The organism is Vibrio splendidus (genome assembly GCF_001557875.1).
In the GTDB taxonomy this organism is placed as follows: domain Bacteria; phylum Pseudomonadota; class Gammaproteobacteria; order Enterobacterales; family Vibrionaceae; genus Vibrio; species Vibrio splendidus_F.
This window is the reverse complement of record NZ_LNRF01000005.1, coordinates 57,672-115,342: the sequence shown is the minus strand read 5'-3', so window position 1 is coordinate 115,342 and position 57,671 is coordinate 57,672. Positions and strand designations below refer to the sequence as shown.

The following is a 57,671-nucleotide window of genomic DNA, read 5'->3' as shown; positions in this document are numbered from 1 at the left end:
AATCAAGCACAAAAAAGGCCAGCACACGCTGACCTTCTCTCATTGGTTAAAAACCATCATCTAACTCGCACAATACTCATGCCACAGGCGCACCGCTTTCTGGTATGCCTCAGTTTTATCGTGCGTTTCTGCAAAGAGAATAGCTGTCATGCTGTCAACAACGGTATTCGCCATTAACGCCATCTCTTCAGCCGGTGTACCAAGTACACATTGACTCGGAAGTGGCAGCTCTAGGTTTATCATCTCTTCCCAGTAGAACGATTCGACTTTGTCAGGAGAGCTCATCCAAACCGTTTGGCTAACTTTAGGGTTATATTCCGACTCACCATTCATCCCTTTGAATGAAATCACCGAGTGGGATTTATTGCCAATGACATGCTCAACTTCCGCATGAAGCTGTGGGAAGCCAGGATGGAAACTGCCACGCAGACCTAAACGGCCACCACCTGGATTCAATGCTCGAACCACAGTGTTGATTGGTGTGCGCAAACCGTAACGGTGTTTCCAGCCGATCATGGTCTGAGCTTCTGGTGCAAAGTTGGCAAGCGGTAAATAAGCGATACCATCAGATTCAAGGATCTGCTTCGCGTCTTGTGGATCTTTCGCACTACGCACACCGACACACTCAAGGTGAGTCTCTACGTGCGTGCGGCCACTTGGTTTATCCATATAGCCATGCATCAATACCTTATAACCATCGTCAGCCAATATCTTCGCAGCAAGCAAATTCCACGGCTTACCACTGGCAGTATCATTACGTTTACCGGCGTAACACGGCCAGTCAATATCTGCGCCTAAGTCTGGCACTCGTGATTGAAAGGCTTTTACAAAGCCGGCAATCTCTTCATTGGTTTCATTCTGCACACGAATCAACATCAGTAGCATCGCCATTTGGTCGTCACCGACCTCTCCGCTTAAATACTCATCCATGATGCGGTAGGCTTGTTCGAACGACAAAGGCTTACGCCCTCTTTCTCCTCGTCCAACTGTACGAATACACTCTAAAATACTACTCATTGATTGTTTATTCTCTTCCGTTGATATCAATAAAATTCGAATACGTTTTCGATTCTATGATACCCACAGTCCATTGCAAAGCGATTCAACAGCTGTTCCCTAATTATCAATACACGGATTGAGGTGAAATTAACGTATGCAGCGCACCTTGATAGGTCAAACAAAAATAGAACCCTGGCAAGTTTCATCGGGTTTGATTAGAGATGCTGAAACAAGTCGTGTATTATCGGAACGTTTGCGCTTTACCTATTTTACGGTTAGCGGTTGCACAATTTTATTCGCACCAACACACGTTCATATACCAAGACTAAGAATTGATGCCAAAGTTGATTAACAAAATTTGGGTACACGCTTTCATGCTCTTCGCTATGCTAATGGCCACCATTAGTGTGGACAGCATCGCGAGCAGCAATGCTCTGCAAGCCCCTCAAGCTCAATCAACTTCCACCAATAGCTTCTCTTTCTCTGCTTCTAACATCAGTTCTGTAGAAAGCGCCCCAACACCTTTTCCCAGCGCACAACCCAACGTTGAACACCATTGCTGTGGATCAGTCTGTCTACTGAAAATACCACCACTTATCGTTTCTGAATCTTTCGATACGCAGATTGAATCGCTGGCATTGATAGAAAAAGAGCCTTCACACAAAGCGATCATTGCACCACAAGCGCCATATCGCCCTCCTATTTCTTAATCGTTTGTCCCTAATTGGCAATATCTGCCACCAAGATATAACAGCGCATTTGCTGTATCTAATGACATCCGAATTTAGGAAATGAACACATGAAAAAACTATTTAGCCTCTTTGCCGCTCTTATCTTGAGCGCTTCAGTAAACGCCGCACAATTTGAAGAAGGCACGCACTACAAAATCCTTGATGTAGCGAAGGCCGACAAGCCTGTCGTAACCGAATTTTTCTCTTTCTATTGCCCACACTGTTACAAGTTTGAAGGGGTGATTAAGTATCTAAAAGAAGACTTACCAAAGTCAGCAAGCTTCCAAAAAGTACATGTCGCTTTTATGGGTAACAACATGGCAGTGCCAATGGCAAAAGCTTACGCGACCATGATTGCTCTAGACGCTGAAGAAAGTATGGTTCCAGCGATGTTTGCTCAGATCCATGAGAAGCAACAAACACCAAAAAATGAAGCAGAGCTGCGTGAAGTTTTCATTGATAACGGTATCGATGCGAAGAAGTTTGATGCGGCATACAACAGCTTTGCAGTGAACTCGATGCAAAAACGTTTCGATAAAGAGTTTGATCAAAGCACACTAACAGGTGTGCCTGGAGTTCTGGTTAACAACAAATACATCGTGAAACCGGACCAAATTAAGAGCTACGAAGAGTACAACCAACTAGTGAATTACCTGCTAACTCTTTAGCAATAACTAGGGCCTATTTTAGATATCTCAAAGTCAGCGATTTCATCGCTGGCTTTCTTATATATGATGTTTCCTAGCCACTCACCAATCCCGTATATACGCTTGGGAAGTATTGTTAACTGGCATCCTCCATAATTTTTCATATACTGCACTCAATTAAGCTATCCACTGTGCTGTAGCATTCCAAATAATAGCACTCAAATATTGGGACCTTTATGATCATTCTGACCACTAACTTTGGCGACATTGAAATTGAACTGAACCTTGAAAAAGCGCCAGTAACGTCGAAAAACTTCCTTAAATACTGCCAAGATGGCTTCTACGAAGGCACGACATTTCATCGTGTTATTGAAGGTTTCATGATTCAAGGTGGTGGACACACTATCGACATGACAGAAAAACCAACTCGCGCACCCATCGTCAACGAAGCAAACCGTGGCTTAAAGAACGTGATCGGCTCTGTCGCTATGGCTCGTACCGACGCCCCACATTCTGCAACGGCGCAGTTCTTCATCAACCTTGATGACAACGACTTCCTAGATCATACCTCAACGACGAATGCTGGCTGGGGTTACGCGGTATTCGCTAAGGTTTCAGCGGGTATGGACGTGGTAAAAAAAATCGCTGTAGCGCCAACAACCACTCGCTGGGGACACGAAGATGTACCTTGCGAAGATATTGTGATTACTAAAGTCACCATCAACGAGTAAATCGCAAGTAAAAAGCACGGGGTCACAAGTAACAAGCGCCCCCTACCCACCATCCCGAAGTGGTGAGAACTTTTCTCACCATTTTTTATTGTCGATGTTATCAACTGTACTCATTTCTGTACGGTATATTTATAGGGTTAACCATTCCCTTACTATTAATCAGTATAAATGACGTGTTATGCTCCAGATCCGCAAGCTCCCGTAGCACGGCGGTCAACCTTACATTGGACGTAACTCTCTACATGATTCGACACTCTTTTTGGACAACAGCCCTTTTCTCTTCTGTTGCCAGTTTCTCTAGTTCAGCATTCGAAGTTGATACGCGAGAATCCCAAGAACCAGAACTCGATGACCAATTTCGTGTTATCGCGATCCCCTTTTATGACCCGAGTGTAGATACCGGGCTCTCTGTGGTTCCCATCTATAACTTCTACGCCGATGGCGAAACTAAGAACGCTTCCACGTTATCAGCGACACTGACTTACACACAGAACGACAGCTATTACATCAAAGGTAATGCGGAGCTATTGCTGAAAGGTGATTCGGTGAGATTCAGTGGCGAAATGGGGTTCTCTAGCACTAACATAACCTTGGTCGACCTTGTTGATACCAACCATCAAGAGTACGCGTTCGATGGCGATTTCTACTTCAAAGTGTATGACAATATCTATCTAGGTATGGGGTTAGACTTTTCCACGGCTCGCTATTTGGCAGACACTCCCCGCGACAAATTGTTGTTGAAGTTGACGGGGTTTAGCGAAGAGTATGAAGCTGATACTGGCGCTAAACTTTCATTCTTATGGGATGAGCGAGAGCATTACTATTATCCGTATCATGGCTTTTTATTTGAGCTCACGTATGAGAACCACGGGACTTGGTTAGGCAATGATGAAGATGCTACCTACTCTTCACTGTTTTCAGACTACCGTTTTTTCTACAGTTTAACGCACAATGACAACCACATTATTGCCAGCAGGTGGGTTACTCGCTACCTACTTGATGCTGAAAATGCCCCAAGCAGTGCATACAGCACTTACGGGCGACAAGGTCGTAACGTGCAACGAGGCTTTGTTGCAGGGGATCACATTGCCTCTCATATGACCAACCTAGAAATGGAATATCGCTACTCACTTTCTGGCTCATCGATCAACTTCCTAAACAACGTGTCCGTGGTCGGGTTGACCGGTGTCGGCAAAGTATTTGGTGAGAGACTCAGTCCAAAAGATCCCTATCATAGCTTTGATGATGGTGATCTTTTATCGATGATTGGACTTGGCCTACGTTATCGCTTGATACGTCAAGAGCGTATTAATGTGCGTATGGATTTCACCTACAACAGCGAAGATGAAGTATTGGCGTACTTTAGCTTGGGTGAGAACATCTAGTTTCGGTGTCACTGAATCAGGATCCAATAGACAGATTCCCAATGTATTAGCTATCCAGAACCCTCTTAAAAACTTTCTGCGTAGAAAAGTCCAATCAACACCGATAGTTCTCACCATACTCTCCGGAAAACAAAATCATTGAGAGTCAAAGGATCATTTTAGAAATGGCAGTCAATTAGCTTTTTCATCAAATAGAAAATCATTATTGATGCTAATTGCGTTCATATTAGTTACGATGACAATAGTTGTAATGTCATCGTAAGAATTAGGTACAAGCGGATGTCAGTAGAATTTGATAGACAAAATAGCTTTGGATGGATGATCAATGTAATCGCCAACAAAGCGAGTAAAGATTTCGACCTAGAGCTGAAGAAGCACGGCCTAACCATCGCATTGTGGCCAACATTGATGTGTCTACGGGAAGAGGAAGGTATTACTCAGCGTGATATCGCGGCAAAATCCAAAGTCGAAAATTCAACCACGACACGCACACTAGACAAGTTAGAAAAGCTTGAGTTGGTTGAGCGTAGAGCCGATCCAAACAGCCGTCGCTCTTTCCGAATCTACTTAACCGAAAAAGGCAAAGCTCTCGAAGAACAACTCATCTCTATCCCTGCTCGTTTAAACAAAGAGTTAATGAGCGAGTTGGACGAGCAAGAGCAACAACAAATACTCAAGCTACTTCAGAAAATGGTCGCGGCAATCTAATCTTATCGTGCTAAGTACTTACCGAGTTTAGTGCTTTCCGAATTTATTACTTATGGCGATTTAAGCGTACATTAGAGAACAAGCAACACTCGGTCTCGCGCCGAGTGTTTTATTGTCGTCTCGACCACTTAATATAGCAGAACAGTGAAGCAATAATCACAGCCCCACCTAGCAGCTTTTGCATCTCTACACTTTCGCCTAACACACTCACACTCAGTAACAGCGTCCATACTGGCTCAAGAATCATGATCAATGCCGCTACTTCCATGTTGACAGAGTGTTGGCCGACGGTTTGAAGCAAGTAACGAATAGAAGTCGCAATAACCGCAGACACGATAAACCAGAAAACTAAGGTTTTGGTTATTTCGAACTCCGGCTGAACGGTCATCGAAGCAAAGGCTAAACCACTCACGCCCACCACAAACAACTGCACACAGATTGATGCGATAGGTTTGATATTGGTAATCACGCGCTTGTTCATCACAAAATGAACGGACAACAACATCGATGCTAGCAGAAAGTAAATCTGACTCTGCTCGACATGCCAGCCGTTACCCAAAGTCAGCAACAGCATGCCGATAATCGCGATGGGGAACGACATCCAAAACGCACGATTAGGCTTAACTCGAAACAAAATCCAAGACACAAACGGTGCAATGATCATCGCGAGGCTCATGATGAATGCCCCTTCCGATAAGCTTTCTGTCACCGATACCGCAAACACCCATACCTGCAATGAGGCGGACAGCAACAAACCCACTCCGCAAAGAGAAAGTATCTGCTTAAACGAAAGCTTACGAATATGATGAATACAAAACGGAAGTAAAATCAGGCTTGCCACAACAAACCGCACACCAATGAACACTGGTCCTGGCATTTCTAATACCACCAGCTTAGATGCAATCCATCCAACCCCGGCTAACAGGGTGGCAAATAGGAGATAAAGTTCCCCACGCATCGCTTTCACGTTCATCATTTTATTCGGTCCAATAACGAAAAAAGCAACCTGACTCTGCCAGGTTGCTTTTTATAAACATTCAACAGGATCAAGATACTATCTCAATAATCTGCTTCAAGCAGCTGTTTTTAGCCTGCGTATTCTGGGTAGTCTGTTAACCCCTTTTCAGCACCACCAAACAGTGTATTTGGATCGTGCGCTGCTAGCGGGTAACCATTTTGAATACGAGCTGGTAAATCTGGGTTAGCTACGAACGGACGACCAAAGCCAACCATGTCAGTTACACCTTCAGCAACGGCTTTTTCGCCACGCTCGCTATCGTATTTACCCGCATAAATAAGGACACCATCGTAAGCTTCACGAACTGCCGCTTTAAATACTTTTGGCGTTTCAGGTGCATCGTCCCAATCAACTTCTGCAATGTGCAGGTAAACAATTTTATATAGGTTAAGTAGTGCTGCCGCTGCTGTATAAGTTTCGACTGGCGTAGCGTCAACCGTCCCATTCAACGATGTGAACGGAGCAAGGCGTACACCAACACGTTCAGCACCAATCGCTTCAACCATAGCTTCAACCACTTCGCCTAGGAAGCGTAAACGGTTTTCAATTGAACCACCGTATTCGTCAGTGCGGTTGTTTGCTTCAGAATCGATGAATTGGTTGATTAAGTAACCATTCGCAGCGTGAAGTTCGATGCCATCAAAGCCTGCTTCAATCGCGTTCAAAGCCGCTTTGCGATACTGTTCAACCACTTGTTTGATGTCTTCTTTGGTCATCTCACGAGGTTCAACCACATCCACAAAACCCGGTTCATCAGTGCCGTTATCGATGAATACTTTTACGTTTTCTGCTTTAAGTGCAGAAGACGAGATTGGCTGTTCACCACCGATGTTGTCTGGGTGTGTTACACGGCCTACATGCCAAAGTTGAGCGAAGATAACGCCCTCTTTTTCATGTACAGCATCGGTGACTTTCTTCCAACCAGCAATCTGCTCATCAGAATAGATACCCGGAGTCCAAGCGTAACCTTGGCCCATAGGTGAAATTTGTGTGCCTTCCGCAATAATCAAACCTGCAGAAGCGCGTTGAGCGTAGTAAGCCGCCATCATGTCGTTTGCTGAATTACCAGGTTGCGTTGCACGAGAACGCGTCATCGGTGGCATAACAATACGGTTTTTAAGCTCGAGATTACCAAGTTGAATTGGTTGAAATAGTGCGTTTGTCATTGTTATATCCTCGATTAACCTAGTTGAATCAGTTCGATTTGGTAGCCGTCTGGGTCAGTAATAAAAGCAATATGGGTTGAACCGCCTTTCACTGGACCCGCTTCGCGAGTGACGTTGCCACCTAGCAATTTGATCTTGTCGCATGCTGAGTAAATATCTTCTACACCCAATGCCAGATGACCAAACGCGCTGCCCATCTCGTACTCGTTAGTATCCCAGTTGTACGTTAGCTCGATAGTCGTGCCACCTTGCTCGTAGCCAACAAAAACCAATGTGTAGCGGTAGTCTTTGTTTTCATGGCGTTCAAGTTCCTTCATTCCCAATACCTTGGTGTAGAACTCGATAGACTTGTCTAAATCAGTAACTCGGATCATTGTGTGTAGGAATTTCATATTTCGCCCTTGATACTTTAATCTCAGCCTCGTCGCATAAAGCTAACTCGTCGTATGAAGCTAAGTAGTGTTCGTTGAGGTTAACCTTGAGGCCACCTATTTCTCTGTTGTTAGGTATATTACTGAACACACACAAATCAGTGAAATTATTAAAAATTCTCATTTTAATAATTTTTTGTTATTAAAGTATTGGCTAGTACCAACTAAGCGACACAAAAAAGGGAAGCCAATGCTCCCCTTAGATTTCGACTCTCAATTAAAACCGCAAACGCCTATCTTTAAGCGTTTTAGACATCGCATCAGACGTATTAATCACTTGCTCTCGAAACCATTTATGAGCGGGGTCGCTATTCTGCTTCTTCAACCAAATCAGGTAGTGAGACATTTGCTCATAATCAAACGGAGGCTTAAAGAGTTGTAAGCCGAGCCTCTCTTGGAACTGTAGAGCCATAGAGAGTGGAACCACCGTAATATAATCCGACTGACTACAGAGCAAGATATTGCTAAACAACGATCGTCCGTGAAATGCGATTTTACGTTTAGTTAAATCCAAAGAAGTATAATGACTCAAGCTGCGTACTTTACGGCGAGTTCGGTCTAATACAGCATGCTTTTCACTCATAAACTGTGCTTCACTGATCTCTCCTTGAATACGAGGATGCCCCGAACGACACACAATGGCAAAGTCTCCCTGATACAAGGTTTCACTCGCAATACTTGGATGCTCAGGAACGACAATCTCAATCATGGCATCGAACTCTTGAGTTAAAAGATCTTCATAGATGCGATCATCGCTGTCAGGTTGATCAAACACTTCTAGCGACAAATTTTGATTAGGAAGCGCCGCAAAGCTATCGAGCAGTACCCACTGAAGATGCTCGGGACAAGAGATAACAAACTTACGTTCAGAGCTTTGCTCATCAAAGCTAGCCATCGATTGAAAGACACCGTTAAGTTCATTGATCGGCGCTTTAATTTGTTCATACAAGCTTTGGGCATACGATGTAGGTACAACGCCACGTCCTTTACGAACAAAAAGCTCTTGGCCGATCTCTTTTTTTAAACGCGCTAATGCGGTACTGATGGTCGATTGATTAGTACTGAGTTGATCCGCAGCCTTACTCAAACTGCCCTGCTCCATCACCGCAGAAAACACGGCAAGTAGGTTGAAGTTGGGAATGTCATTGCTCATATATCATTACTCACTAGGCGACCATGAGCACTATGCTATCGTAAAAACGATTAAATAAAATAACAATCCCTCGTTTGACGTCGCAAATTGAGACAGTAGCACCCCTTCATACCGATCACTTTTAAAGAAGGGCCTCATCGATGAGTGATTCTCCAATAACAACGAAAAAATGCACAATTGTCTCGTTTGTCATGACACTGTGTTGAGTGCCATTGAGATATACATTTGAGTAACTAGCGCTACAATATTTCAAATTGAATCCTCGACGAAGGGAGCTTATCTAAAAACCAAACCCATATACTTGCCACATCATCGGTATAATTTCCTAACCTTTAGTGAATATTTTTCCGACGGGCAAAACTTATATCAGTCATCTATAATTCATTATTCATATTCATCACTCTTTCTATTGTAAAAACCGTGTAAAAATATTAATTTCGATGAATTACTTATTGATGCTTTTATTAGTCATTTCATTGATCCAAACCAATTTAACTAGCGATGTTTTAAAGCCGAATTTGAGCGCTAGCAAATAATTCGACCTACCGATTTAAAGCGGGACCAACCTATCGTAATTACGATATTATCAAATCGTAATTCTGGGTAGATACTGCTCAAAACTCTTCCTATTATCCTGCCAACAAATCAATTCTTAGCCCAAACAGAATGCTGACAAATGTTTTACGACACTTTGTCAATTGCCATGGAAGCCCCCTCGACAGACGAGGAATTACACGTAAAGAAGACAATAGCTAAAAGAACGCGTCAAATATTTCGTTCGATAGCTCATAGTCATTCAACCTGCGTTTCAGGCTAACAATAAGAATTGGTTTGTAGGGAAGCATATTCGCTTCTTGATACCGAGAATCGGTTGTCTGGACTGAGTAGTATCACTTTAAATACCATCTATTACTTTTGTTTATTATGCGCACCAATCTACCCACATAATAGACATCTACTTTTTAAGATGTCGTTAAAAGTTAGACTTCTAGGCTGCAAATTCTCTCTTCTTATTGATGTAGGTTGAGATATGAACTTTATTAAAATCGTTTTCCAGAAAATCTGGGCCGTTGTGATGGTCTTGATTAAATTCTGCCTGTTTATGGCGGTGATGTTTGCTGGTGCATGGGCTCTTGCACCGTTAGGCACAATCCATTCCAAAGACATCGACATGTCTCAATTCAACAATCATCCCAATGAAATGATGATGAACTTCTTCCAGATGGAGTCCTTCTCTGGCTACTTGTTCTCAGTGACCATCGCTGTGGTATTAGCCGGTGTTTACGGCATGTGGCAGTTGCATGAACTGGGTGTGCATAAAGCAAAAGAACACAAAAGCGCTCACGTTCAAATCGTGTTTGCACTGTCACTTTGCGGACTCTTCATCAGCAAAACATTCTGGGTTATCGCCTTGGTTATCGCATTGGCGAACTGGAAACATATTGGCCAATCACTGAGTGATGTAATTCGCCGTGGTGTACAGCCTAAACGAGACGCGAACAGTACAGAGGCCGCCGTAGTCCACGTATCACCTGAACAACCGGTAACAGAGCCGTCTCAAACCAAACAATCTCCAGTAGAACAGTCTCCAGAAGCTCAGCCTTCAAAAGAAAAGACTCCAACAAAACCATCCGCTACAGAAAAAGAGGTCGCATAATGAAAGAGATGATGATTCCATACATCCTAATTGTATGGTCACTGTTTGCGACAGGCGCACTTAAGAAGAACTTCAAGAACTACACCTGGGCTGCCATTGGCGGTGTAACGATTCTTGCAGTATTAGCAGTTATCTCTCGCTTGTGGGCACCCGTTGATTTAACCAACTCAACCACAGTCAAAGCACCACACGCGGTGATGTCACCTATCTTTGGTCAGCAGATCGACCAAGTGCTTGTTGAACACAACCAAATGGTTAAAGAAGGCGACGTAATTTACACACTCGTCGACATTGACTCTGCCGCAGACAAAGCAAAGATCGAATCTTCAATTGTTCAGAAAGAAGAAGAGATCAAGCAAATGGATCGCGACTTAGAGCGTGCTGAAACGTCACCTGAAATCTTCAATATGCGTGACGTAGAAAAGTACGACTCCGATCTTCGAGTACTGCACGCTGAACTTGTGTCGTTAAAAGCCGATCTACAAAAAGTAAATTGGGCGCAAGAGAAGAAAACCATTAGGGCTGAATTTGATGGTCAAGTCTCGATAGTGAACATTGCTGAAGGTTCTGTAATGGGTAACATGCACCTCTACAACACCAGCAAAAAGTTTCTTGAGATGCGTATTTCAGACCAAACTTACGGCTATGTTCAAGTAGGAGATTTCGCTGAATTCTTCGTTGATGCATACCCAGGTCACGTGTTCCGAGCAAAAGTACACAGCTTTAATGCCGGTACCGGTGAGTCGAGTATTTCTCCACTTCAGGGGCCACAAAGTGTCGGTCAACACGTAGTAAGAAACGGCAATGGTTTAGGTCGTACTATCGTACTTGAGATCATCGAACCAGAAGGTTACAACATCCCTATTGGTTCAACTGGCGCGGCTTGGATCTCGGCTGAGAAGCCACATCCGTTCTGGGGCTTCATCGATGTAATCGGGGCAGCAACGGTTCGTCTACAATCTTACAAGTCATACTTAGGTGCTTGGTAATACCTAGCCGCCTATTAGTACTAAAGATCTTGGTAAGAACTTAAGCGCTTAGTAAACGATTAGCTCTTGATAAACGAATAAGTATTCAATGATGTGACTGTTATTCACTCGTATAACAGTCACTCATGAACCTACTGCTAATTTCAAAACAAATGCCCCGAATTTCGGGGCATTTTTATATCTGTTGCAAGCTCATCTACTAATTGATTTAGATCAAGATAAATCGGCAATATAATCATTAGATAAGTAAAACATCGAAAAAGCGATAGATTGAAATCCTATTAGCGCGTAGATAACGACCTCTTCCACCTCTATCATTTGGCTCAAGAAATCCAATTCCTGTATCCAAATATAAGGTCACTACCATGACTAATACATTCAAAAAAATGGCGCTTCCTGTCGCTATCGCGAGCGCTCTACTTACTTCTGGCTTTGCATCTGCAACACCGATTGTAGAAGCGACATCGAAAGTAGGCCAAGAACTTCAGACAGCAAATGCTGCGCAATACCAAAACATTGACCTTGATGCTCGCTACAAAAGCGAGGTTCTATTCGAACACAAATCAAACATGTTCTGGGGCACTGGCGAGCGTATCCAAGTTGTTTCTAAAACTGGCCACTCTCTGGCTTACACAGAAGAATCTGACCACGTTCATCCAACTCTAACTAAGCATGGCCGAAAAATGGACCAAGCAATCATCAAAGTAGATGACAACATTTACCTTGGTTACGGTTTTGGTCTCGATACACCAGTAATGATTGAAGGCACTGACGGTATCATCATTGTTGATCCAGGTGAGTCGGTAGAAATGGCTCAATCGGTTAAAGAGCAGTTTCGTCAAATCACAGACAAGCCAGTTAAAGCAATCATCTACTCTCATAACCACATCGACCACATCTCAGGTGTGCGTGCATGGGTAACGGATGAAGAAGTGGCATCAGGTGAAGTGAAAATCATCGCAGAAGAAGGCCTAACCGCGGCAGTGGCTAACTGGTCTTCAAACCTAGGTACTCTATTTGGTCACCGTACTTCTTACACCGGCGCTAAGCACGTAGAAGAAGGCGAGCACGGAACAGTAAACGACGGCCTTGGTCCACGCTTCATGCAAGGTGCTATCTCGTTCATTGAACCAAACCTGCTTGTACCAAGCCAAAGCCACATCGAAATCGAAATTGCTGGCGTGAAAATGCACATCGAGAACGTGCCTTCTGAAACCAAAGATGAGCTAGTGGTTTACTTCCCAGAGCAAAAAATCCTGCACGCAGCTGAAGTACTTCAAGGTGAGAACTTCCCCAACCTTCACACAATCCGTGGAACTAAATTCCGTGATCCATCAATGTGGTTCAAGGGCATAGACGTAATGCGTAAGTTCGACACTGAGATCATGATTAACTCTCACGGTCGACCTGTTGAAGGTAAAGAAGCGGTATCTGACGTATTAACGGCTTATCGTGATGCGATTCAATACACCCATGACCAAACTATCCGTTACATGAACAAAGGTATGACGCCAGACGAGCTAGTTGAAGTAGTGAAACTTCCTAAGCACCTTGCAGAGCACCCTTGGTTAGGTGAGCACTACGGTACTGTTGCACACGCCGTGCGTCAGATTTACGTAGGTTACAACGGTTTCTTCGAAGCGGATCCATGGCAGTTAGAGCCTATGGCTTACGAGCAACGCGCTAAAGCATTCGTAGAGATCATGGGCGGTCGAGACAATATCCTTACGACTGCACAAGCAGCAATTAAGGCAGAAAACTACACATTTGCAGCAGAAATTCTTTCTTACCCAATCACGGTAAACAAGCAAGACATGGAAGCTCGCGAGATGAAAGCACAAGCTTACAAAGCATGGGCTGCAGACCAAGTGAACATCAACTGGCGTAACTGGGCGCTTAACGCGGCTGCTGAACTAGAGAACAAGCGTGACTTCTCTAACATGATCAGCTTTGCTTCTGTGGACGTTCTTACTGCGCTACCAAGCAATCAGATCTTCGACATGATGACTTCAACGCTTATCGCAGAAAACTCGTTAGACGTGAACATGATGCTAACGTACAACTTCTCTGATACGAACGAAGTATTCACTATCGAAATTCGTAACGGTATCGCTCAGTTACACGAAGAAGCAGTGAAAGGTGCAGACGTTCAAATCGACACCACTCGTGCAGTACTGAACCAAATTTTGATTGCGGGTCCAAACGCTCAACAAGTGATTGGTACTAACCTACAGTCTGGTACATTCAAGTTCTCGAATGGCGACATCAAAGGCTTCGGTCAATTCATGAGCTACTTCGATAAGCCAATGACTCCAGAAGAGATCATGCTCATCGTTCGTTAATTGGATATACACTAATCAAAGGCAGCTAAGGATAGCGAGTCGATAACTTAGGGACCCATTGTGGTCCCTTTATCGTTTATTTGTTGGTACAGTTCGCAACCTTCACTCAACGCTCTAGGTCTATTGTTAGAGTAAGGAAACTGCCCTACTTCGTTTAAGGTTCACACATGCTAAAACGTTTTGTTCTATTGCTTTCACTCAGTTCTTCTCTGGTATTAGCTTGCGGCTTACACCAAGAAACCGGATTTAGTTTAGTGACAGAGCCCGGTTCACTAGAGGTATTTGGCAATGTCATCACAGCCAGACAAGACGATGAATTCAACAACCTCAATAAACCCGATCACTTTCGACTCTTTGCCATCAAAGCTGCGCTTACCAAGTCCCACCCAAGCAAAATTGAGTTCAACCTATTCGAAGCGATTAAAGGTCATTACAGCCAAGTGAAATTTGAGAAGGGTGTCGATGTGTCAGGCAGAGATACTTTGCCTACCGAGGAAGATCTATTACTGATTACGGAACTCGATGTGTTCGATGCGCTAGCAACTGGCACCATCTCTTGGGATCACGCGACACTAAACGGCCTAGTGATAATCAACGGCCCACAAGATAAACGAGAGCAACTTGAAGATTGGCTTGGTGATATTTTTGAAGGGTAATAGCTTAAAGCAGAACAGATAAAGCGGAACAGATAAAAGGTCGTCAAACCCTCGGACTTCAGAACATGAGGGTTTGACGACAAACTTAAATCAAAAAAACATAGGCAGTGGAATCAACTCCAGTCCCAGCACGCCACTGATACTCATCACCACCAGCAGAGAGACCTTGAAGACCGTCTTTGACCACTGGATGTAGTTAAGGCAATCGACTTTGCGGAAGGTCACCTTGGTCCACATAAAGCAAACTGCTGCCGATACCGCTAGGTACTCATAACCCGCCTCTCCGAGTAGGAAAAGCGCCAATGAGACTGCGCCAAACGCCACGACATACGCTTTCATGTGTTGATGTGCTTTGTCGACGCCCTCTTTCACCGGTAACACTGGAATGCCTGCATCTCGGTAATCTTGAAGGCGAAACATCGCGATCGCGTACGAATGTGGCATTTGCCATAAGCAGAACATCACAAACAATAAAACCGCTTCAAGGCTGATGTAATTCGTCACCGCCAAGTAGCCCACTAACGGCGGAACCGCTCCCGAAATACTGCCGACTAAAGTGCCGTAAACCGATGTACGCTTGTACCACATGGTGTAGAAAAAGACGTAAAACACATAGCCAAGCAACACCATGACCGCAGAGATCGGATTAGCGAACTGAAACAGCAGTGCTGTGCCTGAGAGCAGTAAAACCAAGGCATAAACGAACGCGACGTCTGTATTGATGTTGCCCTGAACCAATTCTCGATTTTGTGTGCGCTTCATCTTTTGGTCGATGTCTCGATCAAAGATGTTATTCACCACACAACCTGATGCAATCACAAGTCCCACACCCGCTAATGTTGTCAGTAACAACATCGCATTGGCTGGTTCTGTTTTTGCGGCAAGGAAGAACCCCGCCGCAACAGAAATCAGGTTGCCGAAAATGATGCCCGGTTTGGTGATAGACAGATATCTTTTCAGCATACCCTAGCCTACAACTTCATGTTGACGTTCATGTTGTAGATGATCCATACCGAGCCAGCGATAAGAATCAATACAACAATGGCGGTAAACATCAGTGACACCAAGTTCCAACGCCCATCGGTAGATTTCGCTTCCATGTGCAAGAAGTACTTAAAGTGCACAAAGATTTGCACCAGCGCACAGCCGAACAAGATCACGTAAGTTTCTGCGCTTGGTAGCGCATGCGCCCACACGATGTAGAACGGAATAATGGTGAGAATCAGTGACGCAATAAAGCCTTTCACATAATCCGTTGCACCGCTGTCTAGATGCTGTTCCATTACATCACCCCCATTAAGTACACGATGGTAAATACACAAATCCAAACAATATCAAGGAAGTGCCAAAACAGGCTTAAGCACTGGAAGCGCATCGACATGTTGTCGTTCAATCCTTTGGTTGAAAGCTGGTGATACGCCACCGCCATCCAGATCAGACCGAACGTTACGTGCAAACCGTGTGTACCAACCAAGGTAAAAAACGCAGAAAGGAACGCACTCTCTTGAGGACCATAGCCTTCTGCAAGCAGGTGATGGAATTCATACACTTCCATACAGATAAAGGCCAAGCCCAATACGAAAGTCACTTTGATCCATCGCTTCAGTCCGGTCACGTCTTTGCGCTTCATTGCAATCATGCCAAAACCAAAGGTGATACTACTGAACAGCAGCATCATGGTTTCGACAAATACGAACGGCAGTTCAAAGATATCTTTGCCTGTCGGCCCTGCGATAGATCCACTCTCAAGCACGGCATAGGTCGCGAAAAGCGTGGCAAACAGGACACAGTCACTCATCAAGTAAACCCAGAAGCCAAACAACTTGTTACCCGCGGCTTCGTGGTGATGATCATGCGAGTGTGCAAGATCATAAGTGTGTGACGGAGTATTAGCTTGCATACGTCGTCTCCAAATCATCTTTATTGTCGTTGTTATCACTGTCTGCATCACTGTCAGCGCTGTTACCACGACCAGAATGGTCGCCTTTCACTGACTGTTTCTTCGCTTCTTCAAGCTGTGCACGTCGAGCCGCTTCAATCGCTTTGATCTCTTCAACTTCCACGTAGTAATCCACATCGTCGTTGTAGCTGTGTTGAATACACGTCACCACGATACCCACTAGGCTTGCAGCTGCTAACCACCAGATGTACCAGATCATCGCGAAGCCAAATGCCAACGCCCATGCAGACACATAAATGCCTGTCGGTGTGTTCTTCGGCATGTGAATACGTTCGTATTCTTCCTCCTGAGTTGGATCAAACTCACCACTTTGCTTTTGATACCAGAACGAATCGATCTCATCGCCCTTAGGCAATTTCGCAAAGTTGTAGAACGGCGGTGGTGAAGACGTTGCCCATTCGAATGTACGTCCACCCCATGGGTCGCCCGTTAGATCTCGGTTTTGGTCACGGTCACGAACACTCACGTAAATCTGTACGAATTGACACACAACACCCATCGCAATCACGCCCGTACCTGCAGCTGCAACCGCCAGTAGTGGGAAGAATTCAGGGTTAATGTCTTGGCTCAAACGACGCGTCATGCCCATAAAGCCCAGAGCGTAAAGCGGCAAGAACGCCATCAAGAAACCGATGATCCAGCAGTAGAATGCGCGTTTACCCCAAAGCTCGTTCAGAGTGAAACCGGTCGCTTTCGGGAACCAGTAACCAATCGCTGCAAAACAACCGAACACAACGCCACCAATGATTACGTTGTGGAAGTGCGCAATCAGAAATACAGAGTTATGCAGAATGAAATCTGCGCCCGGTACCGCCATCAATACGCCCGTCATACCACCAACGGTAAAGGTAATTAGGAAGCCCACTGTCCACATCATTGGCGTGGTAAAACGGATGCGTCCTTTGTACATGGTGAATAGCCAGTTGAAGATCTTAACCCCGGTTGGGATAGAGATAATCATGGTCGCGATGCCGAAGAAGGCATTCACATTGGCGCCAGAACCCATGGTGAAGAAGTGATGCAGCCAAACCACAAACGCTAGAATAGTGATGGCCACTGTCGCCCATACCAACGAGGTATAACCAAACAGTTTTTTGCGTGAGAAGGTTGCTGTCACTTCAGAGAACACACCGAAGATAGGCAAGATTAGGATGTACACCTCTGGGTGACCCCATGCCCAAATCAGGTTCACATACATCATCACGTTGCCACCAAGATCATTGGTGAAGAAGTGCGTGCCGATGTATCTATCCAAAGTCAGTAACGCGATGGTTACCGTTAGGATTGGGAAAGAGATGATGATCAGAATGTTGGCACACAGCGATGCCCACGTGAATACTGGCATCTTCATCATTGGCATTGACGGAGTACGCATGCGCAAAATGGTCGCGAAGAAGTTCACGCCCGTTAACGTGGTACCCACACCGGATATTTGCAGCGCCCATATCCAATAATCGACACCCACTCCCGGACTTGCCTCAATACCAGACAGCGGCGGATACGCCAACCAACCCGTACGACCAAACTCACCTAAGCCCAGTGACATGTTGGTTAGGATAATCCCCACCACAAACAGCCAGAAGCTCAAGTTATTCAGGTAAGGGAATGCAACATCACGAGCACCAATTTGCAGCGGCACGATGATGTTCATCAAGCCGATAACCAATGGCATCGCTACGAAGAAAATCATGATCACGCCGTGAGCCGTGAAGATCTGGTCGTAGTGATGTGGCGGTAAATAGCCCGTCTCACCAGCTGCAGAAAGCAATTGCTGACTGCGCATCATTACCGCATCGGCAAAACCACGAACTAACATCACCATCGCCACAGCAATGTACATGAAGCCCAATTTTTTGTGGTCTACAGAAGTGAACCATTCATTCCAAAGGTATTGCCACTTACCGGCTTTGGTTACCGCGTACACCACTAAGCTGCCCACTAAAGCGATCATGGTTAACGTGACCAAAATAATGGGTTCGTGGTAGGGAATTGAGTCTAGAGTTAATCTTCCAAACATGACGATTATCCTTGGGTTTCCGGCAGACAGTTCATTGAACCAGGGTGCTGGGTCACGACATCAGTGAATAAAAATGGTGGGATACTGGAGAACAAAGTCACAGGCTCAGCCACACTTGGCGCGGCCAATGAACGGAACTGCTCCCAATCTTCAATACGATCAGGACTAGCTTTCACTTTCTCTACCCAGTTTAAAAACGCCACTTGATCAGGCATGGCCGATGCGGTGAATTTCATCTGAGAGAACCCTTTGCCACTGTAGTTCGAAGCAAAGCCTTTGAAGTCACCTTCGTGGTTTGCAATCAAATTCAACTTAGTCACCATTCCCGGCATCGCGTAGATCTGCGAACCAAGACGCGGGATAAAGAACGCATTCATGATGTTGTCTGAAGTCAGCTTAAACGTCACCGGAACATCTTTCGGGAATGCAACATAGTTAACCGTCGCAATGTTTTGCTCCGGATAGATGAACAGCCATTTCCAGTCCAGAGAGACCACTTCGATCACCATGGGTTTAACGTCACTTTCCAGAGGCTTAGATGGCTCCAGTTCGTGAGTTGTTCGCCAAGTGATGGTGGCTAGAATCGCAATAATGATGATTGGAATTGTCCATACCACTATTTCAATTTTGGTTGAGTGCGCCCAGTCTGGTGCATACTCTTCCGTGGTATTGCTTTCGCGGTATCGGTAAGCAAAGTAGATGGTCATCAGAATCACTGGTATGACGACAATCAACATCAGCAACAGAGCCGTGATAATCAGCTCTTTTTCCTGAACGCCAACGCTACCTTTTGGGTCGAGCAATGCGGAGTTACATCCTTCGAGCATCAGAATGGTTCCCAGCAAACCAATCTTCGACAAACTTGTCCTCGATAACATGCGTTTATATCTTGAAGCTTCCATTAACTTTCTCGATGGTTATCCAGCCTCAGAACGAACGCCCGAGTACTGGTTGTCATGATCATTAGAATATTTATGTGTTGAGCATGTGAAACGCCGTATCTCAAAAAGCAATGCAATAAAGCCCGTTACTGCTGGGTTAAAACCACACAGAAAACATGACTTAATTGTTATACTTTGAAACACATTGTTACATTTGGCGCATTATGAAGAGTTGAATTTGAAAGCTCACCAAACAAACTTGGAAACTAACCTTCCATTTATGGATGCGAAAACTAAGAAGTAGAAGACGATTAAGACACACGACAGTAGCGTGCTACATGGATGGAGGTAGTGCTGACAAGGGATTTAGAAAAAGCAGATAAACACTCGCGCGCCACCAGACCTCAGAGCCAATTCAAGGTACATTAGAAAGAGTGAATAAATAGAAGTGTGACACCCGTCAAGATTGTGAATTCACATACTATCTACAAGGTATTCACTGGTTAGATTATTCAAAATACCCACTCATTCACCAGCAAGATAACCAAGCATTCATCGATGCACTAATGTGACGAATTGAAAGAATATTGTGGCTAACAGAAAGGATAATTTGACTAATTGAGAACGTAATAGCGGTGAAAAGAACAACAAAATGGTAGGAATTAGGATGAATTTGTCGAGAATAACAATGCCATAATCGAGCCAGATACGACTCGATGATGGGCAATTGAAGAGCAGTTAAATTGAAGAGACGTTAAATTAAAGATGCGTTAAATTGAAAAACAGTTATGCCGCTTGACTCACGATGGTTTTTCGTTGATTTCGAGTCATCAAATGATAAACCACAGGCACAAAGTAGAACGAAATAAGCGTGGTTAACACTGTACCGCCAACAATCGCGACCGCAAACGGAGGCCAGAAACCACCACCTGCAATGATCAACGGCATGAAGCCGCCCACGGTTGTAATCGTGGTTGAACTGATATGTCGAGTACACGACATAACGGCCTCAACGACTGCATCAACACTTCCAGAGGAAGCCTCTTTATCTAGCTTCAATTCCGTCAGAATCACAATGGCCGCGTTAATCGCCAAACCCGCAATCCCAAGCATCGCGATGATCACTGTAAAGCCGAACGGATAATCGAAGATCCATACCGACAACAGCCCTAGACCACCAGCCAATCCCGCCACCATGAAGATGATGCTACTCATTCGGAACGAGTTGAATGACATCACCACCACCAACACCATCAATACCACCACGACAGCGACGTTCGAGATGAGGCTGTTGACTGAATTATCTCGTTCAGCAGATTCACCACCAAAACCAATCGTATAGCCCGATGGCATCTGATAGCTTTCTAGGCGTTTTTGGAATTCATTGAGCACGGTTTGCGGCAATACACCCGCTTCAATATAACCCTCAATGGTATTCACACGTTGCCCATTTCTGCGGGTAATCGCACCTCGACTTGTGGTCAGTTCAAGCTCAGCCAAGGTAGACACATTGATACCCGTAGAATAGACATCAGAGCTTATCGGCAAACGAATATTACTCAGGTGCGCTAGGTTCTCACGCGCATCATCCGCCACACGAACACGGATTGGCACCGATTCACTTCCCTCAATCACCGAGCCACTTTCACGACCTGTCAGCGTAGTTTGCAGCATGCCAGCAAACTGGTTCAATGAAATACCATTCAGTTTTGCGGTATCTTCATCGACCTTCAACCACACCTTCGGCGTACCCGGTTGCAGGGTTTCCCTTGTGTGCGTGACATGAGGGACACCTGCCAGAATCAAGCGTACATCTTCACCAATCGCTTTTAGGGTATCGAGGTTTTCACCGTAAACACGCAGCTCCACTGGCGCAGTAAATGGAGGCCCTTGGTTGAGCTTACGTACCAAGATTTGTGCTTCCGGCACCTCTTTATCCAACACCTTTTGCAACTCAGGGATTAGTGCATTGGCTTGGTCAAAGTTCTCTGTTTTGACCATCGCTTGAGAGAAGTAAGGCGCATTATTTTGCCTTGCCTGCAAGTTGTAATAGAAAGATGGGAAGTTAGCGCCCACTAGCCAATCAATGCGTTCCACTTCTGGATAGCGATGAATAATGTCGTCTATTTTTTCAGAGGTATTTTGGGTCGCATAAATGCTGGCTTGAGGCGGCATGTACACCTGAATCTCAAACATGTCTCGGTCTGATGGCGGGAAGAACTGCTCAGTCAGTTGAGACATACTCCAGTAACCAGTAAATGGAACCAACAACACCAAAGCAATTGTGATGATTGGATGCGTGACACCAAAGCGGACAGAAGACGAGAACCAGCGTGTCAACGCCGGAATTCTTAGGCCGGTCATGTACCAGTGATGTTGCCCTTTCTTATCGACATCACTGAGTTGTTTCGGCAGTAGTTTGGTCGCCAAGCCTGCGATTAAGGTGTGCGAGATTATGTAAGAACCGATCAATGAGAAAGAAACGGTAATCGCAATACCACCGACAAATTCACCCGATGCACCCGGCATCAAAATAATCGGGGCAAACGCCAACACGGTAGTTAAGGTAGAGCCTAATAACGGCACCCATAAATGCTTCAATGCATTCATGGTCGCTTCAGCTCGCTGTTGCCCTTTCAAACGATAAGCTTGAATGGTATCAACCATCACCACCGCGTTATCGACCATGATCCCAAGCGCCACAATTAGGCCTGTCACCGACATTTGGTTAATCGGTACGCCAGTAATTTTCATGGTCGACAGGGTCAACAATGAGGTTAACGGCAGAGAAATTGCCACTAAGATTGCGGCACGCACGCCTAAAGTGACAAACAGAACAATCAAAATCAGACCGAAACCGATCATCAAGCTTTTGCCTAAATCGTCTAAGCGAGTCTCGGTATAACCTTGCTGATTAAACAGCACCGTCACCTTAACGTTACTTGGTAACTCTTGCTCAAACTTGCCAATCAGAGCATTAGCTCGTGATGTCCAATTATCAACTCGCAGATCAGGGTGCATTCTTGCCGCGACAATCACCCCCGGCTCACCATCAATAATCGCAATCTGATCTTGTGGGGTTTTCTCACCACGTTTCACAGAAGCAATGTCTTCCATACGGATGATGTGACCATTGCTGTCAGTGGCAATTGGCACTTGCTTGATACGTTCAATGGAGTCCAGCTCAGACTCAATTTCCAAACCAAAACGGGAATAGGCACTGACCAATTCTCCCGCAGAATTCTTGGCGTCGGCCCCTTCTAGCGATTCAGCGATATTGGCACTCGAACGCCCTAGAGCAGCGGCATCAACGGTTCTTAGGCTTATCTGGATTTCTTCTTGTGGCATCCCGTATTCATCAACGAATTCAGTACCCGACAAAGTTCGTAGTCGCTTAGCCAATTCTTTCGCATAGCGTCCGAGGGTTAATCGGTCAGGCTCGCCAGCACCAGACCAAGTCAGAGATGCGATGGTCGTGAAAGCATAGGTATGGTCACTATCGAGATCAGGAGAATGAGAGCCCGCAGGTAAAATTGATTCGATGTCAGATAACTTGTCGCGAGCTTGAGACCAGACGGGTTCTGGCTCGGTGATGGTGTCATTAAGTTCTAGCGTAACAATTGATACGCTCGGCCTAGAAGTCGAACTCACCAGTTTAACTTCACTCAGTTCACGCAGCTTATTCTCGATGACCTCAGTAACCAAGGTTTCAACACGCTCGGCACTGGCGCCGGGGAAACTGGTTGTGATGTTCGCATAACGGTTGATGATTACTGGGTCTTCTGCACGTGGCAAGGTCATGAACGCCGAAATGCCGCTCACCATCAGCAGTGCTGTCATCAAGATAAGCAGTCGCGTGTTGGAAATAGTCTCTATAATTTTCATACTATTACCTATTCAGCCGCGCTGACTGGTTTCACGACTTGACCCGGAACTAAGCGATGTAAGCCACTGGCAATTACTTGTTCACCGTCTTCAATCGCCCCACTCACATACGCTTGTTGATTGTTGGCAAACAACACCTGCACGCTTCTACGTTCGACCTTGTCGTCTTCACCAATCACAAAGATGTTCCACACCCCGCGTAAGCCATCAATCAAACCGGTTAATGGCACCCAGTAACCTTGCTCTTCAATCTGTTCATCAAATTTAAGGTAGGCAAGTTGCCCTTCCAATACCGAAGATTGCTCGGGGAACAGGTAGCGCAAACCCACACTGCGAGACTGTGTGTCGACCATTGCGCCGGGATTCAATAGCTCCACGGCATAATCTGTGCGCCCAACTCGGATGTTAGGCGAAGAAAGTGAGGTGACTTTTTGCATTTGGTGAGCAGGAATACCGATGAAGGCCTCTTTGCCCTCAGAAGCGAGCAGTGTAAGGGTTGGATTACCGACATTCACCACATCTCCGAGCGAGACAAAGCGCGTCGCGATGGTGCCAGAATAAGGCGCAAGCACTGTCGATTTCACCAATTTCAATTCATTGCCTTTTACCGATGCATCGATGCGTAGCAAGTTCGCCTGCAATACGCGCTGCTCACTGGTGAGAGAATCAATCTCCGCTTCGGCACTGAAGCCTTTCGCTTTCAAAGAACGTTGACGCTTTAAGTTAGCAGCAACAAGGCTCAACTGGGCTTTCACTTCTTCAGCCTGCGCTTTCAGTTGGCTAAACTCGGTTTCCAAAAGTTGAGTATCCAATCTGATCAACGGCTGACCGGTTGTGACTGTGTCACCGACATCCACCAGAATCTCATTGACCTTACCCGCCAATTCAAAACCCAAATTAGCCTGCTGCCCCGCCTTTACCACACCGACATATTCACGTTGTACTGCATACGATGGAGAGCGTTCCAAAGCGACAGTTTCCACTGTTAAGACTGTCGACGCTGCACTATTCGACTCCACTGCAGCATTATCTGCATCGGATGCTGTCTCGGCTTGTGTATTTTCACCACACCCGACAAGAAGAGTCGACAACGCCACTGCTACTGCACTTCCCTTCATCAATTTATACATACTTCCTGTTCCTATGCGGTACTCAATTATGTTCTTTTTTTAGACTAACCAAACCAAACTAGACTGTCTAGTTTGATTATGTTAAAAATAAGTTTCATGGTTAATGATTGATAAAACCATCACAAAAAGCATAATGCTTAACGCAAAACGAGACACTTATTACTGAGTATCACTAGGCACTAAGCAAAGAGACAAGCTAGGTAACGACCCAACACCAAGTAACGAGAAGCAAACACGTGACAAAAATCATCAAGAGTGAACAGAAGAGATCGCAGATCTTAACCGCAGCAAGTAAACTTTTCTCTGAACATGGCTTCAAGATCAATATGGATCAGATAGCAAAAGCAGCGAACGTTTCCAAGCAAACGGTCTACTCTCACTTTAAAAACAAAGACGAGCTTTTCGAAACCTGCATGCAAACCAAGTGTGCCGAGCGTGAACTCAGCCCTTCTGCTTTTGATATGAATGCCACTTTGGAAGAAGAATTAGTGAAGTTTGGTGTGAAGTTTCAAGATTTGTTACTTGATGAGCAGTCCAGACAGACCTTTCAAAATGCGGTGAGCCAATCCAACACGCACCCAGAGATCGCCTCTATCTATTTAGAGACCGGCCCTCAAAAAACCACCAAGTTACTCGCCGATTACCTGCAATCGAAAATAGATTCTGGTGACCTTACTCTGTCGACGTCTAGCTCACCGATCATTGCTGCTCGTCAACTACTGCTGATGTTTCATGGCAAATCAGCCTATTGGTCTTTCTTCGGTCATGATAGCGGTGAATCTGATGAGGAAAGGCTCAACTACACGCGCGAATGCGTTGCACTTTTCTTGAATGGAAACCAGCCTCGTTAATAGCTCAAAGCTAAGTATCTCATAGCACTTAGTCCGCATTCAGAGCTGACTCAAGCAGCAGTTCATAGAAACGTTTTGCGGCTGGGCCTGTCTTCGCCCCTTTTGGCAGAGTCAGGTGCAGCGGAACGTGATATCCACTGCCATTTTCGACATTGAGCACCGTCAGCTTATTTCTACCTCGACTTTCCACAATGTGCTTAGGCAATCGGCAATAACCCACGCCCTGCTCTACCGCGCCAAACGCATGGTCGAAATTATCCACCGTAATACGCTGACTCGACTTCAACCAACCCACATCCTTTTTGTTCCCTTGCTTTTTACTGCCTTGACTAACTTGAGCACCTAAATCTCGCACCACAATTTGCGGCAAAGACGACAGTTGATTCAACGACACAGAAGCAGCACTTGCTAACGGATGTGAACTCGCGACAACAGGCTCCATCATAGTAAAACCAAAAGCTTCAGCCGAGTGATTGGTGACAGGGAGGTTGATGATGGCAACATCAGCGAGCTCTTGAGTGACCATTTCAGTCGTCTTAGACAATGACGTTTCCATCACTTGTATTGATGTTGTGCTGTTCTCCGCCATAAATTGCGCCATCGGTTTGTATAGGCGTTCAAGACAACACAAATGATCCACGGCGACCACGATTTCAGATTCGACGCCTTTCGCCAGCTGTTCGCTGATAAGTTCCAACTCTCTCGCCTGTTCCAACATGCTGCTTGCACGGCGCAACAGTGATTTACCATCTTCCGATAGCACCGCCCGACGCCCTTCAACTTGCACCAAAGACACACCCAATTGATCCTCCAATTTTCTCAAAGCATAAATCAGCGTGGTGTGGCTCTTATTCAATTGTACTGCCGCCGCTTGAATACTGCCTGCACGGTCAATCTCGTAAAGGGTTTGCCATTGGTCGAGGGTGGTTTTCAATCTCATCGGTCTAAAATCCTGACAGTTAATAACTATATTATGAACTTTTCTGTCTGTTTTTTACAGGTAATATCTATTTCAACAGACAATCAAGCCTCCTATGTTTTGCGAAATGACCATCAGTCTCAGCGCAATACCAAATAACTGTTTGGAGAAATAACCATGAAATTATTACAAGTCGATTTTGAATTTAGCGGCCCATTTGGTGAAGAGATGTCAAACGCACTCGTCGATCTAGCAAAATCTATCAACAACGAACCGGGCATGATCTGGAAAATCTGGACAGAGAACGAAGCAGAAAAACTGGGGGGTGGCGTCTACTTATTTCAAGATCAGCCGAGTGCTGAAACCTATTTGGCGATGCATGCTGCTCGCTTGAAAGAGATGGGTGTGGAAGAAGTGCGTGGTGTGATTTTTGACGTTAATCAGCCTTTAACTACCATTAATAAAGGCCCAATCAACGCTTAACGCATCGCTCACTCCTGTATTGAGCAAAGAGATAGATTAGCGATATCACCAAGTTGAAAAAGAGAGCGACACAATGAACAACAAAACATTTTTGAGCCTGCACGGCATCATTTACGCAGTATTTGCCTTCGCGCTGTTTTTCCTACCCACCGTTATGTGGCCAATGTACGGCGTAGAGATCAATGATAAGTACGCTTACTTTCTCTCTCAACACACCAGTATCTTTTTGGGTGGTATCGCTGCAATAAGCTGGTTATTAAGAGATATTGAACCTGGCGTGTCCGCCAAAAAGCTCATTCAAGGCTTGGTTGCTACGAATATGCTTGGCGCCATCATCACATTGTATGCTGCATTCACCGGGGTCTTTGTTGGCTTTGGCTGGAGTGACCCGGCGTTCTTCCTATCACTATCGATACTCAGTGTTTTGCAGGTTCGTCGACAACGCTAGTTAGCCTACTAACTAGTGAGTACATAAAACAAAAAGGCACTGGTGAATTACTCATCGGTGCCTTTCTTCAATCACATCCAACTGCGCTCAAGAATCAAGCGTTAGAACTCTTCTCAAGAAATAGGCTTATTGGTCATGTTCCACGAAAATCAACTCATCAGTATTGAAGCCGCGCTCTTTCGACATCGCTTTGAATTTCTCCATCACCTCTGGCGCAACTTCTGGTGTTCTTGAAAGCAGCCATAAGTAATCGGTGTTTGGGCCAGAAACAAACGCGTATTGGTAGCCCTCTTTGTCCAATTCAAACACCACATAAGCTCCGTAGAAAGGGCCAAAGAACGACACCTTCAGATAACCCTGATCGCTGCCTTCGACAAAGTACGCCTTACCTTCCGCTTCGTTCCATTCTCCATCTTCATCCGAATAGCCACGGTTAATCACTTTCACGCCGCCATCATCGCGCAGGCTGTATTCAGCACTCACATTACTTAAGCCGCGCTCAAACGAGTGGTCTAAGCGAGCAACTTCGTACCATTTCCCTAAGTATCTATCCAATTCAAACTGTTGAACGGGCTTAACCGTTTCGGGCATTCCCACGCATCCACCCAATAAGATCATGCTAAGCAGCAATAATATTTTTTTCATCCTAACCTCGACTTGTTTTTATTAGTAGTTCGAGTAAGTCATGTGACAGCCTTAACTTACATCCTTGGTAATACGTTCAATCCATTTTTATAGTTCATATAACAGTAAGATTATTCAGAAGTTTATGGGAATTGTTTCGTTGTTCAATGAATCAGTGGTGCTTCATTGCCGCTCGGTACTGAGTCGGTGTCACCTGTTTATAGGATTTAAACTGGCGGTTAAAGTTAGCTTGGTTGTCGTAACCTACCTTCTCTAGAATCAAGCTGATGGGGAGTGATGTATTGATCAACAAATCACACGCCACGTTCAACCTGATTTTCTTTAACCGCTGGCTAAAACTCTCATTGTAGTGCTTTTGAAATAGCCGCCTAACGCTACTCTCACTAATATAGAGATGCTTCGCTAAATCGTTAACCGAGATATCACGGATAAAGTTATTCACCAAGAAAGCTTCAATCTTATCCAGCTTGTCACTGACCTCATCTTCGTCTCCCGTATTAAAGATAGGGTTAACCAACTGAACCACTTCTTGGTCATCCAGTAATAGCGCAAACAAAGAAAACAAGATAAGCAGTTGTTGGTGTGGTGGCTGCTCCATTACCTTGTTTAACAATCCTGTCGCTTTCTCTGCAGTAGCGGGCGAAAACTGCAACCCTTTCTTTGACTCTTCCAGCAATGTACGCAGAGGTTCGAGTTCGCGGCAGCACGCGATTAATTGCTCAATCCAATCTTTGCGAAACCAAACCACATGCGTTTCACAGATGCGCGAGTCATCAGGATTCTCTTCCGAATAGATAGCATGAGGCAAATCAGGGCCAACTAAAATCATGTGATTGTGAAACACATCGCTTTGGTGATGGCCAATAAAACTATGCCCAGAAAAGTGACGATGTATCGCTATCTCGTACTCTTCATGTCTATGCCAACCATAGCTTTTACTGTTCTCGACAATTTTCTTATAGCGCCAAGACATGCCAACTCGTTGTGGTACTTTTTCCAAGTAGCCTTTCATTGTGATACTCAATGACTTTTTAATATTGAAAGTATACGTATCAAACCACTTAAATGAATACATTGACCGAAAAGTATTGAACATTGCGCTAACAATACTCTTCTCTTCGTCTCCGATAAATATACTGCAAGTGAACTTAATCAGGAGAGCAACTATGGACATGTTATTAATAAAAATCCGCGATATGATTCTTGCCACACGTCAACAGTGGATCGGCGAGATTACCTACAACCACAACATCAAGGGTGATCGCACTTGGAAATTCTATGGCTATAACTCTTATGACGAGTACAAAAAAGATCTGCGCAAAAGCCTAAGACAAGAGTCATAGATAAAGGCTCATTCAAACGGCAGCTTGTTGATTAATCGAGGTTTTTGTCATTCATGAAGAGTTTTACACTGGCCACTCGCTTTCTATACTTATTAAACAGTGGAACATGGAATACATAAGAATGAACAACAAGCTCACTTTGCCACGCACTGCATGGATAGCCTTACTCGCAAGCTTAACGGCCGTAGCGCCAGTTCTTGCACAAGCCAACACCGTTGTTCATGAGCAAACAGCCGTTAAAAGCCCAAGTGCTGACCAGATTTTTACCAATGCAGATATATACGGGCATCGCGAATCGGACTCGATCGTTACCCACAACGGCAAGATCATCTTCATCGGTAACCAATCACAGGCGCAAACTTTTCAAGAGCAAAGCACTGATGTCATTGATCTAGACAATGCTGGCGATCAAGTGATGGAGGTGGTGTAGAATAGCCAAAATCAGGTGTTGATGACGGTATTACTAGGGAAATCGCCTACGACAAGTAATAGCATATAAAGCTAGATAGCGCGTAAAAGAAAACGAGCCAACTTGTTCAGCTGGCTCGTCTGTTATTCACATATGTTTTTTAATTGCGTTACGCGTTAGTCCCTTTAAGCGCTTTCTCATTTGAATCTTGTTGGTCATCAAGAGCAAAGTAGATCTTCGATACAATCACTTCAGCAACCAAAATCGTAAATACCACAGCGAAGAACGCAACCACACCACTCCAAGGGCCTGTAAAGCTCACCTTATCTCCAAACATAAGGTTTATTGCCTCTAGCATTACAAATTTTGAGCCAACAAGAATAATATATGTCGACAATGCTCGATACACCTTAGGTGCCGTACCTGATTTCTGCTTAAAATAGTTTGCAACTTTATGCTCTAAACCAATAGATAGCTTCAACAACAGCTGCAACAATAGAGCCGCAATCAAAGAGATAGTAAAAGACTCAATGTTTACGAAGTCCCAGTACTCATCGAAGAAATTAAGTACTACCAAGTCCACCAGCACGGCTAATGTATAGCCAACGAATAGACGTTGTGGTGTGTTGAACCCGTAAACTTTGTCTAATTTAGTCATTATATATCTCTCTAATCTAATTTGATAAGTAGCCTCGATTTGAAATACATCTTAGCGTTCGAATCGAAGTAAAACTTACCATTTCATGACACCGCCAACATCCATTCCTTAAATTGATAATTGAACAAGCCCCTCACTTCTTCTCTATATAGCAATAGTAAACACACACCTAATTCACCACTGTCACCAAATGGCCATTCTTGTACTGCTACACCCCATAAGATAACTCCATCAGCGACACACACTCATTTCCAAAAGGTGCAGACTATGAAAAAGCTAATCACTAACGCGAACGTATTTAACGGTGTTGATAACAACTTAATCGAGAACGTATCTATCCTAATCGAAGATAATCTTATCACTCAGATTGGAGATATTGACCCAACGGTTGCCGATGAAACAATTGATGCTCAAGGTTGCACAGTAATGCCTGGCTTAATTGATGCACACGTTCATATCACGCTATCTGCATCTTTTAATGTGATTGATACCATGACACGTGAAGAAGTCGCGATTCGCTCAGCAAAGATTTCAGAAGAGATGTTGATGCGTGGCTTTACTACTATTCGTGACGTGGCAGGTAATACACTTGGCCTTAAAAACAGTATCGACAACGGCTATGCCACTGGCCCACGCATTCTTCCTTCAATGGCGGCTATCTCGCAAACGTGTGGTCACTCGGATTACCGTCAAAACCAGGCACAAGAGCGTTTGGCTAACGGCCACGAAGATTCACCAATGATGAAGCTTGGCGCGATGAAAGTAGCTGATGGCCGCTCAGAAGTATTGAAAGCCGTGCGTGAACAGCTGTTTATGGGCGCTTCTCAAATCAAAATAATGGCAGGTGGCGGTGCTTCATCGACCTTCGACCCGCTAGACACTTTGCAATTCACATCAGAGGAAATGAAAGCCGCTGTTGATGCCGCTTCTGACTACGGCACTTATGTCGCTGCGCACATCCACACCTCTGATGCGATGCGCCGAGCGGCAGAAGCGGGCGTTATGTCTTTCGAACACGCGACTATCATGGACGACGACATTGCAGAGATCATAAAAGAGAAAGGCATTTGGGTAATTCCTTCTTACTTTACTTCTTCATTGATTGCAGAGCGCAAGATCCCGCTGCCAAATGAAGAAACATACCGCAAGACAGAACGCGTAGGCAAAGCCATGTTCAAGTCAGCAGAACTGATTAAGAAATACGACATTCAGAACATTGCTTTTGGTACTGACTGTGTGGGTGAAACCAACGTTCATGCGACACAATTGAATGAACTGGGTGCGATTGAGCAAGTATTCGATACCATCACTGCACTTCGCATGGCAACATCAAACTGTGGGCGTTTATTCGAGATGTCGACTTACCAACACCCTTACCAGCAAGGCAAGCTAGGCCAAATCGTTGAAGGCGCGTATGCCGACCTATTGATCATCGACGGTAACCCACTAGAAGGCGTGGCATGTGTTGCTAACACCGATACACAGAAACTGATCATGAAAGACGGCAAAGTGTATAAAAACACGCTTTAATTTCTAAAAGCTTTCGCCCATTCACCACAAAAACAACAAATCTAAAGCAAATAACCGAGATTACTAACTTGGTTGTTTGCTTTTTTTTGATCGCCTAAAGCTGCTCTCGCCTTCAATTGAAAGTCTTAGATATCCAATTCACTCAATAAAATATATAAATCCACTGCCATGCTACGAGTTAATTTCCACTCTATGAATTAATTACACCTACGCATTAACCGCCAAAATAACAACCATAGAAAACCAAAAATGGAATGTCAAACCATAAAAAGTTACTATAAAAAGTCACTATAAAACATCTCTATTTATTTCGTAGAAAACACAGAGTAAAGGGAATTATTTCAGCATGGATGACTCTAACTACATGTTAAATAATAATTTACCTGGAGGTACTGTTCTAATGTAATTTTGGCAACCTCACACCCTTATATTGCACATAAAACAATTTAGAAAAATAAATATCGTTAATCATTTTTTTGTAATCAGGAATTAACAATGAGACTGTTGTTGTACTCGACATGTGGTGTTCTGAGTTTTCTAGGCATATTTGGCCTAGCTGCGTTATACATTGTTTATTAATTTGTTAACTACTTTTACAATTAATATTCAAATAAGAAAAAGCCCTAATCAACAGGGCTTTTTCTCCATCAACAATAATAATTAAGTTATTTTAAGTTTATTCTATTTACTTTTCTCTTCTAGCTTAGCTTTTACTATTAGATATAGTTTTTCGTATGGCAAGTAACCGGGGATCAATGTTCCATCAATTAGCATCGCTGGCGTACCTCGAACACCCAACCTCGTAAACAAGTTATAGTTTTCAGCAACTTCAATCGCTATTTCACTGTCTGAAGAAACGTAATCGGTGGCTTTATTCTTCTTCGCTACTTTCATTATCGAACGAACGTTGTGAATGCCAGGCTTACTGATCAACATCTCTTCAACTGCTTTGTATTTTTCTTTGTCATTGTTCCAGACATTGAGTCCAAAGGTTGCTGAGTTCAGTGGTGAATCTCTCTCCTTTAGAGGGATATAAATATTTATTACCTTGATGTCATTAGGAAACTCATCCGCTATTTTCCGAAGAACAGGATCTAATTTTTTACACCACGGGCAACTAAAATCAGTCATGTTTACGATCGTCAGTTTTGGATGTTCGGAACCATACCAAGGGTGGTGTGGGTTGTTATAAATAAAGTCATGGCTCTCGGCCAACGTTTTATCGAAACTACTTTGCTGATCTATGTAAGCAGTCAGACTGTCATGAACCGAATCGATAATACCTTCATTCGTTTCTAACATTTGCGTTATCTCGGCAATCTTTTCTTGTTTTGTCATTGCGTAAGTGACAGGAGAGAAAGCCAGTGTAACTAATAGCGTGATGATGCTTTTTGTTATGAATTTCATATTTTTCCCATTAATACTTAGCTAACCAAAGTCGGGCAGCGATGCCTATTGGCGTAGTCATTCCTGAAGTAACACTTGTTACTTTTCCATCATTAATAACAATGAGTGTTGGCGTTAAGGAGATCCCCCAGTCGCGTGCTATTTTTCCTTCAGTGTCATTAATGTTGTCGTAGCTATACCCTTTAGCATTCATGTAGCGTCGAACTCTTTCATCCTTACCCGAAGTCAGTGATACACCAACGACGGGGTAGCTTGATGAAAACCAATCAACCACTGGCGTCACAAATTTGCAGGCCACGCACCATGTCGTCCAAAAATAAACGAATACCGGCTCTTTCTTACTCATTTCAATTACATCTATCGGTTTACCGGATAACGACATTCCGACCATTGGCGGAACGTTCTGTATTGGAACGTCTTTTGTACGCCAATAATCAACACCAAAGACCACGACCAATGCGAACAAGGTATACAGCAATGCCGATCTCAACTTCTGCTTTTTGGTCTGAGGTTTTGCCTTAGATTTTGTTCTAATCATTCGTCATCACCTCTTGCCTTCTCAATGGCTTCCATCACCGCATCACTGGTTAAGATGACAGGAAGCTCAATACCTTCCGGAGCATTAGGGCCATAAACCATATTGAACGGAACACCGAACCGGTTATGATCTTGTAGGTATGACGTGACACTATCAATTGGGACTGTCCAATCGCCCTCCATCGGCACTACATCACCTTCAGTCAATGCGCTGTAGACAGGATCTTGTAAAAGAACACCTATCTTGTTTGCTTTACAAGTCACACACCAATCAGCAGTGACATCAACAAAAACTACTTGGCCATTAGCAACATGCTCATCAATGACTTCGGTTGACAACGCTTCCCACTCAGGTTCTGGTGGCAGCATTTTGGATGTTGCTTTCTCGACAAATAACGAGGCAGAGATAACACTCAATAGCATCAAGGCAACAGCACCCGCAGTCTTGATTCCATGCACTTGAACCAATCTGACAAGCAATAGGCAAACACTGACCGCCAGTATTGCGTATAGCCACAATTGAGGGACATGAGGTCGAAGCAAGCTAAAGAGCCAAACGCTAGTGATTAGCATCATTCCGCCGAACAGGTATTTAACACGGTTCATCCATGCCCCTGGTTTAGGCAACGCCAAAGCTATCGATGGGAATGCAGCAACGATAATCCATGGAAGCGCCATACCAACGGCAAGTGCTGTGAAAATACCAAACATTGTCGGGATAGTAGTGGCGAGAGCAAAGGCGACTGCTGTCCCAAGAAAAGGAGCAGAGCATGGCGTTGCCAATAGCGTTGCGAACATACCTTGAGTAAAGTGTCCAACGTAGCTACTGTCGCCCTTGGTTGCCATCCATGTATTTGCATTCGATGAAAGACGGAGCTCGAAAAGCCCTAACATATTGGCGCTGAAAAGAGCGGTGACGATAAACATCCCACCGATAAACCAACCGTTTTGGAACTGAATTCCCCAACCGATAACGTTACCTGAAACTTTTAACACAGCCAAGAAAGTGGCTATTAGCCAGAAGGATGCGAGGATGCCACTTGCAGATGCAAGGAATTGGAACCTAACTTGTTTTCTTGCCATGCCCTGAGCAGAAATAACCCCACTCAGTTTCATTCCAAGCACAGGGAATACACAGGGCATGATATTGAGAATCAACCCACCTAATAGCGCTAAAAGCACCATACTTATCATAGAGTTGTTGCCCACAATGCCGTTGGTAACAATGGTTGGATATTCTGTGATGAAGCCTTTGTCTTTGATGCTTACACGGATGTGCTGGTTGTTAAGATCGGGTGTGCCCATCCAGCTACTTACATCGTAAGTCGCAATGACTTGCTTACCTTCAATTTCAATGTGAGGAATACCAAAGTCAGCATCTTGCATTTCATCTGAATCACCATCCACGATTACATCGGGTGCAGTCCAGCCAATTTGATGTGTAGCAATAACTTGAAGTTGCGACTTGCGAGCATCCCAAATCGTAGATGTACCTTCTACAAGCGGCGAGTCTTTCGGCACTTCGCTCATTGCTTTTGCGTAGACAAGCATCGCGTCGTTATCCACAGTCATCTCACTAGGGTTAAACACCAAGTTGATATTAAAATCCGTGAGAATACATATGGTGGTGCATGAAGACATCGTCAGCACAGCATTAAGCTCAACAGGTTTGTTCATATCATCAATATGAAGATTCATCGGGAAGATGATGTTGTGCTTGTAACCTAGCGTATCTATGCCGAGCAAATTGAAGCGTTGAGGAAACTTCCAAAACCATTGCAGTTGCGAAACGTTCTTAGAATCGACCCATTTGATTTTGGGCGCAATGCCTCCTTCACCAGGACTTCTCCAGTAAGTTTTCCATTCATCAGAAAGGTTCACTTCCAGATAACCCGCCGCGGTTTTATCTTCTTTATTAATTTGTCCTGTCATGACAAAACGCGTTTCTACATACGGATGTAACTTGTCTTGCATCCAACCCGTTGTAACAGGAGTCATCGATTCGCTCGCACTTGCGTTCACAGTGAATGTTGAACACAGCGCAACGAATAGCCAAAGCACAACAAAGTGCAATGACATTTTGCTTTTAGGCATGTCTAATTTTTCCTTAAAAAATGAATAATATGAGTGTTAGTTAAACGCTCTTATTCTCATTCTTTAAAGACACAGACCTTGAGATGGATGCGCCTACCCTTGTGAAGGATTGGCTCAGTGAATGGAGGGAAATACGGGACAGTACTTAGCAGCCACAATACGACTACAACGAGTATGAAGTACGTGAATATAGCTTGATCATTAACTTGGTGGTGATCAAAATTTATCAGGTGTTCTGATAACTCACATTTATGGAGGGATTGGTCGTCTTGAGATTGAGATGCACCATTAATAAAACCGCTACCATCATCAATCTTGCTTACCTGCAGGACATTAGAAATCGCAGAATCGCTATTTTCATAGTTTACTTTGCAACCTTGGATAAAACTCATATTACTGGCGAGACAGAAACAGATAACCCAACCCACTAATAATAGTGCGCTACGAGTTAGCTGATGTGTGTTTCGACTTGAGATCATATCTAAACTGCTGATGTCTTGTGATGGTAAACGTAGCAATACGACTTAACTAAAATAATAAAGTTCAATTTTTTTGCATGGTCGATAATTTTCATGAATCAAAGCGATTGAGTATCGTAAAAAATCGTATACCAACAATCAGTATCGAAAAGACAATCTCTAAAGCACATCGACATCAGCCATAGAGCTGTCGAGCAGCGCGGAATAAATAAACTCGAATCAAAACAGGACATGCTCAAGAACAACGTATGACCTAAATCTCTGTTTTCTTGCTAGTATTAAACTCATGCTGTTTGTTTATGTATAAAATTGTTGATTGAATGACGAAGCTTGTCGATTTAAGGATGAAATTAGAATGAAGCTATTACTTACTGCACGCATACTCAGCACAGTGCTATTACTCAGTTCACTGCTGTCAGGGTGTGGTAACTTTAGAAACCTATCTAATGAGATGGAAGCCATCGACTCCATAACCAATCAATACATGGTTACCTTGAATCAACCTGCCTCCGGTTCTGCCGTGGTGATTGAACAAATCAAAGACATAAACAAAGGCGAGGTTGATGGCTACGATGGCATCATAGACAGTGGCAGTATTCATTTACATGTATCGAATAACATCCACTACCTACTTATCTTTGAAGATAAGAATCAAGATCTTACCCTACAAGCCGATGAAGCTTTCAGTGTAATCAACCTACGTGATCACAAAGACAGATCAACAATAGAAGTCTCACTAACGGTTAATGAGAGCGAAGCCCCAAGAGCGTTTGTTGATCGTTCGTTATCCTCACTATTGAAAATTGAATTAGACCTCGTCGACATAGGCACCGTGGTGGATCTATCGGATCCCCCTTTTGAGAAAGGCAATGCAAAACTCGGAATGTGGCAGCCGCTAACATTCTTACTCGAAGATAATGCCGGGCTCTATTTTCTATCTGAATATGACCCAAATAAAATCCCAATTCTATTTGTGCATGGGATCAATGCCACCGCTTTAGATTTTGCCCCACTAATCAAGAAAATCGACCAATCTAAGTACCAAATATGGGTGTTCAACTACCCTTCTGGTTTATCTCTATCTTTGAATTCGAAGGGCTTGAACAATCTGTTACATACAATTGTGAGTGAATATAAGAACCAGCAACTACATGTTGTTGCCCACAGTATGGGTGGCTTGGTCGTGACTAACAGTATTCGCCAGTGCCGTATTGGGCAGCTATGCGATTTTGTAAGCAGCGTAACCACCATCTCTTCACCGTTTGGTGGTGTCGATTCTGCTAAACAAGGGGTCGAGTACTCTCCCGTAGTAATGCCTGCATGGGTTGATTTAAATCCAGACGGGAAATTTATCGCTGACTTATTCATTGACAGTAGTAAGATTCACATTCCCCACTTTTTAGCCTTTGGTTATAACTCGGGCGATCTATTTAATACCAACAGCAACGATGGTGTGATCAATTTATCAAGCCAGTTATCACGACCGGCCCAATTGAATGCGGACCAAATTCGTGGTTACAACGAAAACCATCTGAGTATTTTAGATAATGATGATCTGTTTGAAGACCTGTCTAACTTTTGGCTAACAGCAGAGCAATAAACCCACAGCCTATACATAACCCGACAAACGAGTTGGCGTGAATAGTATTAACATTGGCGGTATTTGCACTGCGCACCAACACCCCAACCTTTATTCTAATCCCATAAATCAGCACACGGAGTGACACTAAGCCTAGCGTTCTAGGTTTCGAAACAAGGATAGTGACTTTCTAACTTGGGATAGAAACGATGACTATCAATGAATTAAAACGCAGAGATTTTTTCAAAGTTATGGGGAAAAGTGCTGTTTCAGCTGCGGCTATCTCCCTGCCTACCTTAGCGAATGCAACACCAACTTCGCCAACAAATTTGCCTTCAGATCACCAAACCGTTGACTCGCCACTGGATGCGACTGAGATGGCAAATCTGATAAGAGACAAAAAAGCCTCACCAAAAGAATTCGTACAAGAAGCCATCTATAAAATTCGCCAGACCAACGATCAGGTTAATGCGGTGGTTGCTGAGTGCTTTGACTTAGCACTAGAGCGTGCAGACTCATTTAACCCGAACTCACCCTTTGCAGGCGTGCCTTTCTTGGTAAAAGATTGTGTTGATGTTGTTGGCCTTGAATGCACCCTGGGTTCAAAGCTAAACCAAGGCAGAAGGCCCAATACTACCTCTTGGTTTATTCGTGCGACTCAAAATGCAGGGCTAAATACCATTGGCATGACAAACATCCCAGAGATGATGACACTAGGCTGCACACAGAACTCTCTTTATGGAGCAACACGTAACCCATGGGATCTAAGCAGAGGTGTTCACTCATCAACTGGCGGTGGCGCAGCGGCGATTGCAGCTGGCTATGTACCATTGGTGCATTCTACTGATGGCGGCGGCTCTTCTCGCATGCCTGCTTCAGCGACTGGTATTTTTGGCTTTAAACCAAGTCGAGAGTCTTTGATTTCAGGGCTAACTGATGGCTCAACAAACGAAGATTTTACTCATCAATCGTTTATGTCAAGAACCGTTCGCGATGCTGCTTTGGCTGTTTCAGTCACTGAACATCATACAAAAAATGACTTTGAGACACCTTTCCCTCGAACCCCAATAGGCATGGTCAATGTCGCGCTTAACCGCCAAATCAAGATTGGCGTCACGCTCAAAGATATCCACGGCAGGCTCCCCGATGAAGATACGATTGCAGCGATTCGCTCTACAGTCTCTTTGCTCGAGAATCTTGGGCATATCGTTATCGAAGTGGATCAGCCTATTCAAGATGGCGATGTGTTCATGCGTAACTACATGGGCGTATTTGGCAACAAGATGGCAAGCTTTGCTGAGCAATTCGACCACTTAGGTATGCCGCTAGAATCGATGCCAGACAAAGTGAGTGACAACGTCGTCTATTTAGCTCGCACGATGCAAGCTCGCTTGAAAGCCGATCCTAACATGTATATCGAGTCCAAAGAGCGATGTCGAAATTTCGCGATCAATCACAACCGAGAGTTCTTTAAAAACATCGACATATGGCTGACTCCCTGTGCAAACCACGTTCCTTTGGACATCGAATATTTCGACCAGAAAGCTCACTCCGGCAAAGAGATATGGGCACGTTCAGAGAAATTAATGTCCTACACGCCAATCGAAAACGTGGCAGGCAATCCGGCAATGTCGGTTCCCTTGTATTGGAACAAGCAGAACCTTCCTGTCGGGAGCCACTTTTCTGCAGCAAGAGGCAACGACCGCCTGCTATTTGAATTGGCCTATCAACTAGAACACGCCAAGCCTTGGGCGAACAGAAAAGCCCCGATTGCGCTTTAACAAGCGATTCACTTTAGAGAGCTTTTCGTTTTAGAAAGCTATTCATGTTCGAAAGCAATTCGATTTAGAAAATCATTCAAGTACGAGTCTATTGATGAAATATATTATTTTCCTATTTTTGGCAAGCCTGACGCTTGCGCCATATTCATTCGCAGCTCTAGCACCAAGTGAAGGCTTCAGTGGCAATATGACCTTCCTAACAGGCTTCACCGCCAACTCAAGCAACCTCGATGTTGGTCAAAGCAATCATCAATCTCAATCCAATTTAATGTCGTCGGGTAATACGGAAGCTGAGGGAATGGTCGCTGTTTTGGGTTCAGTGCAATACACATTTGGCGCTTTGAATCACAAACAGTTTTTCTTAGGTACCTCAAGAGACGACATCATTACAGGTACGCTGGCATTTGAAATTGGATATAGACAGCAAGTGGAAAATGGCATGGTAGTCGACTTTTCTATCTTGCCGACTCTAATATCTGGCGAAGTGTGGGATGACCCTTATGCTGTAGACTCGAAAAGAAAAGAGACCGATGTCACTGGTACTGTCGTTCGAATGCAACTTTCAAGAATAATGGGCTCGAATTTTAATCTCGATGTCGCTTCTGGTGAGTCAGACGTTAAAAAAGAAAACACCGGTCTAAAGGGGCTTGGTTTAACTGAAGAAGAACGCGCACTGATGATTCGAGAGCGAAAGTACTTTTACCTAAAATCGGGTTACCAGTACTTCTTAAAAGATGGTTCTGGCATTCTCACACCCTCGATGAATGTTGTCTCATCAGACTCAGAGGGAGATGCACTATCGTTCTTGAGCCTTGGCGCGGAAATTAACCTAGCGAAAAGGTATGGAAATCATGGTCTTGCTTTGACACTTAATGCAGCAAAGCGTAGCTATGATAAAGAGAACCCAATTTTTCATAAAACTCGTGAAGACAAAGACTTTGGAGCATTCATCGCCTATGAATATGCCAATATCTTTGATACAAAAAACTGGTCCCTAGTATCACTACTCGGTGCTAAAACAACGAATTCGAATATTGAGTATTATCAATCATCGCAATACGTGGCTTCAATTGGTGTCGATTACAAATTCTGAGCTTGAACTGGGATTTTCATTGCTTGTAACCCGTAAACAAATCCTTTAGTTTGGATATATTACTGAGAAGAACACTCTTCAATCGCCAACAATAACAGGGAGTTATGGTGGAAAGTTTTAGCACACAATTGCCCATATTTTGGTTTAAAACTTTAGATTCTGCTATTAAAGCAAGAATTGGAGACAGCAGCGATATCTGGTCGGGAGCAGAGGTCTATAAACAACTTTGCTCCGCCGAATCGATCTCGGCTTATCAGCTTCAAACCGCCATCACCAATATCTACCAACGCTTTGATCATGAACTGATCGACCTGTTTGATGAATCCGCTCGCTATTTCGATGAGCTTGAGATGGGCGCTCCGGTTATGGCCATGCTCACCGCGCCAAACCTCGCCAGCTTTTGCCAACTCCTAAGTCAATACTCCATTCATATACATCCGTTACTGAAAATATTCAGTCGTGAAACAGAGAATGGGGAAATCGAATTATGGGGAGTAACACCCGAGTACATTGACGAAACCACCCTAATGACACACATCAGCTTAGGGCTCTATTTCAGTATTATCCTCAAGCTCGTTCGAAAATACCTAAATACACCAAAACAGAAAGTCGCCATCCACATTCATAAGAACACCATCGGTGATGAGTTTTTAAGCATATATGAGCGCGTATTTAATGTAGAAATGAAGGAAGGCTTCCCCGCCCGATATATACTGTTCCCTAACGATCTTGTTCAGGCGAAACCTCGCCAATTCCAAGCTGACTTTCATGCAGAGTTAGTACGAATAGCCGACCAGCAGATGGAAAAAACATTAAAAACCAACCTAATCTACAAAGTGAATGAAACGTTCAAAGTGCTTGCGGTAAAAGACACCAACCTAGATAGCGTGGCGAATAATCTTCACATTAGCCCTCGAACCCTGAATCGTAAACTTAAACAACAAGGGGTGAGTTTTCGTCGTTTGTTCGATAAATATCGACTTGAGCTAAGTATGACTTTATTGAATAAAAACAACGGCAATATTACCTATGTGGCTCACGAGCTTGGCTTCTCAGACTCAAGCGCATTCAGTCGAGCATTCAAGAATTGGACTGGTCACTCTCCTACCGAACTCAGGTCGTAACAGCAGATCTCGCACCCCATATAACTAAGCATCAAATGGCCCTTGATATAGAAGCTAATCAGCCTAAGCCTTAATCGTCGGCAGCATCATTAAAGCGCATCGAGCTAACCCACTTTCGACTTATTCAAATGGGGAAAGGGACCGGTATTCCTACCCGTCCCTTTTTCTTTTCGTTGGTGTAAGGCGTTACTTAAATTTGAACACCAACACTTTGTTGTATGCCGTCACCACCAGTATTCAATTCCTCCCCTTTCCACGAGTCATAATGAACCGAAGATGCGGATTAAGGGGAGGTTAGGAGGGGGTTTAAGGTTTGGGCTAACACGGATTTGCCCCAAAACGTTTTTAGTAGTTAACAAGCGATTATCGTTTTATTGGTATCAACTGCTCTGAATGGTTGACCTGTCTACAAGTGTCAAGTTTAGAATGCGCCTCTTGTTCAAACCTAAACTTAAAGGCTTCATTTGATGTATCAGTTTCTTGTGAAAAATACCATGCAGCACCCTAGAGTTTTGCAGTTATTTGATGCTTTATCCCCAATATCTAAAGGTGTGACGTTAGCACTGATTTCAACAGCGTTGTTTACCATAGTTGCAGTGTTTGTGCGTAAGTTGAGCGCCGACTACGATACGTTTCAGATCCTATTTTTTAGACAGTTCATTTTTATGTTAATGCTTGTTCCTGCGATAACGAATAATATTCAGGTATTACTCAAACCGAAGAAAGTACCTCTACACATATTGAGAATATTGGGTGCATTTACTGCGTTGTACTTTGGATTTATAACCGTAATTAATATTCCTTTTGCAGACGCAACAGCCCTTGGTTTCTTACAAGTGCTCTTTGTTGCCATCATTGCTCACCTCGCTCTGAGTGAACAGGTGACTGGTACTCGAATCTTTACCATAGTGGTTGGATTTATAGGGGTGATGATGGTTGTTCGTCCTACCTTTGAAGATAGTCAGTCCATATATATCTTATCTGGTGTGGTGGCTTCGATAGGTGCTGCAGTGGCAGTGATATGTGTAAGAAAAGTTGCTCAAAGTGAACCCAAGATAACCTTAATGGCATATCAAGCGCTTGCAATCGGATTCATTGCTTTGATACCTACTTTATTTCTATGGCGTACACCTACGCTGGAAGATTTTATGTTACTGCTACTTGTTGGCATTATTTCTTCAATCGCTCAATACGTTGGGATTTCGGCTTATAAATGGACGCAGGCAAACATCATCGCTAATGTTGAGTACGTGAAGATTATCTACTCTATTCTCATCGGTATGATGATTTTTTCTGAAATTCCAGATGCATGGTCAATTATTGGTGCCTCGGTTATTCTTGCCAGTGCATTAATTCCAATGGTGTGGTCTCAATATGGTCAAAAGAAATAGAGGAATGTTCGGTGCAGAGTATTAAACAGTTTTGTGAGCAGCTAGGTGTCTCTCGCACCACTGTCCTGTATTACGAAAGACAGGGCTTAATTGCTCCAGCAAGTCGCACTTCTAGTGGTTATCGACTGTACGGTGCTAGCGAAATTGAAACGTTTAAGGTGATTCATGCGTATCGTTCTTACGGTATCTCTGTCAGTGAGATAAAAGAACTGATGCAACAATCTCAAGGAAAGGATCGAGATGAGGTTTTACGCCAACAGTTTGCCGCACTCGATATCGAAATCAAAAAACTCCGCCAACAGCAGCACTCGATACTGACTCTCCTACAAGAGCCTGAGCTACTAAATCAAGGGCAGTTAACCAAGAAACGCTGGACTGAGATACTTAGAGAATCAGGCATGAATGATGAAGATATGCTTAACTGGCACAAGCAATTTGAGAAGATGGAGCCATTAGGACACCTCAAGTTCCTACTGTCTCTAAATATTGATGATGACGAAATTGAACAAATAAGAATGGCTTCTCGAAAGTCATAGTTCAGCTTTATTCTCAAAACTTGAAGTTATCTGTCTATCGAAAATATAGCCCCTCTAACATGGAAATGTCCAAATCCAATTCAACACACCCAAAACAAAAGGGATTGGTATCTCTACCAATCCCTTCACTACTTATTTATAAAGTAACAGCTCTTACTCTCTACAAACTTTCAATTGCCTTTTGAACTGCAGGGCCAATCTGACGCTTACGCGAAGTGACACCTTCTAGTGTCAACATGTCGCTTGTCGGTTCAGCGTTGAAAGCCGATTTGATGACTTGATAGTCGCTTTCATCTACCCAAAGTAAGTTTGCTTCTTTGTTCTTAGTGTCTGTGATTGAGAAGAACAGATGGTCCAACCCGTTCTCTGCTTTATAAGACTTCATCGCAGCCAAAATCTCGTCTTTACGGTCAATCAGTTGTTGAGCCGTTAGCGTTTCAGCGACACCGATACCCACCTGCTTGCCACCGTATTTAAAGTTTTTGTAATCCAGCGTCAGAATGGTTTCGGAAGAAAGATGGCTGAGATCCGATTTAGCAATCAACATTTGTTGACCGAAGTCTTCAATGTCTGAAATGCCTGCAACCTTTGCCAGTTTCTCTGCGTATTCACGATCATGATCTGTTGTAGTTGATGATTGGAACACCACGGTGTCAGAAAGAATCGCACCCAAGCCAACACAAGCAAGGTGCTTAGGTAAGGTCACATCGAGCTTTTCAGCGTTGTCAGCCAGAATAGTTGCAGCTGAACCCCAACCTCGAATATCCATCTCGACAATTTGTGGTGTGTTAATCGGTGAGCCACCAATTGCGTGATGATCAACCACAGCAACAATAGATGCTTGGTCGATAGTTGGCGCTAGCTGAGTGACTTGATTGAAATCCACCAGCCCCACTCGGTATGAAGAGTAATCTGTCTCTACGCGTGGCGATTCTGCATTACAGTAGTTCAAGATGAAGGTAGATTCTGGATTGATAGGTTCAGGCACTGTCGCTGTACCACCATAGATATGAGCCGCGAGCATCGCAGACATTACCGTGTCGCTGTCTGGGCTTAGGTGCCCTGTCCATACGAGATCTTCACTGTTTTCATTGGCAGATTGTTGCAAGCTAAAAGCAAAGCTTGCTGAACTGAAAGACATAATTACGGCTGCAACGACAGGTGTTAGCTTCACGGATATTTCCTTATTTGAATGCGATATAGAAGCCTATAAGCTAAACACCAAAAATTTCAGAACCGTGTCACCAATATTTCAGATTTACTTCAGTAAGTAACGAAATGTAATTTCCCTCTCTTTGAGCATCTTCTTTCCCCATCAATTTGGAGTACCTCCCCCTTTTTATTACACCCCCGCCACAACAATTTGGGATTAGTTCAGCTTTTCATTATTTCACAATGAATTTCAATGAATTTCAATGAAGCCTAATGATAAGAAAGCTAAGGCACTGATCTATTGACCACATAACAGTATCACCTCACAGACTAAAAATAAGATAATCTTATTAAAAATGGATTATCGAAAGGAACAAAAAAGGCTACCAAGGCAGCCTTATGAGTAAGTATAAATGTGCTATTTATTCATCGAGAACGAGGTTCTGTTCCTCCCCGTTCTCACTACTGGTAAGGGATCGGAGATAGAAACCAAGGGGAGGTTAGTGTTTGTATCGAAACGTATTACTATCATCAATGATCTCAACTTTGACTGTTGCTACGCCTTTCTTGACGTCACCAATTTGAGAAAATGCCTTGTGGGAAAGGTCAATCACTCGGCCTTTTACATAAGGACCTCGATCGTTAATTTTCACATCAACAGACTTGTTATTGTCTGTATTGGTCACCCTCACGATAGTCCCAAATGGCAAGGTTTTATGAGCGGCTGTATAGGCGTTCTTATTATACGTTTCACCACTTGCCGTGAGTTTTCCATGGAATTTATCACCATACCAAGAAGCTACTCCAACAAGCGCATGTGAATTGGCATAGCCCTTTGTTTTTGAAGTATTGACGCCCGCATGTGACGAGCATCCGGCAAGCAAAGTAATAAGAAAAGCGGCAAAGATAAGGTTTAGTTTTTTCATGCTATTTGAGTAGGTCTTCTTCATGTAATGTTTATCTATTTTCATTGTGGTGCGGTTCAGCAGTATTGAGCTGAGTTTGTGAGTTCTCAGCGTGATTCCGTAATATTTTCATGAAGCACCCTAGCTTCAGTCATATTCATGAAAGACTTTATCTATAAAATGTTAATTTTAACAACGCCTTAAATCTGGTCATTTCTTAATTGCTCCATATGATGGAGCACTTAAAAAGCACACAAAAAAAGGATTGGTATCTTGACCAATCCTTTTTAAGGGGTGTTTCGGTTTGCTAGTTTGTTGCAGGTAGGGCACGCTATCCAAACTTACTAGCCTATGATCAATGCATCTTGTTGTTAACGGTTATTAGAGAACCACTTAGATAAGTTTTATTAGGTTGGGTCAACTCCATCATCAAATCTGCCAAATCAGCAGAATCTACCCACGTAGAGTGGTCAGACTCAGGAAGTGCTTTTCGATTTACTTCAGTATCAACAATGGTCGGCAACACCGCATTCACTTGAACATTAGATGAAGCCCCCTCTGCAGCCAAGCTTTCGACCAAAGCATTCAATGCTATTTTAGATGCCATGTAAGGTCCGAATCCTGCAGGTATGTTACGTGCCGTATCACGCGCGGAAACAAACATCAGTGAACCTTGCCCTTGCGACTCCATTAATTTAAAAATTTCTCTTCCGAAGACAAACGCCGTCATAAAGTTCGCATTCCATAGGTCAGACATTTTACTCACTTCCACATCAGTCCAGTGACTCCAGATATAAATGCCAGAGCAATGAAAATGAGCATCGATATGACCTAAGATTTTTAATGCCTCAGCAGCAAGCGCTTGGCTTTGCTCTTCATCCGTAAGGTCTCCAAGTAACACGGTCAGATGGCCTGAATACTTATCTTCTAGGCTTTTTGCTCTTGCTTCATCACCGATACGCCCAAAAGCGACGACACGGGTTCCGCTCATAATGAGCTTATCAATCAGGTGTTGGGCTGTTACCGAAAAGCAGGCTGCGATAGTGGCTGTTTTAATTTCATTCATGATTATTGCTCGTTGTTAGTGATGATGTGGAGAATCATAAAGACGACAACCAAAAGTTTGAATCTGCCGAGAAGCAATTCAGTTTTGCTTTAAAAGCAATTAAGCTAACATTGAAGAGCAGTTAAAACATCAATGTCACTTATGCTGCGGCGCCAACCATCTTGTTTAGACGGCTGCATTTTGAAAGAACTAAAACCGTCGTTTAATGAGGAGTACACATGAGCCTTTTCAATCGTCTTGCCTATTTCAACTGCGTAGTTGAGCAAGGAAGTATCTCCAAAGCCAGTCGGATTTTTGATATTCAGCCCTCTTCTATCTCACGACAGATCTCGGCGTTGGAAGAAGAACTCAATGTGCGACTGTTAGAGCGCTCGACACGCAACGTAGGGGTCACTGAAGCCGGTCAATTGTTCTATCAATATTCCAAGCGAATTACAGGCGAGTTTGATGAAGCGAAACGAGTCGTCAACGCATTACATCACTCACCGAGAGGGAGCCTCAAAATAAGCACGACCGTTGCGTTTGGAGAAAGCAAAATCTTGCCCCTTGTTCCTATCTTTAGGGCAGCCTTTCCCGAGGTCGATATTGAAATTGAAATCACTGAAAGAGTGGTCGATCTGATCGAAGAAAATGTCGATATCGCGATTCGCAGTGGCCGACTACCTGATTCTAATTTGATCGCTAAGAAGCTCGTCCAAAACAACTTTATTCTTTGCACCAGTCCTGACTATGTAAGAAGAAAAAAAGCCCCTCAACATGTTGAAGATCTAGCAAAACATGACTGCTTGGTTTATGGCTACAAAGGGTGGCACGATTGGTTTGTATTGGATAGAAAACCGCAAAAAATCAACATCTCTTATTACATGGAAGTCGACTCTGTGAACGGGCAAAAGCAATTGATATTAAACGGTGGTGGTATTGCCCTGCTCCCACAATGGGCGATTGAAGAAGAACTTAAAATAGGTAAATTGGTGCAATTGCTTCCTGAGTTTACTTTTAGCCCATGCAACTATGAAACCAGCACCTACGCAATCTATCAAAACCGCCAGCTAGTTCCGAGCAAGGTTCGAGTGTTTCTCGATTTCCTTGCGGATCATTTCAAAAGTGCTGTTTAACTATTAATCATCTCTGTTCACTTAATTAATAACCCCAGCTAACGTTATTAAAAGTCACCCTTAATGGTTAAACGATATATTAATGAGGCTTTGATGTGATGGACTCACCTCCAATTCACACATAACCCAAACACAAAAAAAGGATTGGCATCTCTACCAATCCTCTTTAAGGGGTGTTTCGGTTTTTCTACCTTATGACAGGTAGATGGCGTCTATTACTCGTAATCAGTCGCGTACGTATCTTCGTATGAGTGAGAGTAGAATTCGAATAGGTTGCCAAACGGGTCTTCTAGGTAAACCATTTGTGCTTGTTTTAGTTCGTCTTCTGGGTGGTAACGATGAATATCCATACGAACCTTACCGCCAAACTCTTCAACGCGCTTGATAGCTGAATGAAACTGCTCTTTTGGAAGCTGCAGACAGAAGTGGAAAATGCCCAGGCGAGAGAAATCCACTTCGTGACGCTCTTCACGGTCAACCATTTCGAATAGCTCAACACCGATACCGTCTGAAGTTACTAAATGTGCAATGTTGAAGCCTTTGAAGCCTTCGCCAAATACTGCGATACACATACGGCCAATTGCTGATTCGCGTTCTTCCATCACTTTGGTGTTGTTCATTACAACTCTTAGACCTAGAGCCTTTGTGTAAAACTCTACTGCCTGGTCCATATCGCCAACCATGATGCCTACGTGATTCATTTTCATAACTTTCTCCAATTCGTTTTTTATTCTGTGCTTTTCGAAGTCTAACTTCAGTATCTCGTTTCGATGAAGAGAGTATAGGGAGAGATTACGATTAACTGAAATTATCATAATTTATATTAATGATAATTTTTTGTTATTCTCAGATTAAAATAGGATCTCAGCTCACTTAAAGAAACGCTATCTACATACATGCTCACACTATAAATAGACGCTCACATTAGCAGGAGGTCAGCCCAATATAGAGAACAACCTAAAGAGCATAGCCACTCAAATCGAGTATTGCTGAGGTTTGATAGCTTTTGTCGATAGCTTTCTCCTTTCGAAGATAGGAATCACCTATTGAATCTATAGAAATGTCCGATTTCACTAATTTTCGGTGCCAATGCAATATATCTCCATCGACGCGGGATAGCGTTAAACACTACAAATTAGAAAGAGAGTCAAAACATGATCAACACAGAAATCAAACCATTCAACGCAACAGCATTCAAAAACGGCGAATTCGTAGAAATCACTGAGCAAGACGTTAAAGGCAAGTGGGCTGTATTCTTCTTCTACCCAGCAGACTTCACTTTTGTATGTCCAACTGAGCTAGTTGACCTACAAGACAAATACGCAGAGCTTCAATCTCGTGGCGTAGAAGTTTACTCAGTATCAACTGACACTCACTTCTCTCACAAAGCATGGCACGATACTTCTGACAAAATCGGCACTATCGAATACTTCATGGTAGGCGACCAAACAGGCACTATCACAAACAACTTCAACGTAATGCGTGAAGGTCAAGGCCTAGCAGACCGTGCTACGTTCCTAATCGACCCAGAAGGCGTTATCCAAGCAATGGAAATCACTGCTGAAGGTATCGGCCGTGATGCTGAAGACCTACTACGCAAGGTTAAAGCAGCACAATACGTAGCGGCTAACCCAGGTGAAGTTTGCCCAGCTAAATGGAAAGAAGGCGAAGAGACACTAGCACCATCTCTAGACCTAGTAGGTAAGATTTAATCTAAACCTATCTAAAAAGAACAAATAAAACGGTTCTACAGGCGCGCTTCGGCCTCCCTCCTAAAGGGCAGTTGCGCGCCACCCTTTCAAAGCATCAACACCACATTCAATTTGCCGACTTGCGCCCCCTTTTTATTTTCCTTTTTCAGCAAGAAGGTATTGGTCAATACCAAGACACAGAATTTAAGAGCAGGCACGATTATGTTAGATCAAGCAATGAAGCAGCAGCTAAAAGCATACCTAGAAAACTTAAAAACCAATGTTCAGTTAGTGCTGAGCCTAGATGACAGCGATACCGCACACAAACTCCAAGACCTAGCAAATGACATCGCGTCTTTAACCGACAAAATTGAAGTAACTCGCGATGATAGCGCAAGCACTCGCAGCCCTATCATGCAGGTAGTAAACCAAGAGAAAGGCACTGCGATTGGTTTCGCCGGTTTACCAATGGGTCACGAGTTCACGTCACTGGTACTGGCACTACTTCACAGTGGTGGTCACCCTATCAAGCTTGAAGCGGACGTAATCGAGCAAATTAAAGAATTAGATAAAGAGCTTAATGTAGAGATTTTCATCTCACTATCGTGCCAAAACTGTCCAGAAGTGGTTCAGGCATTCAATATGATGTCAGCGATTAACCCGCTGATTAAGACCACTATGATTGATGGCGCAGCATTCCAAGATGAAGTGAAGTCTCGCGACATCATGGCAGTTCCAAGCGTGTTTATTAACGGTGAGCTATTTGGTCAAGGCCGTATGTCACTGGCTGAGATCCTTAATAAAGTAGACTCAGGCGCAGCAGAAAAGAAAGCAGCAAACCTAAACCAACAAGCACCGTTTGATGTATTGGTTGTCGGCGGCGGCCCTGCAGGTTCTTCAGCGGCAATTTATGCTGCACGTAAAGGCATTCGTACTGGTGTGGTTGCTGACCGATTCGGTGGCCAAGTGATGGATACCATGGCGATTGAGAACTTTATCTCAGTGAAAGCGACCACCGGCCCTAAGTTAGTGGCAAGCCTTGAAGAGCACGTAAAAGAGTACGGTGTTGAAGTGATGACTGAGCAGCGCGCTGCAAACATCATTGCGGCAGAAGACACTGAAGACGGTTACATCCACGTTGAGCTAGAGAGCGGCGCAACACTACGAGCTCGCACGGTTATCACAAGTACCGGTGCTCGCTGGCGTGAAATGAACGTTCCGGGTGAGCAAGAGTACCGCAATAAAGGCGTCGCTTACTGCCCACACTGTGACGGTCCATTGTTCAAAGGTAAGAAAACAGCGGTTATCGGTGGTGGTAACTCAGGTATCGAAGCGGCAATTGATTTAGCGGGTATCGTTGAACACGTAACCGTACTTGAATTTGCAGACACACTGCGTGCCGACCAAGTGCTTATCGACAAAGCAAACGCAACACCAAACATCGAAATCATCAAGATGGCGCAAACGACGCAAGTGATTGGTGATGGCAACCGTGTAACCGGTCTGGAATACAAAGACCGCAACAGCGATGAACTTAAACAGATCGAACTAGCGGGTATCTTTGTTCAAATCGGCCTGATGCCAAACAGCGAATGGTTGAAGGGTTCAAAGGTTGAGCTTTCACCACGCGGTGAAATTGAAATTAACGCTCATGGTGCAACATCAATGAAAGGTGTGTTCGCAGCGGGTGACGTAACAACCGTACCTTACAAACAGATCATCATTGCGATGGGTGAAGGTGCGAAGGCAAGCTTAGGTGCATTTGACCACCTAATTCGTAACTCAGCTCCTGTTAAAGAGGCTGAAACCGCTTAATCTTTACACTTAAAAGCTTTTAGGCTTAAAAGCTTTTAACTCAAGTTCCTTAAATATTTGTTAACTTAATTCTTTACTGTTAACGACTTAGTCGACATTTAGACGCCACTCCTATGGATTTAGGAGTGGTTTTTTTCTTTGTGATTTATACCGGTTGATAAAGCATAAAGGCCACCACCATTGCTAAGCTTCCACCCAAGCAGCGGTTCACAAACATCATCTGTTTTGGTGATTGCAGCAACTTTTTAAGCATGGTGCCGCAATACGCCCACACCAACATGCACGGTACACCGGTAATCACCATACCCGCGATAATGGTCACGACTTGAATTAGGTAGTCTGCGTTCGGAGTAATGAACTGTGAAAACACGGTTAATGACGCTATCCAACCTTTAGGATTTAACACCTGCACCAGCACACCAGACATGAAACCTGAACGATTGTCGGTGGTGCTCTCTTCGATTTGCATGTTCGCAATCGACCACGCCATGAACAACAAATAAGCCGCACCCGCGTATTTCAAAATGTTGTATAGCTCTGGGTAAAGGGTAAATAGGCTCACCAAACCGACACTGGAACCCGCCAGTACGATGATGATGCCAACAGCGTTCCCAGAGATAAAAGGTAAAGTCGCAGCAAATCCATAACGACTTGAAATCCCAAGTAATGCGATATTGCCAGCCCCAGGTGTAATTGCAATTGATGTTGAAAATAGCAAGAACGCCAGCATTAATTGAGAGCTCATTTCCTCTCACTCCTAATAAGTAAAGTATTTATAGGGAGAGAGTTTACAGATTCGACTAGGAATTAAATTGCTATATAGGCTAATATTAATGCAAATTTGAGCAAGACTTTTCCAAAATAGCCATGAAACAGAAAGAATCCACCAAAGAAGTGTTAGATGACACAGATATCGCCATCTTAGAGCATATCCAGCAAGACGGACGCATGAGCAACAGCAAGCTCGCAGAGAAGGTCAATCTCAGCGAAACCCCATGCTGGCGCCGTTGGAAACGCATGGAAGAAACTGGCTATATCGATGGTTATGCCGCGAAGCTGAATCGTAAGAAATTAGGCTTTCATGTGGCTGGTTTTACGCTTGTGACCTTGGGTAACCATGAAGTTGAAAACACAGAACCGTTCGAAGAGTTTGTCGCGGTAACCGATTGGATTCCTATGTGTCACTGCATTGCAGGCGGCGCCGATTACATGGTGCAAGTGTTGGCGAAAGATTTAGAAGAGTACTTTGAGCGTATTAGCTCGATCAGAAGAGTGAAAGGCGTAAGCGCGATTCAATCCAACATATCGGTGAAAGAGTTAAAGAACAGCTACCAATTGCCACTGCAAGATTAATTGATTTAAAAATGAGAAAGCCCAGTCAGCGATAATGCGACCGGGCTTATTATTGCAGTTGTTACACAAGTATAGCTCTCACTGAGACTTAAGACTGAATTCGACTCTATTCACAAGGGGGCGCAAGATGAATAAGCGCCAAACCGCCCAATGACGTTTCACGATATTTCTTATTCATGTCTTTACCCGTTTGATACATCGTCGCGATAACCTTATCAAGCGAGATCAACGATTTGCTATTGCGCTTCAGTGCCATGCGTGATGCATTGATAGCTTTCATCGCGCCCATAGCATTTCGCTCAATACACGGTACTTGAACTAAGCCGCCAATGGGGTCACAGGTCATACCCAACGAGTGCTCCATCGCGATTTCTGCGGCAATGCAGATCTGTTCATTACTGCCACCGCGTAGTGCCGTTAAACCAGCCGCCGCCATAGAAGACGACACCCCGACTTCACCTTGGCACCCGACTTCCGCACCAGAAATTGAAGCATTGGTTTTGTACAAAATACCAATCGCGCCCGATACCGCTAAAAAATCTTTTAACTGCTTGGTATCCAACTCTTTAATGAAGCGATGGTAATACATCAACACAGCTGGAATAACGCCCGCCGCCCCATTGGTTGGTGATGTCACCACTTGGCCGCCTGCGGCATTTTCTTCGCTGACTGCAAACGCAAACAAGTTAATCCAATCCATGATTTCCATTGGGTCGTTTTCAACCGCCGCGTTCGCTTCAAGCTTCTTAAGCAAATTAGGAGCACGGCGTGTCACGTTCAAACCACCATCAAGAATGCCTTCGGTTTCAAAGCCGCGTTCCATGCAACGACTCATCACTCGCCAGATTTGATCCGCTTTCTCTGAAATAATGTCAGAGCCTTCGAACTCCGCTTCATTTTTCAGAAGCATGCCACCCAAGCTCATCCCACTATTATCGGCTTGTTGCAGCATTTCATCGGCATTTTTGAACGGGAAAGGGACTTCTACTGTTTGGGTTTGAGTGCCATTTTGCAGTTCGTCAGCAGTTGCGATAAAACCGCCGCCAATTGAATAATAAGTTTCATCGACAATCACGTTTCCACTCTGGTCGAACGCAGTAATCATCATGCCATTTTCATGCAGAGGTAGATTGTCTTCGTGGAACAACATATCAGTTTCGTAATTGAAGGCAATGTGCTTCATGCCCGCTAGATCCATCTCTCCACTATCTACAGCATGACGCATTGCTTGGTTTGCGCTGGTGATTTTGATGGTGTCTGGCTTGTTGCCGAGCAAACCCAAAATGGTTGCTCTATCGGTATGGTGGCCAATACCAGTCAGTGACAAAGAACCGTATAAATCCACCTGAACACGCGTCACTTCTGCGATTTTATCAGCGATTAATTGTGTGAAATGAAAACCCGCAATCATTGGGCCGTTAGTGTGAGAGCTCGATGGCCCCACACCAATTTTGTAGATATCAAAGATCGATAACATAGATATACCAGTAAAAAATCGGTCAATTAAGAAAGAGCGGCATAAAGCCAATCAGGAATAACAGTACAAGCAGCAATCGTCACAACAGCGAACACCAACAAGCCGTAATGACTCGCGGTAGGCTTCGCAAACAAATGCTTTTGCTTGGCTATAAATTCATTTTGTTGCTCGGTTACTTCTCCCCAGAAGCGGCTTACAATAACGCCTAACACCAAGAAAACCACAGTGCCAATCAAGGCAAACCAAGGCCAAGCTATTCCGCTATATTTGGCGATGAATACGACAGCCACACTGCCAATACTGCCTGCAATTACCCCTTTCTCATTCGCTTGTTTGAAGAACAAACCCAAGATGAAAGAGCCAAGGCGAATACCGACAAAAATTGAAGTTAGGCTAGCAATAGTTTTAAGCACTGATTCATTAGAAACAGCCAGTAATGCAGGAACAACAACCGACGCTGCAGCAACAAGGCTCATTTTTCTAGCTACCGATTCATAGTGCACGTCAGAGGCTTTCTTGCGGAAAAATCGCTTATAGAAATCGAACGTTGCTACCGTCGCCATTGAGTTATAAGTGGAATCCAGTGTCGACATGGCCGCTGCCGAAAGTGCTGAGATCACCAAACCGACAATGATTGGGTTGGTATGGTTAAACACAAAATCGAGAATCACTTCGTTGCTGTTGTCAAAACTGCTGTCCTGATAAAAGACACTTAACAACACCCCCATCACAGCAAAGAATAGATAAACAAAGAACGCGCCGTAACCACAAAGCAACATCGATTTTTGCGCTGTTTTAACACACTTAGTCGCCAGTGTTCTTTGAATAATCAGCTGGTTAGTACCATACACACTCAGGTGCAAGAAGCTCACAGCTACTACGCCTGCCCACAATGTGGTATCAACGCCCAAGTCAAAATCGAGATTGATGATATTCAAATGTTCAGGAGACAACACCTCGCCCGCATCGATTTTTATCAACAATAAAACAAAGATCGCAATGCTGCCGATAATCAACACTGCTGACTGAAGCATGTCAGTCCAGATTACTGTCGAGATACCGCCTGCATAGGTATACAACGCAGTAAATAAGCTGATGTAGATGATCGCCTCGGAGATACTCACCGGCAGCACTTGCACCAAGATCAATGCCACTGCATACAAAATCACCCCTGCCGAAATACACTGAACCACAATAAACACGATAGAGTTGATCGTGCGAGCAACAACGCCAAAGCGGTGCTCTAAGTATTCATAAATCGAGGTCAGGCCAAGTTTGTAAAACACCGGAACAAAGAAAACCACAGCGAAAAAGATCACTATTGGGTAATTCAGATGAACGCTCATTGCTTCCATGCCTGAGCTATAAACCCAGCCCGGCATACCGACGAACGTCATCGCACTGATGTAGGTTGCAAGAATCGACACCCCCGCCGTAAACCAACCAAATTGTTTTCCACCAGTCGAAAAATCGCCACCAACGCTATAGCGCTTGTTTACTAAGTAGCTGATAAATAAAGTAGTTAATACATAAAGAGCAATAACCACAAAGCTTGAGTACGTAACCATTTTTAGATTCCGTTTATTGTCTGTCGCCAATCATTCGCCGCCAATATTACTCAAAATTGGATATTTTCCCTCAAAAACCCACAGTAAGTGTGAGTATTGTCACTAATATAGACGAATAAACGCTCAAAACGTCCCAAAAACTCAAAAACATGATCTAACGGGATCCAGATCACTAAAACACACAAAATGGGTACGCACTCATTTCAAAATTGACTTTGATCACGGATCTAATAACCATAAAAATTCTATTATCTCTCCCGAAATGAAAACGGTGTGATGAAGATTAATAATCACCACACAATAATCAAAACTACAAACACCCTATAAAAAATAAAGGTTTATCGGTCATGACTACTAAAAAACACATGAGCGAAGTTCCTATGATTCAAAGGGTAGCCGCATATCTAGCAATTCTAGTGGGTTACTTTTTCTATTGTTATAACTTTGTAATTATTGACTACGTACGCCCATACATCGTTGATGCGTATGATGGTATTAACTTAGCGGATACTGCCCAGTTCTATACATGGCAGTCGGTTGGTGCACTTATTGGTGCTCTAAGCTGTGCATGGGTGGCATCAAACTTTGGTAAGAAATCGACTCTTATTGTCATCACTGCACTGAACGGCGGCGCAACCATCATCAACATGATGTTTACTGACTACGCTATGTGGGCAGCGATGCGTTTCATTATCGGTATTTCTTTAGGTGGTTACTTCACAGTAGCGGTAAGCCTGATGATTGGCCTATTTACGCCAACGGTTCGCGGCAAGTTAACCGCATTTGCTTCTTCGATGTTCTCTGTTGCTCTGATGGCAATGGGTGCGTACGCAGCATTCATTTCTAGCATTGACGCACCTTGGCAGAGCCTAATGTGGGTAGGTGGTATTCCTCCTCTAGTTGCAGCAGCACTGATGATCTTCATTCTGCCTAGCGACAAGAAAGTGATCGCTTACGGTGAAGAAGAGCAAGCAGAAGCTGAAGGGTCAAATACACCTGCGAAGAAAGGCTCTTGGGGTGAAATGCTAAGCGCGCCTTACCGTAAGCTAACCATCACTTGTCTATTACTGGCTGGCCTTAACTTCTACGGCTACCAATTCTTTTCAGGCTTCGTGACAACGTACCTAAAAGAAGTTCGCCAGTTTGATGGTGCAACTATCGGCATCATCTTCTCTATCTCGGCATTCGGTTCTCTATTCGGTGCTTGGGTATGGGGTGCAATCGCGGATAAGTACGGTCGTAAAGTAAACGCGTTTGGTTTCATTCTTGCTGGTGTAATGGCTTCAGTATTCTTCGTGGCACCAAGCGATGTGATGATCGGCAGCTTAAACATGCTAGCTATCCTAGGTCTTATCTACAACTTCGGCCTGTCTGCTTCTGCGGTATGGGGTGGTTACTTCTCTGAATTGTTCCCAGCTCACCTACGTAGCTTCGGTGCAGCACTGTTCCACGGCGGTCGTATCATCGGCATGTGGGCACCAATGGTGTTGGTATTCATCCAAGAACGCAGCGACCTTGCGACAGCAATGTGGGGCTCGCCGATTGTATGGATTGTGGCTGGTCTACTGTGGCTATCTCTACCAGAAACATTGAAAGGCGGCATCTTCGACAAGAGCAAAAAAGCGGAAGCAGCTAAGGCTTAATTCCCTTTGGTTGAAGATCTCTCAGGCAAGAAACAAACATCAATCCGGCTGAACAGTCAGCCGGTAACAAAATCCAAATCGAGTCCTGTTCCG

The 57,671-nt window shown here is 44.0% G+C and carries 51 protein-coding genes and 1 pseudogene; 26 read left to right on the top strand and 26 right to left on the bottom strand.

The features are described 5' to 3' along the window. Positions 1-60: 60 nt before the first annotated feature. On the bottom strand, positions 61-1,047 hold the full coding sequence (locus tag ATB74_RS13805) for a glycosyl transferase family protein (RefSeq protein WP_081090122.1): 987 nt from the start codon (positions 1,045-1,047) through the stop codon (positions 61-63). 287 nt (positions 1,048-1,334) lie between these two features. On the opposite strand from ATB74_RS13805, the gene ATB74_RS13800 reads away from it, so the two are divergent. From ATB74_RS13800 to ATB74_RS13780, 5 genes are all read left to right on the top strand, one after another. Next, positions 1,335-1,709, top strand: a complete 375-nt coding sequence (locus ATB74_RS13800; protein WP_061018933.1) for a hypothetical protein — start codon at positions 1,335-1,337, stop codon at positions 1,707-1,709. 89 nt (positions 1,710-1,798) lie between these two features. Next, positions 1,799-2,398 carry a thiol:disulfide interchange protein DsbA/DsbL gene (locus ATB74_RS13795; RefSeq protein WP_061018932.1) on the top strand — a complete coding sequence of 200 codons (600 nt, stop codon included), beginning with the start codon at positions 1,799-1,801 and terminating at the stop codon, positions 2,396-2,398. Positions 2,399-2,613: 215 nt separating this feature from the next. Beyond that, complete coding sequence (locus tag ATB74_RS13790; protein ID WP_061018931.1) at positions 2,614-3,108, top strand: peptidylprolyl isomerase; 495 nt, start codon at positions 2,614-2,616, stop codon at positions 3,106-3,108. A gap of 242 nt (positions 3,109-3,350) precedes the next feature. Continuing rightward, entirely contained in the window at positions 3,351-4,493 is a 1,143-nt protein-coding gene (locus tag ATB74_RS13785; protein WP_061018930.1) for a BamA/TamA family outer membrane protein, read from the top strand. Positions 4,494-4,772: 279 nt separating this feature from the next. Continuing rightward, positions 4,773-5,201, top strand: coding sequence for a MarR family winged helix-turn-helix transcriptional regulator (locus tag ATB74_RS13780; protein ID WP_061018929.1), 429 nt, complete (start codon positions 4,773-4,775; stop codon positions 5,199-5,201). A 109-nt stretch (positions 5,202-5,310) separates the two neighbouring features. Here the strand turns inward: ATB74_RS13780 and ATB74_RS13775 are convergent, their stop codons facing one another. From ATB74_RS13775 to ATB74_RS13760, 4 genes are all read right to left on the bottom strand, one after another. Next, positions 5,311-6,177, bottom strand: a complete 867-nt coding sequence (locus tag ATB74_RS13775) for a DMT family transporter (protein WP_061018928.1) — start codon at positions 6,175-6,177, stop codon at positions 5,311-5,313. Between the two features lie 110 nt (positions 6,178-6,287). Next, positions 6,288-7,385, bottom strand: coding sequence for an alkene reductase (locus ATB74_RS13770; RefSeq protein WP_061018927.1), 1,098 nt, complete (start codon positions 7,383-7,385; stop codon positions 6,288-6,290). A 14-nt stretch (positions 7,386-7,399) separates the two neighbouring features. Continuing rightward, positions 7,400-7,777: a lactoylglutathione lyase gene (gene gloA / locus ATB74_RS13765; protein ID WP_060982874.1), complete on the bottom strand. Its 378-nt coding sequence runs from the start codon at positions 7,775-7,777 to the stop codon at positions 7,400-7,402. A 256-nt stretch (positions 7,778-8,033) separates the two neighbouring features. Beyond that, complete coding sequence (locus tag ATB74_RS13760; RefSeq protein ID WP_061018926.1) at positions 8,034-8,969, bottom strand: LysR family transcriptional regulator; 936 nt, start codon at positions 8,967-8,969, stop codon at positions 8,034-8,036. 1,030 nt (positions 8,970-9,999) lie between these two features. On the opposite strand from ATB74_RS13760, the gene ATB74_RS13755 reads away from it, so the two are divergent. From ATB74_RS13755 to ATB74_RS13740, 4 genes are all read left to right on the top strand, one after another. Next, positions 10,000-10,626 carry a hypothetical protein gene (locus ATB74_RS13755; protein WP_061018925.1) on the top strand — a complete coding sequence of 209 codons (627 nt, stop codon included), beginning with the start codon at positions 10,000-10,002 and terminating at the stop codon, positions 10,624-10,626. Then, positions 10,626-11,615 carry an efflux RND transporter periplasmic adaptor subunit gene (locus tag ATB74_RS13750; protein ID WP_059020979.1) on the top strand — a complete coding sequence of 330 codons (990 nt, stop codon included), beginning with the start codon at positions 10,626-10,628 and terminating at the stop codon, positions 11,613-11,615. Before ATB74_RS13755 ends, ATB74_RS13750 begins: the two co-directional genes overlap by 1 nt. A gap of 365 nt (positions 11,616-11,980) precedes the next feature. After that, positions 11,981-13,957 carry an alkyl sulfatase dimerization domain-containing protein gene (locus ATB74_RS13745; protein ID WP_061018924.1) on the top strand — a complete coding sequence of 659 codons (1,977 nt, stop codon included), beginning with the start codon at positions 11,981-11,983 and terminating at the stop codon, positions 13,955-13,957. Between the two features lie 167 nt (positions 13,958-14,124). Then, a complete protein-coding gene (locus tag ATB74_RS13740) occupies positions 14,125-14,613 on the top strand; it encodes a hypothetical protein (protein ID WP_061018923.1) in 489 nt (162 codons plus the stop codon). Positions 14,614-14,703: 90 nt separating this feature from the next. Here the strand turns inward: ATB74_RS13740 and cyoE are convergent, their stop codons facing one another. From cyoE to ATB74_RS13705, 7 genes are all read right to left on the bottom strand, one after another. Beyond that, positions 14,704-15,576, bottom strand: coding sequence for a heme o synthase (gene cyoE / locus ATB74_RS13735; RefSeq protein WP_061018922.1), 873 nt, complete (start codon positions 15,574-15,576; stop codon positions 14,704-14,706). Positions 15,577-15,584: 8 nt separating this feature from the next. Continuing rightward, positions 15,585-15,896, bottom strand: coding sequence for a cytochrome o ubiquinol oxidase subunit IV (gene cyoD / locus ATB74_RS13730; protein WP_061018921.1), 312 nt, complete (start codon positions 15,894-15,896; stop codon positions 15,585-15,587). Next, complete coding sequence (gene cyoC / locus ATB74_RS13725; protein ID WP_347876250.1) at positions 15,896-16,531, bottom strand: cytochrome o ubiquinol oxidase subunit III; 636 nt, start codon at positions 16,529-16,531, stop codon at positions 15,896-15,898. Before cyoC ends, cyoD begins: the two co-directional genes overlap by 1 nt. Beyond that, positions 16,503-18,590, bottom strand: coding sequence for a cytochrome o ubiquinol oxidase subunit I (gene cyoB, locus ATB74_RS13720; protein ID WP_061018919.1), 2,088 nt, complete (start codon positions 18,588-18,590; stop codon positions 16,503-16,505). Before cyoB ends, cyoC begins: the two co-directional genes overlap by 29 nt. A 5-nt stretch (positions 18,591-18,595) precedes the next feature. Next, positions 18,596-19,492 (bottom strand): ubiquinol oxidase subunit II, encoded by an 897-nt coding sequence (gene cyoA / locus ATB74_RS13715; RefSeq protein WP_081090120.1) that lies wholly within the window; start codon positions 19,490-19,492, stop codon positions 18,596-18,598. Positions 19,493-20,257: 765 nt separating this feature from the next. Next, positions 20,258-23,356 carry an efflux RND transporter permease subunit gene (locus ATB74_RS13710; protein WP_061018918.1) on the bottom strand — a complete coding sequence of 1,033 codons (3,099 nt, stop codon included), beginning with the start codon at positions 23,354-23,356 and terminating at the stop codon, positions 20,258-20,260. Between the two features lie 8 nt (positions 23,357-23,364). Then, positions 23,365-24,486, bottom strand: a complete 1,122-nt coding sequence (locus tag ATB74_RS13705) for an efflux RND transporter periplasmic adaptor subunit (RefSeq protein ID WP_061018917.1) — start codon at positions 24,484-24,486, stop codon at positions 23,365-23,367. A gap of 236 nt (positions 24,487-24,722) precedes the next feature. On the opposite strand from ATB74_RS13705, the gene ATB74_RS13700 reads away from it, so the two are divergent. Beyond that, positions 24,723-25,337 (top strand): TetR/AcrR family transcriptional regulator, encoded by a 615-nt coding sequence (locus ATB74_RS13700; RefSeq protein WP_061018916.1) that lies wholly within the window; start codon positions 24,723-24,725, stop codon positions 25,335-25,337. Between the two features lie 28 nt (positions 25,338-25,365). Here the strand turns inward: ATB74_RS13700 and ATB74_RS13695 are convergent, their stop codons facing one another. Further along, a complete protein-coding gene (locus ATB74_RS13695; RefSeq protein WP_061018915.1) occupies positions 25,366-26,277 on the bottom strand; it encodes a LysR family transcriptional regulator in 912 nt (303 codons plus the stop codon). Positions 26,278-26,433: 156 nt separating this feature from the next. On the opposite strand from ATB74_RS13695, the gene ATB74_RS13690 reads away from it, so the two are divergent. Beyond that, complete coding sequence (locus ATB74_RS13690) at positions 26,434-26,739, top strand: monooxygenase (RefSeq protein WP_061018914.1); 306 nt, start codon at positions 26,434-26,436, stop codon at positions 26,737-26,739. Positions 26,740-26,812: 73 nt separating this feature from the next. After that, positions 26,813-27,187, top strand: coding sequence for a hypothetical protein (locus tag ATB74_RS13685; protein ID WP_061018913.1), 375 nt, complete (start codon positions 26,813-26,815; stop codon positions 27,185-27,187). Between the two features lie 126 nt (positions 27,188-27,313). Here the strand turns inward: ATB74_RS13685 and ATB74_RS13680 are convergent, their stop codons facing one another. After that, positions 27,314-27,832 carry a lipocalin family protein gene (locus ATB74_RS13680; protein WP_061018912.1) on the bottom strand — a complete coding sequence of 173 codons (519 nt, stop codon included), beginning with the start codon at positions 27,830-27,832 and terminating at the stop codon, positions 27,314-27,316. A gap of 151 nt (positions 27,833-27,983) precedes the next feature. Then, on the bottom strand, positions 27,984-28,844 hold the full coding sequence (locus ATB74_RS13675; protein ID WP_061018911.1) for a helix-turn-helix domain-containing protein: 861 nt from the start codon (positions 28,842-28,844) through the stop codon (positions 27,984-27,986). A gap of 154 nt (positions 28,845-28,998) precedes the next feature. Here ATB74_RS13675 and ATB74_RS24290 point away from each other — a divergent pair, with 154 nt between their 5' ends. Beyond that, positions 28,999-29,175, top strand: a complete 177-nt coding sequence (locus tag ATB74_RS24290; protein WP_179946919.1) for a hypothetical protein — start codon at positions 28,999-29,001, stop codon at positions 29,173-29,175. Positions 29,176-29,296: 121 nt separating this feature from the next. Then, positions 29,297-29,578: pseudogene (locus ATB74_RS13670) on the top strand (amidohydrolase); the annotation flags it as partial. A 175-nt stretch (positions 29,579-29,753) separates the two neighbouring features. Here ATB74_RS13670 and ATB74_RS13665 read toward each other — a convergent pair. Further along, a complete protein-coding gene (locus tag ATB74_RS13665) occupies positions 29,754-30,242 on the bottom strand; it encodes a hypothetical protein (RefSeq protein ID WP_061018909.1) in 489 nt (162 codons plus the stop codon). Between the two features lie 267 nt (positions 30,243-30,509). Between ATB74_RS13665 and ATB74_RS13660 the strand changes: the two genes are divergently transcribed. After that, the gene (locus tag ATB74_RS13660) at positions 30,510-31,772 is read left to right on the top strand and encodes a metal-dependent hydrolase family protein (RefSeq protein WP_061018908.1); all 1,263 of its coding nucleotides are present in this window, start codon (positions 30,510-30,512) and stop codon (positions 31,770-31,772) included. Between the two features lie 681 nt (positions 31,773-32,453). On the opposite strand, the gene ATB74_RS13655 is transcribed toward ATB74_RS13660, so the two are convergent. From ATB74_RS13655 to ATB74_RS13645, 3 genes are read right to left on the bottom strand one after another with little or no spacing between them, the layout of a single operon-like run. Further along, positions 32,454-33,179: a DsbA family protein gene (locus ATB74_RS13655; protein ID WP_061018907.1), complete on the bottom strand. Its 726-nt coding sequence runs from the start codon at positions 33,177-33,179 to the stop codon at positions 32,454-32,456. Between the two features lie 10 nt (positions 33,180-33,189). Continuing rightward, on the bottom strand, positions 33,190-33,717 hold the full coding sequence (locus ATB74_RS13650) for a protein disulfide oxidoreductase (RefSeq protein WP_061018906.1): 528 nt from the start codon (positions 33,715-33,717) through the stop codon (positions 33,190-33,192). Continuing rightward, the gene (locus ATB74_RS13645; RefSeq protein ID WP_061018905.1) at positions 33,714-35,810 is read right to left on the bottom strand and encodes a protein-disulfide reductase DsbD family protein; all 2,097 of its coding nucleotides are present in this window, start codon (positions 35,808-35,810) and stop codon (positions 33,714-33,716) included. The genes ATB74_RS13650 and ATB74_RS13645 overlap by 4 nt, the downstream gene beginning before the upstream one ends. Before the next feature lie 834 nt (positions 35,811-36,644). Between ATB74_RS13645 and ATB74_RS13635 the strand changes: the two genes are divergently transcribed. The 6 genes from ATB74_RS13635 to ATB74_RS13610 all read left to right on the top strand — a co-directional run bounded on the left by ATB74_RS13635 (position 36,645) and on the right by ATB74_RS13610 (position 43,793). Continuing rightward, positions 36,645-37,889, top strand: coding sequence for a lipase family alpha/beta hydrolase (locus ATB74_RS13635; RefSeq protein ID WP_061018903.1), 1,245 nt, complete (start codon positions 36,645-36,647; stop codon positions 37,887-37,889). A gap of 188 nt (positions 37,890-38,077) precedes the next feature. After that, entirely contained in the window at positions 38,078-39,649 is a 1,572-nt protein-coding gene (locus ATB74_RS13630; RefSeq protein WP_061018902.1) for an amidase, read from the top strand. Between the two features lie 94 nt (positions 39,650-39,743). Next, complete coding sequence (locus ATB74_RS13625) at positions 39,744-40,742, top strand: DUF2860 family protein (protein ID WP_061018901.1); 999 nt, start codon at positions 39,744-39,746, stop codon at positions 40,740-40,742. Between the two features lie 104 nt (positions 40,743-40,846). After that, complete coding sequence (locus ATB74_RS13620) at positions 40,847-41,866, top strand: helix-turn-helix domain-containing protein (protein ID WP_061018900.1); 1,020 nt, start codon at positions 40,847-40,849, stop codon at positions 41,864-41,866. A gap of 494 nt (positions 41,867-42,360) precedes the next feature. Next, positions 42,361-43,257: a DMT family transporter gene (locus ATB74_RS13615; RefSeq protein ID WP_061019003.1), complete on the top strand. Its 897-nt coding sequence runs from the start codon at positions 42,361-42,363 to the stop codon at positions 43,255-43,257. Positions 43,258-43,268: 11 nt separating this feature from the next. Continuing rightward, entirely contained in the window at positions 43,269-43,793 is a 525-nt protein-coding gene (locus tag ATB74_RS13610; RefSeq protein ID WP_061018899.1) for a MerR family transcriptional regulator, read from the top strand. Positions 43,794-43,953: 160 nt separating this feature from the next. Here the strand turns inward: ATB74_RS13610 and ATB74_RS13605 are convergent, their stop codons facing one another. The 3 genes from ATB74_RS13605 to ATB74_RS13595 all read right to left on the bottom strand — a co-directional run bounded on the left by ATB74_RS13605 (position 43,954) and on the right by ATB74_RS13595 (position 46,916). Further along, the gene (locus ATB74_RS13605; RefSeq protein ID WP_061018898.1) at positions 43,954-44,967 is read right to left on the bottom strand and encodes a manganese-dependent inorganic pyrophosphatase; all 1,014 of its coding nucleotides are present in this window, start codon (positions 44,965-44,967) and stop codon (positions 43,954-43,956) included. A gap of 478 nt (positions 44,968-45,445) precedes the next feature. Beyond that, complete coding sequence (locus ATB74_RS13600) at positions 45,446-45,871, bottom strand: septal ring lytic transglycosylase RlpA family protein (protein WP_179946921.1); 426 nt, start codon at positions 45,869-45,871, stop codon at positions 45,446-45,448. 334 nt (positions 45,872-46,205) lie between these two features. Then, entirely contained in the window at positions 46,206-46,916 is a 711-nt protein-coding gene (locus ATB74_RS13595) for an SDR family oxidoreductase (RefSeq protein ID WP_061018897.1), read from the bottom strand. Between the two features lie 218 nt (positions 46,917-47,134). Here ATB74_RS13595 and ATB74_RS13590 point away from each other — a divergent pair, with 218 nt between their 5' ends. Beyond that, complete coding sequence (locus ATB74_RS13590; RefSeq protein ID WP_061018896.1) at positions 47,135-48,031, top strand: LysR family transcriptional regulator; 897 nt, start codon at positions 47,135-47,137, stop codon at positions 48,029-48,031. Between the two features lie 215 nt (positions 48,032-48,246). Here ATB74_RS13590 and ATB74_RS13585 read toward each other — a convergent pair whose 3' ends face one another. Next, positions 48,247-48,738, bottom strand: a complete 492-nt coding sequence (locus tag ATB74_RS13585) for a VOC family protein (RefSeq protein ID WP_061018895.1) — start codon at positions 48,736-48,738, stop codon at positions 48,247-48,249. Between the two features lie 447 nt (positions 48,739-49,185). Here ATB74_RS13585 and ahpC point away from each other — a divergent pair, with 447 nt between their 5' ends. After that, positions 49,186-49,743: an alkyl hydroperoxide reductase subunit C gene (gene ahpC / locus ATB74_RS13580; RefSeq protein ID WP_061018894.1), complete on the top strand. Its 558-nt coding sequence runs from the start codon at positions 49,186-49,188 to the stop codon at positions 49,741-49,743. A 201-nt stretch (positions 49,744-49,944) separates the two neighbouring features. Then, positions 49,945-51,537 carry an alkyl hydroperoxide reductase subunit F gene (gene ahpF, locus ATB74_RS13575; RefSeq protein WP_061018893.1) on the top strand — a complete coding sequence of 531 codons (1,593 nt, stop codon included), beginning with the start codon at positions 49,945-49,947 and terminating at the stop codon, positions 51,535-51,537. Between the two features lie 145 nt (positions 51,538-51,682). On the opposite strand, the gene ATB74_RS13570 is transcribed toward ahpF, so the two are convergent. Further along, on the bottom strand, positions 51,683-52,282 hold the full coding sequence (locus tag ATB74_RS13570; RefSeq protein ID WP_061018892.1) for a LysE family translocator: 600 nt from the start codon (positions 52,280-52,282) through the stop codon (positions 51,683-51,685). A gap of 122 nt (positions 52,283-52,404) precedes the next feature. Between ATB74_RS13570 and ATB74_RS13565 the strand changes: the two genes are divergently transcribed. Next, a complete protein-coding gene (locus tag ATB74_RS13565) occupies positions 52,405-52,890 on the top strand; it encodes an Lrp/AsnC family transcriptional regulator (protein ID WP_061018891.1) in 486 nt (161 codons plus the stop codon). Positions 52,891-52,996: 106 nt separating this feature from the next. On the opposite strand, the gene ATB74_RS13560 is transcribed toward ATB74_RS13565, so the two are convergent. Both ATB74_RS13560 and ATB74_RS13555 read right to left on the bottom strand, forming a co-directional pair. Continuing rightward, on the bottom strand, positions 52,997-54,367 hold the full coding sequence (locus ATB74_RS13560) for an L-serine ammonia-lyase (RefSeq protein WP_061018890.1): 1,371 nt from the start codon (positions 54,365-54,367) through the stop codon (positions 52,997-52,999). A gap of 26 nt (positions 54,368-54,393) precedes the next feature. After that, a complete protein-coding gene (locus ATB74_RS13555; protein WP_061018889.1) occupies positions 54,394-55,935 on the bottom strand; it encodes a sodium:solute symporter family transporter in 1,542 nt (513 codons plus the stop codon). Positions 55,936-56,282: 347 nt separating this feature from the next. Here ATB74_RS13555 and ATB74_RS13550 point away from each other — a divergent pair, with 347 nt between their 5' ends. Beyond that, positions 56,283-57,578, top strand: coding sequence for an MFS transporter (locus tag ATB74_RS13550; RefSeq protein ID WP_061018888.1), 1,296 nt, complete (start codon positions 56,283-56,285; stop codon positions 57,576-57,578). The last annotated feature ends 93 nt before the right edge of the window (positions 57,579-57,671 follow it).

Coding starts and splice junctions, on each gene's coding strand:
- ATB74_RS13800 (WP_061018933.1), top strand. CDS start 1,335: ATGCCAAAGTTGATTAACAAAATTTGGGTACACGCTTTCATGCTCTTC.
- ATB74_RS13795 (WP_061018932.1), top strand. CDS start 1,799: ATGAAAAAACTATTTAGCCTCTTTGCCGCTCTTATCTTGAGCGCTTCA.
- ATB74_RS13790 (WP_061018931.1), top strand. CDS start 2,614: ATGATCATTCTGACCACTAACTTTGGCGACATTGAAATTGAACTGAAC.
- ATB74_RS13785 (WP_061018930.1), top strand. CDS start 3,351: ATGATTCGACACTCTTTTTGGACAACAGCCCTTTTCTCTTCTGTTGCC.
- ATB74_RS13780 (WP_061018929.1), top strand. CDS start 4,773: ATGTCAGTAGAATTTGATAGACAAAATAGCTTTGGATGGATGATCAAT.
- ATB74_RS13775 (WP_061018928.1), bottom strand. CDS start 6,177: ATGATGAACGTGAAAGCGATGCGTGGGGAACTTTATCTCCTATTTGCC.
- ATB74_RS13770 (WP_061018927.1), bottom strand. CDS start 7,385: ATGACAAACGCACTATTTCAACCAATTCAACTTGGTAATCTCGAGCTT.
- gloA (WP_060982874.1), bottom strand. CDS start 7,777: ATGAAATTCCTACACACAATGATCCGAGTTACTGATTTAGACAAGTCT.
- ATB74_RS13760 (WP_061018926.1), bottom strand. CDS start 8,969: ATGAGCAATGACATTCCCAACTTCAACCTACTTGCCGTGTTTTCTGCG.
- ATB74_RS13755 (WP_061018925.1), top strand. CDS start 10,000: ATGAACTTTATTAAAATCGTTTTCCAGAAAATCTGGGCCGTTGTGATG.
- ATB74_RS13750 (WP_059020979.1), top strand. CDS start 10,626: ATGAAAGAGATGATGATTCCATACATCCTAATTGTATGGTCACTGTTT.
- ATB74_RS13745 (WP_061018924.1), top strand. CDS start 11,981: ATGACTAATACATTCAAAAAAATGGCGCTTCCTGTCGCTATCGCGAGC.
- ATB74_RS13740 (WP_061018923.1), top strand. CDS start 14,125: ATGCTAAAACGTTTTGTTCTATTGCTTTCACTCAGTTCTTCTCTGGTA.
- cyoE (WP_061018922.1), bottom strand. CDS start 15,576: ATGCTGAAAAGATATCTGTCTATCACCAAACCGGGCATCATTTTCGGC.
- cyoD (WP_061018921.1), bottom strand. CDS start 15,896: ATGGAACAGCATCTAGACAGCGGTGCAACGGATTATGTGAAAGGCTTT.
- cyoC (WP_347876250.1), bottom strand. CDS start 16,531: ATGATTTGGAGACGACGTATGCAAGCTAATACTCCGTCACACACTTAT.
- cyoB (WP_061018919.1), bottom strand. CDS start 18,590: ATGTTTGGAAGATTAACTCTAGACTCAATTCCCTACCACGAACCCATT.
- cyoA (WP_081090120.1), bottom strand. CDS start 19,492: ATGGAAGCTTCAAGATATAAACGCATGTTATCGAGGACAAGTTTGTCG.
- ATB74_RS13710 (WP_061018918.1), bottom strand. CDS start 23,356: ATGAAAATTATAGAGACTATTTCCAACACGCGACTGCTTATCTTGATG.
- ATB74_RS13705 (WP_061018917.1), bottom strand. CDS start 24,486: ATGTATAAATTGATGAAGGGAAGTGCAGTAGCAGTGGCGTTGTCGACT.
- ATB74_RS13695 (WP_061018915.1), bottom strand. CDS start 26,277: ATGAGATTGAAAACCACCCTCGACCAATGGCAAACCCTTTACGAGATT.
- ATB74_RS13690 (WP_061018914.1), top strand. CDS start 26,434: ATGAAATTATTACAAGTCGATTTTGAATTTAGCGGCCCATTTGGTGAA.
- ATB74_RS13685 (WP_061018913.1), top strand. CDS start 26,813: ATGAACAACAAAACATTTTTGAGCCTGCACGGCATCATTTACGCAGTA.
- ATB74_RS13680 (WP_061018912.1), bottom strand. CDS start 27,832: ATGAAAAAAATATTATTGCTGCTTAGCATGATCTTATTGGGTGGATGC.
- ATB74_RS13675 (WP_061018911.1), bottom strand. CDS start 28,844: ATGAAAGGCTACTTGGAAAAAGTACCACAACGAGTTGGCATGTCTTGG.
- ATB74_RS24290 (WP_179946919.1), top strand. CDS start 28,999: ATGGACATGTTATTAATAAAAATCCGCGATATGATTCTTGCCACACGT.
- ATB74_RS13665 (WP_061018909.1), bottom strand. CDS start 30,242: ATGACTAAATTAGACAAAGTTTACGGGTTCAACACACCACAACGTCTA.
- ATB74_RS13660 (WP_061018908.1), top strand. CDS start 30,510: ATGAAAAAGCTAATCACTAACGCGAACGTATTTAACGGTGTTGATAAC.
- ATB74_RS13655 (WP_061018907.1), bottom strand. CDS start 33,179: ATGAAATTCATAACAAAAAGCATCATCACGCTATTAGTTACACTGGCT.
- ATB74_RS13650 (WP_061018906.1), bottom strand. CDS start 33,717: ATGATTAGAACAAAATCTAAGGCAAAACCTCAGACCAAAAAGCAGAAG.
- ATB74_RS13645 (WP_061018905.1), bottom strand. CDS start 35,810: ATGCCTAAAAGCAAAATGTCATTGCACTTTGTTGTGCTTTGGCTATTC.
- ATB74_RS13635 (WP_061018903.1), top strand. CDS start 36,645: ATGAAGCTATTACTTACTGCACGCATACTCAGCACAGTGCTATTACTC.
- ATB74_RS13630 (WP_061018902.1), top strand. CDS start 38,078: ATGACTATCAATGAATTAAAACGCAGAGATTTTTTCAAAGTTATGGGG.
- ATB74_RS13625 (WP_061018901.1), top strand. CDS start 39,744: ATGAAATATATTATTTTCCTATTTTTGGCAAGCCTGACGCTTGCGCCA.
- ATB74_RS13620 (WP_061018900.1), top strand. CDS start 40,847: ATGGTGGAAAGTTTTAGCACACAATTGCCCATATTTTGGTTTAAAACT.
- ATB74_RS13615 (WP_061019003.1), top strand. CDS start 42,361: ATGCAGCACCCTAGAGTTTTGCAGTTATTTGATGCTTTATCCCCAATA.
- ATB74_RS13600 (WP_179946921.1), bottom strand. CDS start 45,871: ATGAAAAAACTAAACCTTATCTTTGCCGCTTTTCTTATTACTTTGCTT.
- ATB74_RS13595 (WP_061018897.1), bottom strand. CDS start 46,916: ATGAATGAAATTAAAACAGCCACTATCGCAGCCTGCTTTTCGGTAACA.
- ATB74_RS13590 (WP_061018896.1), top strand. CDS start 47,135: ATGAGCCTTTTCAATCGTCTTGCCTATTTCAACTGCGTAGTTGAGCAA.
- ATB74_RS13585 (WP_061018895.1), bottom strand. CDS start 48,738: ATGAAAATGAATCACGTAGGCATCATGGTTGGCGATATGGACCAGGCA.
- ahpC (WP_061018894.1), top strand. CDS start 49,186: ATGATCAACACAGAAATCAAACCATTCAACGCAACAGCATTCAAAAAC.
- ahpF (WP_061018893.1), top strand. CDS start 49,945: ATGTTAGATCAAGCAATGAAGCAGCAGCTAAAAGCATACCTAGAAAAC.
- ATB74_RS13570 (WP_061018892.1), bottom strand. CDS start 52,282: ATGAGCTCTCAATTAATGCTGGCGTTCTTGCTATTTTCAACATCAATT.
- ATB74_RS13565 (WP_061018891.1), top strand. CDS start 52,405: ATGAAACAGAAAGAATCCACCAAAGAAGTGTTAGATGACACAGATATC.
- ATB74_RS13560 (WP_061018890.1), bottom strand. CDS start 54,367: ATGTTATCGATCTTTGATATCTACAAAATTGGTGTGGGGCCATCGAGC.
- ATB74_RS13555 (WP_061018889.1), bottom strand. CDS start 55,935: ATGGTTACGTACTCAAGCTTTGTGGTTATTGCTCTTTATGTATTAACT.
- ATB74_RS13550 (WP_061018888.1), top strand. CDS start 56,283: ATGACTACTAAAAAACACATGAGCGAAGTTCCTATGATTCAAAGGGTA.